General features: G+C 61.3%; 53 protein-coding genes and 1 pseudogene (1 of these 54 cut by a window edge). 38 read left to right on the top strand and 16 right to left on the bottom strand.

Translation table 11 applies throughout. The annotated features are described in order from the left end of the window. From J4D99_RS02920 to J4D99_RS02910, 3 genes are all read left to right on the top strand, one after another. On the top strand, positions 1-382 hold the final stretch of the coding sequence (locus J4D99_RS02920) for an aldehyde dehydrogenase family protein (protein WP_208130211.1). Its footprint begins 1148 nt before the window's first position; only the last 382 of its 1530 coding nucleotides appear in the window; its start codon lies off the left edge, out of view; the stop codon is at positions 380-382. 164 nt (positions 383-546) lie between these two features. Next, entirely contained in the window at positions 547-936 is a 390-nt protein-coding gene (locus J4D99_RS02915; RefSeq protein ID WP_208130210.1) for a DUF779 domain-containing protein, read from the top strand. A gap of 128 nt (positions 937-1064) precedes the next feature. Continuing rightward, positions 1065-2609, top strand: coding sequence for a M20/M25/M40 family metallo-hydrolase (locus J4D99_RS02910; RefSeq protein WP_208130209.1), 1545 nt, complete (start codon positions 1065-1067; stop codon positions 2607-2609). Positions 2610-2645: 36 nt separating this feature from the next. Here the strand turns inward: J4D99_RS02910 and pbpC are convergent, their stop codons facing one another. Both pbpC and J4D99_RS02900 read right to left on the bottom strand, forming a co-directional pair. After that, a complete protein-coding gene (gene pbpC, locus J4D99_RS02905; protein WP_208130208.1) occupies positions 2646-4961 on the bottom strand; it encodes a penicillin-binding protein 1C in 2316 nt (771 codons plus the stop codon). Further along, positions 4954-5712, bottom strand: coding sequence for a biotin--[acetyl-CoA-carboxylase] ligase (locus tag J4D99_RS02900; RefSeq protein WP_309509593.1), 759 nt, complete (start codon positions 5710-5712; stop codon positions 4954-4956). The genes pbpC and J4D99_RS02900 overlap by 8 nt, the downstream gene beginning before the upstream one ends. 48 nt (positions 5713-5760) lie before the next feature. Between J4D99_RS02900 and rsfS the strand changes: the two genes are divergently transcribed. The 7 genes from rsfS (at position 5761) to J4D99_RS02865 (ending at position 14880) form a co-directional block, all read left to right on the top strand. Then, the gene (rsfS, locus tag J4D99_RS02895) at positions 5761-6153 is read left to right on the top strand and encodes a ribosome silencing factor (RefSeq protein ID WP_208130207.1); all 393 of its coding nucleotides are present in this window, start codon (positions 5761-5763) and stop codon (positions 6151-6153) included. A 97-nt stretch (positions 6154-6250) separates the two neighbouring features. Continuing rightward, positions 6251-8326 (top strand): ATP-dependent zinc metalloprotease FtsH, encoded by a 2076-nt coding sequence (ftsH, locus tag J4D99_RS02890; protein WP_208130206.1) that lies wholly within the window; start codon positions 6251-6253, stop codon positions 8324-8326. An 80-nt stretch (positions 8327-8406) separates the two neighbouring features. Further along, positions 8407-9057, top strand: a complete 651-nt coding sequence (locus J4D99_RS02885) for a LutC/YkgG family protein (protein WP_208130205.1) — start codon at positions 8407-8409, stop codon at positions 9055-9057. After that, the gene (locus J4D99_RS02880) at positions 9047-9838 is read left to right on the top strand and encodes a UDP-2,3-diacylglucosamine diphosphatase (RefSeq protein ID WP_208130204.1); all 792 of its coding nucleotides are present in this window, start codon (positions 9047-9049) and stop codon (positions 9836-9838) included. The genes J4D99_RS02885 and J4D99_RS02880 overlap by 11 nt, the downstream gene beginning before the upstream one ends. After that, positions 9828-10739, top strand: coding sequence for a hypothetical protein (locus J4D99_RS02875; RefSeq protein ID WP_208130203.1), 912 nt, complete (start codon positions 9828-9830; stop codon positions 10737-10739). The genes J4D99_RS02880 and J4D99_RS02875 overlap by 11 nt, the downstream gene beginning before the upstream one ends. Positions 10740-10931: 192 nt before the next feature. Continuing rightward, positions 10932-12095: a zinc-dependent alcohol dehydrogenase gene (locus J4D99_RS02870; protein ID WP_208130202.1), complete on the top strand. Its 1164-nt coding sequence runs from the start codon at positions 10932-10934 to the stop codon at positions 12093-12095. Between the two features lie 139 nt (positions 12096-12234). Further along, positions 12235-14880 (top strand): S8 family serine peptidase, encoded by a 2646-nt coding sequence (locus J4D99_RS02865; RefSeq protein ID WP_208130201.1) that lies wholly within the window; start codon positions 12235-12237, stop codon positions 14878-14880. Positions 14881-14939: 59 nt separating this feature from the next. Here J4D99_RS02865 and J4D99_RS02860 read toward each other — a convergent pair whose 3' ends face one another. Together J4D99_RS02860 and J4D99_RS02855 are read right to left on the bottom strand one after the other, a co-directional pair. Then, on the bottom strand, positions 14940-15770 hold the full coding sequence (locus tag J4D99_RS02860; protein WP_208130200.1) for a M57 family metalloprotease: 831 nt from the start codon (positions 15768-15770) through the stop codon (positions 14940-14942). Positions 15771-16024: 254 nt separating this feature from the next. Further along, entirely contained in the window at positions 16025-16831 is an 807-nt protein-coding gene (locus J4D99_RS02855) for a M57 family metalloprotease (protein ID WP_208130199.1), read from the bottom strand. Between the two features lie 500 nt (positions 16832-17331). Here J4D99_RS02855 and J4D99_RS22140 point away from each other — a divergent pair, with 500 nt between their 5' ends. From J4D99_RS22140 to J4D99_RS02840, 3 genes are all read left to right on the top strand, one after another. Further along, complete coding sequence (locus tag J4D99_RS22140) at positions 17332-17403, top strand: hypothetical protein (RefSeq protein WP_208130531.1); 72 nt, start codon at positions 17332-17334, stop codon at positions 17401-17403. Between the two features lie 275 nt (positions 17404-17678). Continuing rightward, a complete protein-coding gene (locus J4D99_RS02845) occupies positions 17679-19214 on the top strand; it encodes a regulatory iron-sulfur-containing complex subunit RicT (RefSeq protein ID WP_236018511.1) in 1536 nt (511 codons plus the stop codon). A 3-nt stretch (positions 19215-19217) separates the two neighbouring features. After that, positions 19218-19733: a gliding motility lipoprotein GldH gene (locus J4D99_RS02840; RefSeq protein WP_208130197.1), complete on the top strand. Its 516-nt coding sequence runs from the start codon at positions 19218-19220 to the stop codon at positions 19731-19733. Between the two features lie 76 nt (positions 19734-19809). Here the strand turns inward: J4D99_RS02840 and J4D99_RS02835 are convergent, their stop codons facing one another. Continuing rightward, positions 19810-21204: a mercuric reductase gene (locus J4D99_RS02835; RefSeq protein WP_208130196.1), complete on the bottom strand. Its 1395-nt coding sequence runs from the start codon at positions 21202-21204 to the stop codon at positions 19810-19812. Positions 21205-21559: 355 nt separating this feature from the next. Between J4D99_RS02835 and J4D99_RS02830 the strand changes: the two genes are divergently transcribed. Then, positions 21560-22330, top strand: coding sequence for a hypothetical protein (locus tag J4D99_RS02830; protein ID WP_208130195.1), 771 nt, complete (start codon positions 21560-21562; stop codon positions 22328-22330). A 46-nt stretch (positions 22331-22376) separates the two neighbouring features. Continuing rightward, positions 22377-23144 (top strand): hypothetical protein, encoded by a 768-nt coding sequence (locus J4D99_RS02825; protein WP_208130194.1) that lies wholly within the window; start codon positions 22377-22379, stop codon positions 23142-23144. A gap of 153 nt (positions 23145-23297) precedes the next feature. Here the strand turns inward: J4D99_RS02825 and sucD are convergent, their stop codons facing one another. Continuing rightward, entirely contained in the window at positions 23298-24179 is an 882-nt protein-coding gene (sucD, locus tag J4D99_RS02820; RefSeq protein ID WP_208130193.1) for a succinate--CoA ligase subunit alpha, read from the bottom strand. 139 nt (positions 24180-24318) lie between these two features. Here sucD and J4D99_RS02815 point away from each other — a divergent pair. Together J4D99_RS02815 and J4D99_RS02810 are read left to right on the top strand one after the other, a co-directional pair. Further along, a pseudogene (locus J4D99_RS02815) lies at positions 24319-25293 on the top strand (PLP-dependent cysteine synthase family protein); the annotation flags it as partial. A gap of 71 nt (positions 25294-25364) precedes the next feature. After that, on the top strand, positions 25365-25781 hold the full coding sequence (locus J4D99_RS02810; protein ID WP_208130191.1) for a response regulator: 417 nt from the start codon (positions 25365-25367) through the stop codon (positions 25779-25781). Positions 25782-25853: 72 nt separating this feature from the next. Here J4D99_RS02810 and ade read toward each other — a convergent pair whose 3' ends face one another. Next, positions 25854-27515 carry an adenine deaminase gene (gene ade / locus J4D99_RS02805; protein ID WP_208130190.1) on the bottom strand — a complete coding sequence of 554 codons (1662 nt, stop codon included), beginning with the start codon at positions 27513-27515 and terminating at the stop codon, positions 25854-25856. 316 nt (positions 27516-27831) lie between these two features. On the opposite strand from ade, the gene J4D99_RS02800 reads away from it, so the two are divergent. The 3 genes from J4D99_RS02800 to cmk are packed head-to-tail and all read left to right on the top strand — an operon-like array spanning position 27832 to position 29662. Further along, a complete protein-coding gene (locus tag J4D99_RS02800) occupies positions 27832-28452 on the top strand; it encodes a hypothetical protein (RefSeq protein WP_208130189.1) in 621 nt (206 codons plus the stop codon). A 49-nt stretch (positions 28453-28501) separates the two neighbouring features. After that, positions 28502-28909, top strand: coding sequence for a hypothetical protein (locus J4D99_RS02795; RefSeq protein ID WP_208130188.1), 408 nt, complete (start codon positions 28502-28504; stop codon positions 28907-28909). 33 nt (positions 28910-28942) lie between these two features. Further along, positions 28943-29662, top strand: a complete 720-nt coding sequence (gene cmk / locus J4D99_RS02790; protein WP_208130187.1) for a (d)CMP kinase — start codon at positions 28943-28945, stop codon at positions 29660-29662. Between the two features lie 8 nt (positions 29663-29670). Here the strand turns inward: cmk and J4D99_RS02785 are convergent, their stop codons facing one another. Both J4D99_RS02785 and J4D99_RS02780 read right to left on the bottom strand, forming a co-directional pair. Next, positions 29671-30654, bottom strand: coding sequence for a hypothetical protein (locus tag J4D99_RS02785; protein ID WP_208130186.1), 984 nt, complete (start codon positions 30652-30654; stop codon positions 29671-29673). Positions 30655-30666: 12 nt separating this feature from the next. Beyond that, positions 30667-32133, bottom strand: coding sequence for an MBOAT family O-acyltransferase (locus J4D99_RS02780; RefSeq protein ID WP_208130185.1), 1467 nt, complete (start codon positions 32131-32133; stop codon positions 30667-30669). Positions 32134-32322: 189 nt separating this feature from the next. Between J4D99_RS02780 and J4D99_RS02775 the strand changes: the two genes are divergently transcribed. Further along, a complete protein-coding gene (locus J4D99_RS02775; RefSeq protein WP_208130184.1) occupies positions 32323-33210 on the top strand; it encodes a 4-hydroxy-3-methylbut-2-enyl diphosphate reductase in 888 nt (295 codons plus the stop codon). A 36-nt stretch (positions 33211-33246) separates the two neighbouring features. Here J4D99_RS02775 and J4D99_RS02770 read toward each other — a convergent pair whose 3' ends face one another. Then, positions 33247-33780, bottom strand: coding sequence for an O-acetyl-ADP-ribose deacetylase (locus J4D99_RS02770; protein ID WP_208130183.1), 534 nt, complete (start codon positions 33778-33780; stop codon positions 33247-33249). Positions 33781-33942: 162 nt separating this feature from the next. Here J4D99_RS02770 and J4D99_RS02765 point away from each other — a divergent pair, with 162 nt between their 5' ends. The 5 genes from J4D99_RS02765 to J4D99_RS02745 all read left to right on the top strand — a co-directional run bounded on the left by J4D99_RS02765 (position 33943) and on the right by J4D99_RS02745 (position 37854). Further along, the gene (locus J4D99_RS02765; protein WP_208130182.1) at positions 33943-34263 is read left to right on the top strand and encodes a 2TM domain-containing protein; all 321 of its coding nucleotides are present in this window, start codon (positions 33943-33945) and stop codon (positions 34261-34263) included. A 142-nt stretch (positions 34264-34405) separates the two neighbouring features. Further along, positions 34406-34912 (top strand): ATP-dependent zinc protease family protein, encoded by a 507-nt coding sequence (locus J4D99_RS02760; protein ID WP_208130181.1) that lies wholly within the window; start codon positions 34406-34408, stop codon positions 34910-34912. Positions 34913-35039: 127 nt separating this feature from the next. Continuing rightward, entirely contained in the window at positions 35040-35984 is a 945-nt protein-coding gene (rimK, locus tag J4D99_RS02755; RefSeq protein WP_208130180.1) for a 30S ribosomal protein S6--L-glutamate ligase, read from the top strand. A 111-nt stretch (positions 35985-36095) separates the two neighbouring features. Beyond that, positions 36096-37052, top strand: coding sequence for a succinylglutamate desuccinylase/aspartoacylase family protein (locus J4D99_RS02750; RefSeq protein ID WP_208130179.1), 957 nt, complete (start codon positions 36096-36098; stop codon positions 37050-37052). Positions 37053-37161: 109 nt separating this feature from the next. Beyond that, positions 37162-37854 (top strand): OmpH/Skp family outer membrane protein, encoded by a 693-nt coding sequence (locus J4D99_RS02745; protein ID WP_208130178.1) that lies wholly within the window; start codon positions 37162-37164, stop codon positions 37852-37854. Positions 37855-38016: 162 nt separating this feature from the next. Here J4D99_RS02745 and J4D99_RS02740 read toward each other — a convergent pair whose 3' ends face one another. The 3 genes from J4D99_RS02740 to J4D99_RS02730 form a co-directional block, all read right to left on the bottom strand. After that, the gene (locus J4D99_RS02740; RefSeq protein ID WP_208130177.1) at positions 38017-39018 is read right to left on the bottom strand and encodes a zinc-binding dehydrogenase; all 1002 of its coding nucleotides are present in this window, start codon (positions 39016-39018) and stop codon (positions 38017-38019) included. Between the two features lie 92 nt (positions 39019-39110). Then, on the bottom strand, positions 39111-39950 hold the full coding sequence (locus J4D99_RS02735; RefSeq protein WP_208130176.1) for a rhomboid family intramembrane serine protease: 840 nt from the start codon (positions 39948-39950) through the stop codon (positions 39111-39113). A gap of 115 nt (positions 39951-40065) precedes the next feature. Beyond that, positions 40066-40905 (bottom strand): hypothetical protein, encoded by an 840-nt coding sequence (locus J4D99_RS02730; protein ID WP_208130175.1) that lies wholly within the window; start codon positions 40903-40905, stop codon positions 40066-40068. A gap of 125 nt (positions 40906-41030) precedes the next feature. Between J4D99_RS02730 and J4D99_RS02725 the strand changes: the two genes are divergently transcribed. The 6 genes from J4D99_RS02725 to J4D99_RS02700 all read left to right on the top strand — a co-directional run bounded on the left by J4D99_RS02725 (position 41031) and on the right by J4D99_RS02700 (position 46587). Continuing rightward, complete coding sequence (locus tag J4D99_RS02725; RefSeq protein ID WP_208130174.1) at positions 41031-41342, top strand: hypothetical protein; 312 nt, start codon at positions 41031-41033, stop codon at positions 41340-41342. A gap of 123 nt (positions 41343-41465) precedes the next feature. Beyond that, entirely contained in the window at positions 41466-41765 is a 300-nt protein-coding gene (locus J4D99_RS02720) for a hypothetical protein (RefSeq protein ID WP_208130173.1), read from the top strand. Positions 41766-41936: 171 nt separating this feature from the next. Continuing rightward, on the top strand, positions 41937-43691 hold the full coding sequence (locus J4D99_RS02715) for a glycoside hydrolase family 10-like protein (RefSeq protein ID WP_309509592.1): 1755 nt from the start codon (positions 41937-41939) through the stop codon (positions 43689-43691). An 83-nt stretch (positions 43692-43774) separates the two neighbouring features. Next, positions 43775-44914 (top strand): acyltransferase family protein, encoded by a 1140-nt coding sequence (locus tag J4D99_RS02710; protein ID WP_208130172.1) that lies wholly within the window; start codon positions 43775-43777, stop codon positions 44912-44914. A gap of 147 nt (positions 44915-45061) precedes the next feature. Beyond that, positions 45062-45862, top strand: coding sequence for a pyrroline-5-carboxylate reductase (gene proC, locus J4D99_RS02705; RefSeq protein ID WP_208130171.1), 801 nt, complete (start codon positions 45062-45064; stop codon positions 45860-45862). Between the two features lie 80 nt (positions 45863-45942). Continuing rightward, on the top strand, positions 45943-46587 hold the full coding sequence (locus tag J4D99_RS02700; protein WP_208130170.1) for an NAD-dependent epimerase/dehydratase family protein: 645 nt from the start codon (positions 45943-45945) through the stop codon (positions 46585-46587). An 84-nt stretch (positions 46588-46671) separates the two neighbouring features. Here the strand turns inward: J4D99_RS02700 and J4D99_RS02695 are convergent, their stop codons facing one another. After that, the gene (locus J4D99_RS02695) at positions 46672-46968 is read right to left on the bottom strand and encodes a hypothetical protein (protein ID WP_208130169.1); all 297 of its coding nucleotides are present in this window, start codon (positions 46966-46968) and stop codon (positions 46672-46674) included. 97 nt (positions 46969-47065) lie between these two features. Next, complete coding sequence (locus tag J4D99_RS02690; protein WP_208130168.1) at positions 47066-47341, bottom strand: hypothetical protein; 276 nt, start codon at positions 47339-47341, stop codon at positions 47066-47068. A gap of 286 nt (positions 47342-47627) precedes the next feature. On the opposite strand from J4D99_RS02690, the gene J4D99_RS02685 reads away from it, so the two are divergent. Next, a complete protein-coding gene (locus tag J4D99_RS02685) occupies positions 47628-47897 on the top strand; it encodes a hypothetical protein (protein ID WP_208130167.1) in 270 nt (89 codons plus the stop codon). Positions 47898-47962: 65 nt separating this feature from the next. Here J4D99_RS02685 and J4D99_RS02680 read toward each other — a convergent pair whose 3' ends face one another. Then, positions 47963-49372 (bottom strand): FAD/NAD(P)-binding protein, encoded by a 1410-nt coding sequence (locus J4D99_RS02680; protein WP_208130166.1) that lies wholly within the window; start codon positions 49370-49372, stop codon positions 47963-47965. 91 nt (positions 49373-49463) lie between these two features. Between J4D99_RS02680 and tsaB the strand changes: the two genes are divergently transcribed. The 5 genes from tsaB (at position 49464) to J4D99_RS02655 (ending at position 54799) form a co-directional block, all read left to right on the top strand. Then, on the top strand, positions 49464-50162 hold the full coding sequence (tsaB, locus tag J4D99_RS02675) for a tRNA (adenosine(37)-N6)-threonylcarbamoyltransferase complex dimerization subunit type 1 TsaB (RefSeq protein WP_208130165.1): 699 nt from the start codon (positions 49464-49466) through the stop codon (positions 50160-50162). Positions 50163-50173: 11 nt separating this feature from the next. After that, positions 50174-50707 carry a DUF2480 family protein gene (locus tag J4D99_RS02670; RefSeq protein ID WP_208130164.1) on the top strand — a complete coding sequence of 178 codons (534 nt, stop codon included), beginning with the start codon at positions 50174-50176 and terminating at the stop codon, positions 50705-50707. A gap of 41 nt (positions 50708-50748) precedes the next feature. Continuing rightward, on the top strand, positions 50749-52101 hold the full coding sequence (locus J4D99_RS02665; RefSeq protein ID WP_208130163.1) for an APC family permease: 1353 nt from the start codon (positions 50749-50751) through the stop codon (positions 52099-52101). 81 nt (positions 52102-52182) lie between these two features. Next, positions 52183-53439: a hypothetical protein gene (locus J4D99_RS02660; protein WP_208130162.1), complete on the top strand. Its 1257-nt coding sequence runs from the start codon at positions 52183-52185 to the stop codon at positions 53437-53439. Positions 53440-53665: 226 nt separating this feature from the next. Next, positions 53666-54799: a serine hydrolase gene (locus tag J4D99_RS02655; RefSeq protein ID WP_208130161.1), complete on the top strand. Its 1134-nt coding sequence runs from the start codon at positions 53666-53668 to the stop codon at positions 54797-54799. Positions 54800-55675 lie beyond the last annotated feature (876 nt).

Below are 55675 nucleotides of genomic sequence, written 5' to 3'. Positions count from 1 at the left end.
GGAGGGCTACTACATTCAGCCCACCATGTTCCGGGGCCACAACAAGATGCGCATTTTCCAGGAGGAGATTTTCGGGCCGGTGGTGTCCGTCACGACGTTCAAAACGGTAGAAGAAGCCATCGAAATTGCCAACGACACGCTCTACGGCCTCGGCGCCGGCGTGTGGACCCGCGATGCGCACGAACTCTACGAGGTGCCGCGCGCTATTCAGGCTGGCCGCGTGTGGGTCAACTGCTACCACGACTACCCGGCTGGCGCGCCCTTCGGCGGCTACAAAGCTTCGGGCTTTGGGCGCGAAAACCACAAGATGATGCTCGCGCACTACCGCCAGAACAAGAACATGCTCATCAGCTACAGCGTGAAGCCGCTAGGCTTCTTTTAAGCTTCGGCCTGACTAGCTGATGCGATGAAATAAGGACGTCATGCTGCGCAACGCGAAGCATCTCTACCGGGTGTGAACCAATCGCTGGGCGATACGGTAGAGACGCTTCACTTCGTGCAGCATGACGTCCTTGCGTTGATTATCAACTGCTAATTCGTTTTTTAATGCCTACTCCCCGCGTTCTCAGCACCCAAGTCGCTGATGCCACCATCGACCTGCTTCGCGACGAGCATGGCCCACTCATGTTTCACCAGAGCGGCGGCTGCTGCGATGGCTCTTCGCCCATGTGCTTCACCAAGGGCGAGTTTCGGGTGGGGGCTAATGATGTGTGGCTGGGCCAGATTCACAGCTGCGACTTCTTTATGACGGCCAGTCAATTCCAGTACTGGAAACACACGCAGCTCACGGTAGATGTGGTGAAGGGCCGGGGCGCCAGCTTCTCGCTCGAAATTCCGCTGGGCGTGCGGTTTCTTATCCGCTCGCGGCTTTTCACCGAGGCTGAGGAGCAGGATATGGCCCCGGTGCTGGATGGCGAGGAGTATCCTAAAAATTGATGTATCATCATCTGTGAAGCACGAGCTAAAACGCCGCTTCCGCCAGGAGCGGCTTTTTTAACTGACTGGGGCTGCGCTTAAAGCCGAGTGAGTAGGGGCAGTACATGAATTTAGCCCTTACTTGGGGCATGAAGAAACGCTATTTACTAGGGGGGCTGCTGCCGGTGCTGGCCGCCGGGCTGCTCGCGGCCACTTCGCCTGCTACCGTGTTGACTAAAGTGCGCCAGTACCGCCAGCGCCATGAGCACGAACTGCTGGCCGACTATACGCAGCTGCTGGCCATCCCAAATGTGGCGGCCGATACGGCGGGCCAGCGCCGGACGGCCCGCACTATTGCCGACATGATGCGCCACCGGGGCATTGGGCAGGTGCAGCTGCTGCCGGCTGCCACGCCCGGCGTGGCCCCCGCCGTGTATGGCGAAGTGCGCGTGCCGGATGCCACGCGCACGCTCGTCTTTTATGCCCACTACGATGGCCAGCCCGTAAATCCGGCGCAGTGGGCGCCCGGGCTGAGCCCGTTTGTGCCCACCCTGGCGAGTGGCTCGCTGGCTAGCGGCGGCAAGCTGCTGCCCCAGCCTGCGCCGGGCACACCGCTCAACCCCGACTGGCGGATTTATGCGCGGGGCAGCTCTGACGACAAGGCCGGCGTGATGGCCATTATTTCGGGCTACCAGGCGCTGGCCCAAAGCGGCGTGAAGCCTACTGCTAACCTTAAGTTTTTCTTTGAAGGCGAAGAAGAAGCCGGCTCCCCGCATCTGGGCGAGCTGCTAGCCCGGCATCGCGACTTGCTCAAGGCCGACCTCTGGCTTATCTGCGATGGGCCGGTGCACCAGTCGGGGCGCAAGCAGGTGGTATTTGGGGCGCGAGGCGATGTGAATGTGGCGCTCACCGTGTATGGGCCCCGGCGCCCACTGCACAGCGGCCACTACGGCAACTGGGCCCCCAACCCGGCCATGGCGCTAGCCCGCCTGCTCGGCTCGATGAAGGATAGTACCGGCCGCGTCACCGTTGCGGGTTTTTACGACGACGTGGTGCCGCTCACCGCTAGCGAGCAGTCCGCCCTGGCACGCATCCCCAACATTGACGACGACATTCGGCGGGAGCTGGGCTTTGCCCGCGCCGACGGCCAGGGCCAGTCGCTGAGCGAGCTCATTAATCAGCCTTCGCTGAATATCAACGGTATGCGTAGTGCCAACGTAGGCCCGCAGGCGGCCAACGTCATCCCGACTACTGCCGAGGCCGTGCTCGACCTGCGCCTGGTGCTCGGCAACGACTACCAGCGTCAGATTGCCAAAGTAGTGCGCCACATTCAGCGTCAAGGTTTCTTCGTGACCCACGCCGAGCCCACCGATGCCGAGCGGGCGCGCTACCCGCACCTTGTACGGGTGGTGCCCGCCACTGGCTACAACGCCCAGCGCACGCCCATGGACCTGCCACTGGCCCGCCAGGTAGTGCAGGCAGTGCAAACTACGGTGGCGCAACCCGTGGTGCTGCTGCCCACGTCGGGCGGCAGCCTGCCACTGTATGTATTTAAGGAAGTGCTCAATACGCCCACTATCACCGTGCCCGTAGCCAACTACGACAACAACCAGCACGCCGAGAATGAGAATATTCGGCTCGGCAACCTCTGGGATGGCCTCGAAACGATGGCCGCCATCATGACCATGCCCTAGCGCAGACACTGCAAGCGACAGGGGCTGGTGCGGGCACTACAGTTCCCGCACCAGCACACGCACATCTACGGTGCGGCCGTGGTCGTCGGCGCACGATATTTTGACCTCGCCGGGTGGCGGGCGGAAGAAGACCCTAGCGGTAGCCGGCGCGGCTTTATAAAACCGGTCGTTTACGTACCAGTATACTTGGCGCACCTCGCCAGCGGCGGCGCAGCTCAGCAGCAGTTGTTGCTTTTCGCTGGCAGTGAGCACGTACTCGGCGTGGGCAGCGGGCGAGGTAATGGCGAGCAGCGGCGCGGCGTCGGCGCCGGTTGCGTCGCCGCTATGCACGAGGCGGCAGGAAGGGTTGTGGGGCGGCTGGCGGCGCGTGGGCAGCCCCTGGCTTTCGCGGAAAGCCAGCACTTCGGGCCGCAGGTTAGGAAAGAGTTCGCGCCGGTAGCCGCTGGCGGGCACGCAGGCCCGGCAGTAGCTGGCCTGGCCATCGGCCGAAACCAGCACCTCGCGCATGTGCTGGCAGCGCTGGCTGCCCGACGCGCCTGGCAGGTAATAATCGATAAGCTGATTAGGGCAATTCTCGTCCGGCACGAGCCCGGTTTCGGTGCAGACAAGTCGAAAATCGAGGCTAGCTGGTGGCGCGAACCATTCAGCTTTGCCATTATAAGCCAGTGAGTTAAATAAATCGAACAACAGCGGCGAGGCCACGTCGGCGCCGGTGAGCGCCGGGCTGCCCTGGCCGTTGAAATTGCCCACCCATACCCCGATGGTGTACTGGCGGTTGTAGCCAATGCTCCAGGCATCGCGGCGGCCATAGCTGGTGCCGGTTTTCCAGGCTATGCGCGGCAGGTGGCGGCTAGCGGCGGCATCTACGGGCAGGTCGGGCCGCGTGCGCTGCGCCAGGATATCGGTGATAAGGTAGGCGGCCGCCGGAGAAAGCAGCGGCTTTTTGACGGGTGCGCCCGGTGGGGAGGTCAGGGCTAGCGGCGCGTAATGCCCCTCATTAGCCAGGGCACTGTACAAGCCCGTCAGTTCTTCGAGGCTAGCCCCGCAGCCACCCAGTATGGTGCTCAGGCCCAGCCGGGACGCATCGTGCGCCACCTGCTGAAAGCCCGCCTGCCGCAGGGTTCCCGTGAACTTATCAATGCCGACTTCCGATAAAACCTGCACGGCCGGAATGTTGAGCGAATAGGTGAGCGCGCGTTCCATGGTCACCTCGCCCTGGCAGTGCTTATCAAAGTTTTCGGGCCGAAAGCCCTGGAAGTTGGTGGGCACGTCGGGCAGTACCATCTTGGGCGTCACCAGGCCGCGGTCGAGGGCTAGCCCATACAGCAGCGGCTTGAGCGTAGAGCCCGGCGAGCGCACGGCGCGCACGCCATCTACCTGTCCCTGCGCGCTAGGGTCTTGAAAATCAATGGAGCCCACGTAGGCCTCCACGGTGTGGGTCTGGTTGTTCACAACCAGCACGGCAGCCTGCGAAATGCCTTGCGTAGCGAGTCTGCGCACGTAGTTGCGGGCCAGGTCTTCGGCCTTGGCTTGGGCGGCCGGGCGCAACGTGCTATGAATGAGTGCAACGCCGGGCCTAGCCAGCACTAGCCGCCGCGCCAGGTGCGGCGCCAGGGTAGGGGCGGGGTGCCGCCTGGCATCGAGCGGCTCAAGCAGCGCATCTGCGATATCCTGAGCCGGGAAGAGCTTTTGGTGCTGGAAGTAGGCTAGCCAGCGGTTGCGCTCCTGCAAAATCTGCGCATTATTTTTCCCCAAAACCAGCCCGCCCGGCCGGTTTGGGATGATGGCCAGGGTCACGGTTTGGGCCAGCGACAGGTAATCGGGCGGCTGCTGGAAATACAGCAGCGCTGCCGATTTCACGCCCTCAATATTAGAGCCATAGGGCACTAGGTTGAGGTAGAGCTGCAAAATCTCGGCCTTGCTCAAATGCGCCTCCAGCTGCATGGCGCGCAGCATTTCGCGCAGCTTGTTGCCCAGCGTGCGCTCCTTAGGCTCGAGCAGCCGGGCCACCTGCATGGTGATGGTACTGGCCCCGGTAGTGCGGCCCTGGCCCAGCAGGTTGCGCCCCGCTGCCTGCACTATTGCTAGGGGGTTCACCCCAAAGTGGTAGCGAAAGTACCGGTCCTCCTTCTCAATAATGGCGGTTTGGAGCGCGGGGGTAATCTCGGCCAGCTCGGTTTTCATCCGCCACTTCTGGGTGGGGTTGAGGTAGGCGTGCAGCACGGTGCCATCCTGGGCCAGCACCAGGGGCGAGTACTGCGGCGCGGGCGGCAGCGGCCAAATGCGGTCGGCCAGCAGGGCTAGCCCGATGAGTAGCCCCAGCCCCAGCAGGCTCCGCGCTACCTTAGACATGCTTAACCTCTTGCAAGCCAAAGTGCTGTACCTCGTCGCCGATGCGCAGGGCTAGCCGCCCATCGGGCTCCACGCCCACTATCTGGCCGCGCACGCGGCGGCCGGCCACCTCGTAGTCGTGCCACTCCTGGTAACGGTAGAGGGCCGCCAGGTAGCTTTGGCGCAGCTCGCGTAGGCGGCCGGCGCGCAGCTGCAGGTAGCGCTTTTCCAGGCATTCGAGCAGGCGGGCGGCCAGCTCCTCGCGCTGGAAGTAGCGGCCGGTAAGCGCCCCCAGCGATGTAGCCGTGGGCAGAGTAAAGTGCCGCTGGTTTACATTAAGTCCAATTCCGACGATGCTGGACTGAATTTTTGCCCCACTTAGGCTGTTCTCAATAAGAATTCCCCCCAGTTTCTGCGTGCCGAAATACAAGTCGTTGGGCCACTTCAGGCGCAGCATCGGCGAGGCCCCTAGCAGCAGCTCGGCCCAGTCGTAGATGCCGAGCGCTACGGCCTGGCTCAGCAAAAACTGCTGGCTGGCCTCCAAAAAAGTGGGCAGCCAGATGATGGATAGCGTCAGGTTTTCGCCCGGCGCGGCCAGCCACTGGTTGCCACGCTGGCCGCGGCCAGCAAATTGGTCGTCCGTTATGACGGTACAGCCCTCGCTGGCCCGGTTTTCGCGCAACAGTTGCTGCGCTTCCGAGTTAGTAGAAGCACAGGCGGGCAGCCAAATGAGCTGCTGGCCGGTAAATAAGGTAGTTGGGCTGATGACCACGGAGGTTAGCAGTCGTATATTAGCTAGTAAACAACGTAAACTTACTCTATGAAGAGCACCTTGGTTCGACAGGATTCGGACACATTGGCAGACGTAGCCGTGCGCGGCCTGCAAGACCGCAAAGGACAGGACATTGTGGTGATGAACCTGAAGGAATTGAAAAACGCAGTGGCCGACTACTTCATTATCTGCTCGGCCTCGTCCGATACCCAGCTCGATGCCTTAGCTCGTTCGGTTGAAGAAGAAGTAGAAAAAGTGACCGGCCAGGCGCCTTGGCAGAGCGAAGGCCGCACCAATCGCGAGTGGGTATTGTTGGATTACGTGGATGTGGTAGTGCACGTTTTCCTGCGCGACCGCCGGCAGTTTTACGCGCTGGAGGAATTGTGGGGCGACGCCGAGATTACTCATATTGAAGACACCGCCGACGTGGCCCGCCACTAAAGTATTTGGCCGGCGCCTGCGTCTTCCACAGGGCACCGCCAACAACACCCTAGCGGCGCGGTTGCGTAAGAGTCAATTACAATTAAGTTAAATTTTTATGTCTGATACGACGCCCACCAAACGCCGCAAGCCGACGCTGCCCAACCCTACGCCCCGGCCGGGTGTGCAGCTGTGGGTGATGGCGGGGTTGCTGGTGCTATTCTTGGGGATGCTCTGGTTTAATAGCCAGACATCTACTATTAAAATCAATCAGCAGCGGTTTGAGCAAATGCTCGCCGCTGGCGATGTCCACGATGTGGCGCTGGTAAACAGCACCCGCACCGTGGAAGTAGGCCTGACCCAGGCCGCCTTGCAAAAGCCCGAGTATGCCAAGGAGCTGGCGGCCCGCCGCGGCCCCTTTGCTGACCGCGGCGCGCAGTATTCCTTCCCGATTTTCGACGCTAAGTACTTTCAGGAGCAGCTCGATAAGCTGCAGACCGACAAGCCCCGCGAGCAGCGCTTGCAGCTAGAGCCGGTAGACCGAGTGAGTATTGGCGAAATCATCAGCAGCTACGGGCTTATTATTCTGAGCATCATCCTGTTTGTGTTCCTCATGCGCCGCATGAGCAGCGCGGGCGGCCCCGGTGGCCAGATTTTCAACATTGGCAAGAGCCGCGCTGCCCTTTTCGAAGGTGGTGATAAAGTGAAAGTTACGTTTAAGGACGTGGCTGGCCTAGAAGAAGCCAAGGAAGAAGTGCAGGAGATTGTCGAGTTCCTGAAGAACCCGAGCAAGTTCACTATTCTGGGTGGTAAAATCCCGAAAGGCGCGCTGCTGGTAGGCCCTCCTGGCACCGGCAAAACTCTGCTAGCCAAGGCGGTAGCTGGTGAGGCCGATGTGCCATTCTTCTCGCTCTCGGGCTCCGACTTCGTGGAGATGTTTGTAGGTGTGGGAGCAGCCCGTGTGCGCGACCTCTTCAAGCAAGCCAAGGCCAAAGCGCCCTGCATCATCTTTATCGACGAGATTGACGCCGTGGGCCGCTCGCGCAGCAAGGGCTCGATGCCCGGCGGCAACGACGAGCGCGAAAACACCCTGAACTCGCTGCTGGTAGAGATGGACGGCTTCGGCACCGACTCTGGCGTTATCATTTTGGCCGCTACCAACCGGCCCGATACGCTGGACTCGGCCCTGCTGCGCCCCGGCCGCTTCGACCGTCAGATTAGCATCGACAAGCCCGACATCAACGGTCGCACGCAGATTTTCAACGTGCACCTCAAGCCGCTCACGCTAGGCCCCGATGTGGACGCCAAGAAGCTGTCGGCCCAAACGCCGGGCTTTGCCGGTGCCGAAATTGCGAACGTCTGCAACGAGGCCGCGCTTATCGCAGCCCGTCGTGATAAGAAGTTCATTACCAACCAGGACTTCACCGACGCTATCGACCGCGTAATTGGTGGCCTGGAGAAAAAGAACAAGATTATCAGCCCCCAGGAAAAGCGCATTGTGGCCTACCACGAGGCGGGCCACGCTATTGCTGGCTGGTTCCTGGAGCACGCCGACCCGCTGGTGAAGGTGAGCATTGTGCCCCGCGGCGTGGCCGCGCTAGGCTATGCGCAGTACCTGCCCCGCGAGCAGTTCCTCTACAACGTGGAGCAGATGACCGACGAAATGTGCATGACCCTGGGCGGCCGTGCTGCCGAAGAAATTGTGTTTGGTAAAATCTCGACCGGCGCCCTCAGCGACCTCGAGCGCATTACCAAAACGGCCCAATCGATGGTGGCCATCTACGGCATGAATGCGAAGCTGGGCAACGTGTCATACTACGACTCGAAGGGCCAGAATGAGTATGGCTTCTCGAAGCCTTACTCAGAAGCCACGGCGCAGCTCATGGACGAAGAAATTCGCCACATCATCGACCAGGCTTATATCCGTACTAAAGAGCTGTTGACGGAGCGCCGCCACGAGCTGGAAGTGGTAGCCAAAGAGCTGCTGGAGAAGGAAGTACTGCTGCAAGACGACTTGGAGCGCCTCGTAGGCAAGCGCCCCTTCGCCGAGCAAACTACCTACCAGGCGCACATGGCCGGCACCGACCGCTCCGAAACCCTTAGCGACCTGAAGCAGGAGCACCCCGGCCTGCCGCTGGGCCAGGATACTCCCGAGCCGCACCTGCCCGGCCTCAACGAGCCGGAGGCAGTATAATAAAGTGCCAGCTCGCCGAGCCGACACCTTGAAAGGCCAGCCGCGAGGCTGGCCTTTTTTATGTCCGCTACCTTTGTCATATGCTTTCTCCCCGCGAACAACTGCTTGGCCGCATCCGCACGGCGCTGGCGGCTGGGCCGGCGCCCGCCCCACCCGTGCCCGACTGGGTGGCTCCGGTGCACCCACCGCTGCCCGCTGCCGACCTGGCCGTAACGTTTGCCGAAAACTTTCAACGCATCGGAGGCGAGTTATTTTACTGCGAAACCCTGTCCCAGCTAGGGGATAAGCTGCGCACCTGGCTAGCCGAGCGCCTGCCGGCAGGGCAGCAGTTTTACGTGTGGGAGCCGGCCATGCAGGCCCAACTTGCGGCGGCCCAAGTACCCTTTCAGGACACCGAGACTGATTTTCGGGCCCTAGCGGCCGTGGGCCTCACAAGCTGTGAGGCACTGGTGGCGCGCACGGGCAGCATCGTGGTGGCGCCTGCTACGGCCAGCGGGCGGCGGCTCAGCATTTACCCCGACCAGCACCTCGTGCTGGCCCGGCCTAGCCAGGTGGTAGCCGAAATTGACGATGCGCTACGTCAGGTGAAGGCGCGTTATAGCGACCGGTTGCCGTCCATGCTTTCGCTCACTACCGGCCCGAGCCGCACGGCCGACATTGAAAAAACCCTCGTGCTGGGTGCCCACGGGCCGCGCCGTCTCAGCGTATTTCTGCTGGAAGATGACGCCTAAAATCCTGACCGAGCTGCCGCCGCTAGCCTTGACGCCGGGCCAACGCGTCTACTTCGCCTCCGATTTTCACCTCGGCGCACCTGATGCCACAACCTCGCGCGAGCGCGAGCGCCGCATTGTGCGCTGGCTCGACATGGCGGCCCGGGATGCGGCGGCTATCTACCTGCTGGGCGACATATTCGATTTCTGGTTTGAGTATAAGCATGCTATTCCGCGAGGGTTCAGCCGCTTGCAGGGCAAGCTGGCCGAGCTCACCGATGCGGGCCTGCCCATTACGCTCTTCACCGGCAACCACGACATGTGGATGTTTGGCTATTTCACCCAGGAAATGGGCATTCCCATCCTGCGCGAGCAGGTGAGCCAGCGCATGGGCGACAAGCTGTTTCACATCGGCCACGGCGATGGGCTAGGGCCCGGCGACTTTGCTTACAAGCGCCTGATGAAGCCGGTGTTTGGCTCGCGTTTCACGCAGTGGCTCTTTGCCCGGCTGCATCCCAACTTGGGCATCGGCATTGCCAACCGCTGGAGTCGCCACTCGCGCCTGCAAAACGGCGCCGCCGATGCTACGTACTTCGGTGAAGACGAATGGCTGCTCGTGTACTGCCGCGAGCTGGAAAAGCGCCAGCACCACGATTATTACGTATTTGGCCACCGCCACCTGCCGCTCGATGTAGCCGTAGCACCCGGCAGCCGGTACATCAACCTGGGTGAATGGGTCAATTATTGCTCCTACGGCGTGTATGATGGCAACGAGTTGGTTTTACGCGAGTTTGAGGGCTAGCTGGGGGCTGGCGGCCTTGCTGCCGGTGGTGGCCCTGGCGCAAACTGTGCCCAGCGCTGCCTCCGTGGCACCGGCGGCCGGTGTGGCCCCTGTAGAGGCTACGTCGGCCAATAAGGCCACCGCTAGCCCCAATGTGGCAGTACCCACGCCTAATAGCTGGACGCTCCTCAAAACCCTGACGCTGCTTACCACCGGCGCGGCCTCCCTCGACCGGCGCGGCACGCTGTACCTCGCCGACCAGGACAACAACCTGCGCCAGCTCACCCGCGACGGCCAGCCCCTTAATACCTACTCGCCCACCCAGCCCGGCCACGTGGCGGTAGTAGAGGCCTGGAACCAGAACAGCCTGCTCGTTTTTTACGACGACCGTCAGCAGGTGCTGCTCCTCGACCGCTTTCTAGCGCCGCTGAGCGAAATAAGGCTGGCCGATTATATCGATGGCACCGTGCGCACGGCCACACTAGCCCCCGACGGCCTGCTGTGGCTGCTTGATGAGAGCGCCCTAACCCTGCGCGAGTTTGACCCCCAGGCCCTGCGCGTGGTGCAGAGTACGCCGCTCGACCTCATCATTGGCCGTAGCCGGCCCGACTTCCGCTTTCTGCGCCAATACCAGAATAATGTGTACTTGGTAGACCACACCAGCGGCATTTTTGTATTTGACAACCTGGGCAACTATCGCAAAAAATTACCTTTTACTGGGCTCGATTTTATCACCTTTCACGGCGATGAGCTGGCTTATCTCAGCGGAGGGCAGCTGCACTTCTTCCACCTCTATAATTTTACGGAGCGCTCGCAGCCGCTGCCCGCTGGCCTCGATGCAACTACCGTGCGCCAGGTGTTGCTCGGCGACCAACTAGCTTATTTCGTCACCACGAAAGGAATTAGTATTTACCAATTGTAGCGTGGGGGTTTAAGCTTTGAGAATGAATGAGATGCCAGACCACAGCGGCGCAGGTTATCAGCCCCGGGCCGCCGGCTAACGACGCGAGTGTAACCTAGTTGCAGGGCCAGGGAAAAGATGAGCTTGAACGTAACCGCGTGCCCTAGCGGCCGTTAGGATGGGCAAGTTCTCCCACTTCTTTCTCCCTTTTCCATGAAAGCATTAGTGTTTCACGGCCCGCGCAATGTGAGCGTCGATACCGTTGACGACCCCACGCTGAAAGACTCGCGCGACGCCATTATCCGCGTCACGAGCACGGCCATTTGCGGCTCTGACCTGCACATCTACAATGGCTCGCTGCCGACTACGCCCATGGTGCTCGGCCACGAGTTTATGGGCATTGTGGAGGAAGTGGGCAAGGGCGTGGGCAACCTCAAGCGCGGCGACCGCGTGGTGGTGCCTTTCCCGATAGCCTGCGGCCACTGCTTTTTTTGCAACCACGCGCTGCCCGGCCACTGCGAAAACTCCAACCCCGAGCACTACGGCCCCGAGGGCGGCCTGCTAACCCAGAAAGGCGGGGCGCTTTTCGGCTATACCGACCTCTACGGCGGCTACGATGGCGGGCAGGCCGAGTACGTGCGCGTGCCCTACGCCGATTTCGGTCCGCGCAAAGTACCTGATTTTCTGACCGATGAACAGGTATTGTTCCTGACTGATATTTTCCCCACCGGCTACTCGGGCATTGACTGGGCCGAGGTGAAAGGTGGCGAGTTTGTGGCCATTTTCGGTTCCGGTCCGGTCGGTATTATGGCTGCCAAAAGTGCCTGGCTGCGCGGCGCGGCTAGGGTTGTGATTGTTGATACCCAGCAGTATCGCCTCGATAAAGCCAAGGAAACGACGCGTTGCGAGACCATCCTGTGGGAAAGCCACGACCAGGTGGTGCAGCAAATCCGGGACATGAGCCAGGGTCGCGGCGCCGATGTGTGCGTCGACTGCGTAGGCTTCGAGCCCGACCGCGACCTCATTGACCGCGCCAAGGCCGTTATCAACCTCGAAAAAGGCTCGCCCAAGATTATTGAAGCCTGCATGAGTGCCGTGCGCCGCGGTGGCGTGGTGTCGGTGCTAGGGGTGTACGCCACCACCAACGACAACTTCCCGGTAGGGCAGTTTTTCGATAAGGGTATTAAGCTAGTGGGTGGCCAGGCGCCCGCCCACAAGCATATCGACAAGCTATTGCAGCACATTATAAAAGGCGAAGTGGTGCTGGATGATATCATTTCTCACCGCCTGCCGTTGAGCCAGGCCGCCCACGGCTACGATATTTTCCGCCACAAAAAAGACAACTGCGTGAAAGTGGTGCTCAAGCCCGGCGAATAGCCTTGGCTTGCTAGCATCCGGCTTGGCCCGGCCGCCCGCCCCGAACAGGGGAGAGGCGGCCGGGCTTTTTTCGGGCCTTGCGTACCTTGTTAGCCTGAATGCTTGAGTAGTTAAGATTCCTTTATTTGTGCGTGCGTTGATGCGGAAAAATTATCCTGATTTGCTGACTACTAAGACGCTAGGCCTGCTGGCTGGCCTGGGGTTGCTAGCCCTTCCGCTGCAAGCGCAGGTGGCAGCCAGCAGCAAGCTGGCGCCCGGCGTGGCCCAGGCTGCCCGCCGCCCCACCGCTAGCCAAACCGTGCGCGTGCGGGTGCGCGACGCGGTGGCCTTTCGCCAGTGGGCTAGCCAGGCGCTACCCACTCTGAAAATAGGAGCTGCCCCCATTGCCAATAACGTATTGACCGTCAGCCAAGCCACGGCAGCACAACTAGTAGCCCTAACTGCCTCGCCGCTGGTTGAGTTTGTGGATGTTTCTAGCCGCCCTGCCCACGACGAGCGCCTGCTCAACAGTGCTGACCTCACGGTAAATAGTATCCGGGCCGTGCAGCGCCGCTATTCCACGCTCACCGGGCAGGGGCTGGTGGTGAGCATCAAGGAAAACCCAATTGACCCCACTGACCTCGACTTTCGGGGGCGGCTGCTGAATACGCCGGCCAGCACGGTTATCGAGTCGGCCCACGCCAGCATCATGGCCACGCTCATTGCGGGCGGCGGCAACTCGGGGCCCGCCGGCGAGGGTGCTGCCCGGCAGGCCGGCATTGCGTCTTCCTCCTATGCCAACCTGCTGCCTGATGCTAATGCCGACCTCATCCGGCTAGGGGTGAGTGTGCAAAACCATTCGTATGGTACGGGTGTCGAAAATTATTATGGCCTCGAAGCTTTGGGCTACGACCAGCAAACGCGGCAGCTGCCCACGCTGCTCCACGTGTTTTCGAGCGGCAACTCGGGCAATCTCACTAGCCCCGATGGCTCTTACAAGGGCCTGACTAATGTGGCTAACCTCACCGGCCAGTTCAAGATGTCGAAAAACTCGGTGGCCGTGGGCGCTACCGATGCGCTAGGGCAAGTGGCGCCGCTGAGCTCGCGCGGGCCGGCCTACGATGGCCGTGTGAAGCCCGAGCTGGTGGCCTACGGCGACGCTGGCTCGTCCGATGCTTCGGCACTGGGCTCGGGCGCGGCGCTGCTGGTGCAGCAGGCCTACCGCGACCAAACGGGCGTGCTGCCGCCCGCCGCGCTGGTGAAGGCGGCGCTCATCAACAGCGCCCGCGATGTGGGGCGGCCCGAAGTCGATTTTGTGGCTGGCTTTGGCCAGCTCGATGCCTTGGGCGCCGTGCGCACGGTGCTCGAAAAGCGCTACCAGGCCGGCTCGGTGGCGCAAGGCCAAGAGCAGCTGTTTCCGCTGATGGTGCCAGCCGGTACGCAGCAGCTGAAAATCACTCTCACCTGGACCGACCCCGAAGCTGCCGCCAACGCCCCGCTAGCCCTCGTCAACGACCTTGACCTCGACGTACTCGGGCCTGGTGGGGCTGGCCGCTGGTTGCCTTGGGTACTCAGTGCCTACCCAAGCCTGGATTCGCTGGCCCTGCCCGCTCGCCGCCGGGCCGACCACCTCAATAATGTGGAGCAGGTGACTATCAGTCTGCCTGCAGCGGGCACCTATCAGCTGCGGGTGCGTGGCTACGCGGTGCCCAGCGGCCCGCAGGCGTTTAGCCTGGCTTATGAGGTGGTAGCGCCCGGCTTTGAGTGGCTGGTGCCGAGTGCCATCCGCAACGTGCGGCCTGCCCAAACCACGCTACTTCGCTGGAACTACGCCGGCCCAGCCACGGCGGCCCGGCTCGAATACCGCCCGGTAGGCCGCGCGGCCTGGCGCCCCGTTGCCCCCACTATTGACCCCACGCAGCGAACGTATGCGTGGGCTGCGCCCGATACGACTACGCTAGCCCAGGTGCGGTGCGTCATTGGCAGTCAGAGCTATGTGTCGGATACGTTTGCGCTGGCCCGGCCGCTGCCGGTGCACGTCGGCTACGTATGCGCCGACGAAATCCTGCTTTCCTGGCCGGCCACGCCGGGTGCCACCCACTACCAGGTGTACCGGCTCGGGCCCACGGCGCCCGAGCCCTTCAAGCTGGTGGCCGATACGCTGCTGCAGCTCACGCCGGCCCAGAATGCCGGCCCCTACTTTGCCGTAGCCCCCGTGCTGGGTGGCAAGCTGGCCGAGCGCGGCGCTACTATCAATCTGGCCGAAGCGGGCGTACGCTGCTACATCCGGTCTTTTTTGCCCCGCTTTCCCATTGCCGACACCGCGCAGCTGGTGCTGTCGCTGGGTACGCTCTACCATTTGCAGGCCGTGCAGCTGCAACGGCTGGGGCCCGGCGGCTTCCAAACTATTCAGGCACTCAACCCCGTAACCCGGCCCACTACCCTGTTCACCGACGCCACAGCCACCGTGGGGCTTAACCGCTACCGCCTGCTCGGGCAGGATGCGGCCGGCCGCAGCTTCAGCAGCGATACAGTAGATATCCAGCTTGTGCACCGGGGCGAGCTGCTGGTATTCCCGATACCCGTGGTAATCGGACAAGATTTGCAAGTGGCGGGTGAGCCGAATACTCCGCTGCAACTAGACCTCTATGACGCGCTAGGTCGGCACGTGCGTACGGATTTGGACTATGGTGCCCTCAATCTATTCAGCACCGCTGGTCTGCTGCCGGGTGTGTACCTGCTGCGCGCTACCCCCACCAGTGGGGGTGGCCCCGCCCGCACCCGCCGCGTGGTACTAGTGCAGTAGTATACAGCAAAAAGCCCCTGAACTGCCTGGCAGTTCAGGGGCTTTTTACAACCTGTGCCTTAGTTATTGTAATATAGGTACTTGAGGGCAGTGATATCGTTGGTATTGAACGGCCGGTCTACACCCGATGCGACGCAAGCCAGCATCCAGGAGTTGGGGTCGGGATTTGGGTTCGTGCCAGTAATAAAGATGGCACCCACTGTGCTAGCCCCTTCGTTGGTGGCTGTGCCGCCACAGCTAAAAGAGCGGTCCATGTAGTCGGTGTGGCGGAAGCCAATACAGTGGCCTACCTCGTGCGCGAAGATGGTGGCAATGTAAGTGGTTGGATTAGCCGTGCCAATCTGGCGTGAGTTCACTAATACCTGATTGTAGGGGTTGCCAGTACTAGTGGGGAAACCGCTCGAGGCCAGGTATTGTGCGTTCTTGGGAGCCTGGGTAAACGTAATATCACCCCCTGCACCTGTCGCCAAGCTGAAGGTGATATTTAAATTCTGCGCATTATAACGGCTTATCATCTCATTTACCGCCGTTACGTAAGCCGAGGGCAATGTGGTAGATACCGACACGGTAATGTTGCGGCGTGCAGTAGTAGGACCAGCAGCATGTGTTACGATATTGGTGGTGCGGTACTGCTCGTCGGTGCCCACGCGCAGCATTTTGTAGTTGGTTTTGCTTGCCAGCAGTTCTGGCGTGAGGAGGATGTCGCCCTCTACCAGGTAACCACCATCCACGGCCTGCATATCGCTAGTGCCGAAACCTAAGGCTTTTACCTGCGCAATTACCTCTGGAGTTATAGTAGCAGGTTGAGCTGTATCCTGCGCTTTTTGGCAGCCAGTCAGCGAGAGGGCAACGCCGGCACCAATTGCCAGCAAGGCGGAAAATTTTAACATTGATTTGGTTTGGAAAAGGGTGAAGAAATGGGGTATTCAATAAGCCAAATGTGGCCGGAATTTATTAGCGCACCAAGACTGATATCTTAAATGACAAAATTTTATACGTCACAAATAATCCTTGGTAATTAGCTAGTTAGCGCCTGTTCAATAAGCGTAGCAGCTAAAAATGGCTTGTCAGAAGGTTTACACCATCAAAAAGCCCCCAGCCTGCTTAATAGGCCGGGGGCTTTTTGCGCTTGGCAAGCAATTATTTAATACAAATAGTTCAGCGCTGTCAGGTCATTCGTGTTGAAAGGCCGGTTGACGCCGTTGCCCACGCAGGCCAGCATCCACGAGTTAGGGTCGGGAGCCGAGGGCGTGCCCGGAATAAGAATAGCCCCCACCGTGCTAGCCCCTTCGTTTGAGGCACTGCCGCCGCAGCTATAGGCGCGGTTCATATAGTCGGTGTGGCGGAAGCCGATGCAGTGGCCCATCTCGTGCGCCATAATGGTGGCGATGTAGTTGATATTCGAGCTGTTAATCACGTTGGGCACTAGCGTGAAGCCGGGTGCGGGGTTGCCACCGGTCGGGAAGCCGCCCGACTGGCCCAGCACGCCCGTGCCAAGGTTAGAAGAGTACTTCACGGGCAGGTCGGCCGTGCCCGAGGTGATGCGGGTGAAGTGCAGCTGCAGGTTGGCGGCGTTGTAGCGGCGAATGGCCTCGTCGATAGCCGACACGTAGGTCGAGTTGAACTGGCTCGAAATGCTCACGGTGAGTGTGCGGGGCAGGCCGGTAACCAAGTTGGTGGTGCGGTATTGCTCATCGGCACCCACGCGCAGCATCTTGTAGTCGGGGGCGCTAGCCAGAATTGCGGGTGTAAGCAGCATGTCGCCCTCCACCACGTAGCCGCCATCTACGGCGCGCAAGTCGCTGGTACCGAAGCCCAGCGCCTTCACCTGCGATAGAACTTCCTGTGAAATGGGCGCCGGCTGAGTAGCCGTGTCTTGTGCCTTCTGGCAGCCAGCCAGCGAGAGAGAAGCGATGGCTCCCAGAGCCAATAGAGAAGAGAATTTGAACATTGGTTTGGTTTGGAAAAGGAGAAAAAAGAGATGAAAAATTTGTGAACCAAATGTGAAGAGAAAAATTTGACTAACAACTGGTAGTTGTATAAATACCTAAATGTTATACGTTTGTGTAACCATGTTGCTATGGTATTTTTATTCGATTTAATAGTGAAAAACACATGGTACAAGCTAGCTGTATGCAGTGGCTAGGTTATGAAATAATAGCACTTAAAGACCAGTTCTGCTTCAACGCTGGCTGTGCTTTATTAGGCGTGTATTCTTATCTGCGCCACTTTTCCTGAAACAAACTCATTGAATTACACTCAAATAAATTATTGGTTGTGGATATAGTAATTAAGGCAGTACTATTTGCCCGTTGCTGGCTGCCCGTGGGGGCTAATGCGCAGCAGCCGGCCACATCGTTACCTACCACCGTGAGTACGCTAGCCGGCACAGCGGGCCACAAAGGCAGCGCCGACGGAACGGGGAAATGCTAAGTTTTACTTCCCCATAGTATAGTAGTGGATGCCAGTGGCACAGCCTACGTAGCCGATAGCGGCAGCCGTACCATCCGGGTTATCCGCTAACCGGAGCAGGGCTGAGCGGATTGCGTTGAGTAGGTCACCTTTTTCTGCCAAACTTTTCGGCTTGTGCAATTGGTTATCTTTGCTAGATTCCCACTTTCGTGCGGCCCCTGTGTGCGGCCGCCTCATCTATAGACTTCAGCCTCATGGCTTGTACTACTTGTTCATCTGGCGGTGGCTGCTCGACTTCGAAAGTCGGCGGCTGCGGCTCTAAGGGTGGCTGCTCATCGGGCGGCTGTACCCGACTTAATGTATTTGACTGGCTCGCCGACGTCGATATGCCGTCCGATTTTCGGGGCTTCGACTGCGTCGAGATTCGCTTTAAAGGCGGCCGAAAGGAGTTTTTCCGCAACGATAAAAACCTGCCCCTGGTAACCGGCGACGCCGTAGTGGTAGAGGCGGCCGGCTCGGGTTGGCACCTGGGCCACGTAAGCCTGAAGGGCGAGCTGGTGCGCCTGCAAATGCGCAAAAAGAAGGTGCCTACCGACTCGCGCGACATTCGCCCCATCTTGCGCGTGGCCACGCCCGACGATGAGGAGCGCTGGCAAGCCGTGCGCGACCTCGAAAACGGCACCATGTTCCGGGCTAGGGCCGTGGTAGACGAGTTGCGTCTCAAAATGAAGCTCTCCGACGTTGAGTATCAGGCCGACCGCACGCGGGCGCTCTTTTATTACTCGGCCGAAGACCGGGTCGATTTTCGGGAGCTGATTCGGCGGCTGGCCGACGAGTTTCGGGTGCGCGTCGAGATGCGCCAAATCTCGTTGCGCCAGGAGGCTGGCCGCATCGGCGGTATCGGGGTGTGCGGCCGCGAGCTGTGCTGCTCTACCTGGCTCACCGACTTTAAGGCCGTGAGCACTACCGCCGCCCGCTACCAGAACCTGAGCCTTAACCCGCAGAAGCTAGCCGGCCAGTGCGGCCGCCTCAAGTGCTGCCTCAACTACGAGCTCGACGCCTACCTCGACGCGTTGAAAGATATTCCGCAGGTGCAGCGCCCGCTGCAAGTGGCCACGGGCGAGGCCTTTTTGCAGAAAACCGACATTTTCCGCAAGCGCATGTGGTTTGCCTTTCGGGGAGATAACAACTGGCTGATGCTCAGCGCCGAGCGCGTGCGCGAAGTGCTGGAAATGAACAAGCGCGGCGAAAAGCCCGACACCCTGCTAGCCCCCCGCCAGGAAGAGGAAGTGGCCCCAGCCGTTTCGACCCTGATGGAAGGCGACCTCGACCGCCTCGACGACCAGATAAAAGCTGGCAGCAAGCGCGGCAAGCGCAAGCGCAAGGAGCGTGACCGCCCCGAGCGCCCGGCCGCCACCAGCCCCGAAGCTACCGCTAGCCCCGCTGCTGCCACCGAAGCCAAAGAAGCGCGCGAGCCGCGTGAAGGCCGGGAGCCGCGTCGCCGCGAGCGCCACGAAGGGGGCCGCCCTGCGCGCGCCGAAAGTACCCCGCGCCCGCCCCGCGCCGAAAACCAGCCGCCCGCTCCCCGAGCCGACGCAGCTGCTAGCCCCGCTGGTGCCGCCCCCGAGAGCCCGGCCGAGCAGCGGGGTCGGCGGGGTGCCGCCGCCCGGCCCCTCAACCGCCGTGGCGGCCGTGGCCACCGCGAGGGAGGTGAGGGCAACGCCCCACGCCCCGACCAGGAGGCCCGGCCGCGCCGCAACGACCCCACCGCGGGCGCACAAACCCCGCGCCCGCCCCGCGAAGGCGGCGACCAGTCGCGCCCCGAGGGTAGCCAGGGCCGTAGCCGTGGCCGCCGTGGGGGTAGTGGCCGCCGTGAAGGTGGTGGCAGCCCCGCCGCTTCTACTCCCCCTAGCGCCTCGTAATCTATGCGTTGTCTCTTGTCTTTTGCCCGGCGGGCGGCGCTGGCCCTGCTGCCCTTGGCCGGCGCCGCTACCCTCAGCGCTTGCGACCCCAACCGCGTGTATGAGGAAAATGTGGACCTGAAATCGCCCTCCGGCGATGCCTACGTGTGGGACGTGCAGCAGCGCCCCTCGTTCACGTTTGCCATTGCCGATACCACGGCCCGCTACAACGTTTATTTCAACGTGCGCAATGCCTCGGGCTATGGGTTTTATAACCTGTACCTGAAGCACACGCTCACGGGGCCCGATGGCCGCTCGGCCGGGCCCGCCTTGCTGCACCAACTGGTGCTGATGAACGCCAAAACCGGCGAGCCGCTAGGGGCTGGCGCGGGCGACATTTTCGACCACCAGTTTCTGGCGTTGCCGCGCCAGCATTTTGCTAAAGCAGGCACTTATAAGCTGACCCTGGAGCAGTACATGCGCCAAAACCAGCTGCCCGGCATTATGGCTGTGGGCGTGCGCGTGGAAAAGCTTAAGTAATGGTTAACGGCTTAATGGTTAATACTGTTCAATAGTATAGAGAAATATTAACCATTGACCATTAAGCCGTTAACCATTATTTCAGTTTTTTCCATACCACATTCAGGCCCTCGGCCCAGATGGGGTGGGCGATAACCATATTCTGGAGCTGCTGGTAGCGCAGGCGACCGGTCATGGCTACTTGCAGGATGGTCATGATGTCGCCGGCCTCGGGGCCCACGATGGCAGCCCCCAGAATGCGGTCGTCGGGGCCGACGAGCACCTTCCAGAAGCCAGTCGTGGCGCCCGTTTGCTGGGCGCGGCTGATGCTGCGCACCGGTATTTTCGACACGCGGTAGTCGAGCTGCTGCTCCTTAGCTTGGCTTTCGCTGAGGCCGATGCGGCCGAGCTGCGGGTCGGTGAAGACGCAGTAGGGCAGGGGGCGCTGCTTGGCCGAGCGGCGGCCGCGGTGCAGCAGGTTGTCGCGAATGACCCGAAAATCGTCGTAGCTGATGTGCGTAAACTGGGGCCCGCCGTGCACGTCGCCCAGCGCGTAGATGTGCCGCACGTTGGTTTGCAACTTGCTGTTTACCTGAATGTAGCCTTTTCCGTCCGTCTTTACGCCACCGGTGGCTTCCAGGTTTAGCGCATCAGAGTTGGGGCGCCGGCCGGTGGCTACCAGCAGGTGGCTGCCGTGCAGGCGGCGCTCACCCTGCGGCGTATCGAGCGTGAGGGTAAGCTCGCCGGCCGCATTGCGCGATACACGCCGTGTCTGGGCATTGAATACCAGCTCGATGCCATCGTCGAGGAGCGCTTGTTGCAGGCATTCGCACACGTCATCGTCTTCATGCTCCAGCAAGTGCAGGCCGGTTTCGATGATGCTGACGCGGCTGCCGAAGCGCCGAAACATCTGCCCAAACTCCAGCCCGATGTAGCCACCCCCCAGGATGAGCAGGTGCTCGGGCACTTCCTGAATATCGAGCAGGCTCGTGGTGGTGAGGTAGCCCGCCTCGGCCAGGCCCGGTATAGCGGGCACGGCCGGCCGGGTGCCGGTATTGAGGAAAATCTGTTTGGCCCGGATGTCGATGGCCTCGTTTTGGGTTTGCTGCACCCGCATGGTGTGCGCGCCCGTGAAGGCCGCGTGGCCGTGCAGTACCGTTACGCCGGGGTGCTGGCGCACCAGCGCTTCGTGCAGGTTGTGGCGCGAGTCGGCCAGCAGCGCATCTTTGCGGGCAATGACGGCCGGCATATCCACCGTGGCCTCGCCGCTCAGCCGGATGCCCAACTCTCCGGCGGTGCGCACTTGATGCAGGCGCTCGGCCGACGCTAGAATAGTCTTGGTGGGCACGCAGCCGTAGTTGACGCACGAGCCGCCCAGGTGGGCTTCTTCGACCAGAATGACAGTACGGCCGGCTTCGGCGAGGGCCGAGGCAAGCGGGTTGCCGGCTTGGCCGGAGCCGATGATGAGGGCATCGCAGGAATAATCGGGCATAAGCAGGGGCTAGGGCCACCTGCAACGGTGGCGGGATTGCATACGCAAAAAGCTAGCGGGCGAAGAGCCGCGGCCGTAAGCAAGAACACGTACGATGAAGCGCGCGGGCTGCTGCGATGTGCGGGCGCCAAAGGGCATAACAACTTCTTTGCGGGCTGCCGGCAGAGGTGGAAGCAGGATTTCTAAAGTCCCGCACCAACTGGTCAAAAAATAGCCTGACTAGGTTAAAAAAGCACTAGTTGCTTGTGTAGGTCGGGCGTCTGAGTGTCTGAAATAGGAAGCTATTGGCTTGCTTGTACTGAGGTAATTGCCGTTGTTTGGGCTGCTCAGGTTTCACGCTGTTTATGCCCCACTCATGGTAAAAATTAGACAAGCTATTGCGCCAGCTGTGGGCAGCCTGCTGCTAGGCGGCTGCGCCGTGTACGTGCCTACGGTGCCCAGCACGCCGCTACTTACGCAAAAGCAGGTGGCGATAACTGGCGGCCTGCGCGGCGTCAATTCGCTGGAGCTGGATGCAGCCTGGGCCCCCACCAGCCACCTGCTGCTGACTGCCGAATCGGCCTTGCAGGGCAGCACCACCGAAACCACGACCAGCAACGTGACGACCACCTACCATGACGCGCACCGGCAGCTTGGCCTGGGGGTAGGCTATTACCGGGCTCCTTCCGTGCGCTCGGCCTGGTATTGGGCGGCCGTGGGCGGACTAGGCTTTGCCAGTGTGCAGCTGCACAGCCTGGATATTGGCGTGCTCTATATTTTGCCGGTGCCCATTATTTCCGGGCTATACGAGGCGCGCTACCTGCGCTACTACGGGCAACTCTACGCGGCGCGGCCTTTGGGTGGTGTGGTCACGGCCGGGGCTTCGGTACGCGGCACCCTAGTCGACTACCAGCAACTTGCCTATGAAGGCCAGCCTTTTACACCCACTAACCGAGTTTTTATCGAGCCCACGCTTTTTGTGCGAGTGGGGCACGGCGTAGTGCAGGGCCAGGGCACGCTAGGCCTGTCGCTGCCCACCGCCGGCAACCCGAGTCAGCCCTACAACTCCCAGACGGCACCAGTGTCGACGCTCGTCGGCGTGGGCGTGGTCTTTCGGCCCGATTTGCTGGGCCGCGGCGGCAAGTAGGAAGAGGTAGTCAGTAGCTCATCAACTTTTTGCTAGCGTGAGTCTTATGCGAAATGCTGTAAAAATTGCCGCTGGAGCTTGCCTGCTGGCAGCTACTGGCTGCACCGTGTATGCGCCCATGCAGCCGGTGATGCCGCTGGTGCGGCAGCGGGGCCAGGTGGAGGTGGGAGCTAGCGCTCAGCTTACGGGCCGTGTTGAGGCCACGGCCGCCTATTCGCCCGTGCAGCGGGTTGTGGTAGCCGGGGGCCTCACCGCTGCGCCCAGGCTCAGCGACCAGCATTTTCTCGTGACGCGGCAGTATGAGGTGGGTGCGGGCCTTTACCAACCACTGGGCCGGCGCTGGTTGCTGAGCGGCTTGGGTGGTGGCGGGCAGGCGTATTGCCACCGGGGCTATGTTGACCTGGGAATTTTTGGTTCTGGGGTTTACAGCGAATACGAAGCGCGCTACAGCAAGTATTTTGGGCAGCTAGGCGTTGCGCACATTCAGCAAAAGGATACCTACAGCCTGAATTACCGATTTACTCAAGTCAACTTTGACTACTTGACTGATGCGGAGTATGGGCCACTGCCCTTGAGCGCTATGACGCGCCACGAGCTAGCGCTTTCGGTGCGCTCGGATATAGGCAAAAGCCGGCGCTGGCAGTTGGTGACCACGCTTGGCCTGTCGGTGGCGAGTACTTCCAGGCAGGACGACAATCAGTCGCCTTATAATGAATCTGCCCGCCATTATCACGCCAACCGCAATTTGCTGCCGGCTTTTTTAATGAGCTTCGGCGTAGTGTATCAGCCTAAACAGTCGGCTGCGCTTTACTAAAGCTTCTGTATAAGTAAAAGCACGTAGGAGCGAAGGCTAGCCCTACTCCAGCTTAGTTGGAGGCGTCGCCCAAAAGGCAATATGATATAATAACAAAGCCTCTGCCTGGATGGGCAGAGGCTTTGTTAGGCTTGCAAAAGCCGCTGACTAGCTTTACTTGCCGCCCAGCACTTTGAGCATGGTATCGCCAATCTCAGCGGGCGAATCCACCACGTGGATGCCGCACTCGCGCATGATGGCCATTTTGGCGGCCGCCGTGTCGTCGGCCCCGCCTACGATGGCACCGGCGTGGCCCATGCGGCGGCCGGGAGGCGCCGTTTGGCCGGCGATGAAGCCTACGACGGGCTTCTTGTTGCCGGTTTCCTTAATCCAGCGGGCGGCTTCGGCTTCCATGCCACCGCCGATTTCGCCTATCATCACGATGCCTTCGGTTTCGGGGTCGTTCATGAGCAGCTCTACCGCCTGCTTGGTGGTAGTGCCAATGATGGGGTCGCCGCCGATGCCGATGGCCGTGGTCTGGCCCAGGCCAGCCTTGGTAAGCTGGTCAACAGCCTCATAAGTCAGCGTGCCCGACTTCGACACGATGCCGATTTTGCCTTTCGAGAAGATGAAGCCGGGCATGATGCCCACTTTGCACTCGCCGGCCGTGATAACGCCGGGGCAGTTGGGACCTACCATCGTAATGCCGGGGCGGTCCTTGAGGTAGTGCTTCACGGCAATCATGTCCTTGGTCGGAATGCCCTCCGTGATGGTCACGATTACCTTAATGCCAGCCTGGGCAGCTTCCAGAATCGCATCGGCGGCGAAAGCCGGGGGTACGAAAATGATGCTGGTATCGGCCTGGGTAGCGGCCACGGCATCGGCTACGGTATTGAATACCGGGCGGCCGAGGTGCTCGGTGCCGCCCTTGCCGGGCGTCACGCCACCCACTACCTGGGTGCCGTAATCCATCATTTGCTGCGCGTGGAACGAGCCTTCGGAGCCGGTGAAGCCCTGCACGATGACCTTGGAATCTTTATTGACGAGAACGCTCATGGGCGGCTAACTTGTTGAGGAGAGTTAAGTGGGGCAAAAGTAGGGCCGGGGCGGGCAATGCGCACACGCCCGGCCTCCGCCCGGCCGCCGGCTTACCTTTGTGGCCCCACTGGCTATTCATTGTTCCCCACCTGGCAGTATGTATTTCAATCATATTATCGACACGCTCGGCAACACGCCGCTCGTGAAGCTCAACAAAGTTACCGACGGCATCAAAGGAACTATACTGGCTAAGGTAGAGTATTTTAACCCCGGCAACTCGGTGAAGGACCGCATGGCGCTGCGCATGATTGAGGACGCCGAAAAGGCCGGCCTGCTCAAGCCGGGTGGCACTATCATCGAGGGCACCAGCGGCAACACCGGCATGGGGCTAGCCCTGGCCGCCATTGCCAAAGGCTACAAAACGGTGTTTGTGATGAGCGACAAGCAGAGCAAAGAGAAGCAGGACATTCTGCGCGCCGTGGGTGCCGAGGTGGTGGTGTGCCCCGTCGACGTGGCCCCCGACGACCCGCGCAGCTACTACTCGGTAGCCCGCCGCCTCAATCAGGAAACGCCCAACTCGTTCTACCCCAACCAGTACGATAACCTCTCCAATACCGCCGCGCACTACGAAGCCACCGGCCCCGAAATCTGGCAGGGCACCGATGGGCAGATAACGCACCTGGCGGCCGGCGTGGGCACGGGCGGCACCATCTGCGGCAGCAGCAAATACCTGAAAGAGCAGAACAGCAAGATTTTTACCTTGGGCATCGACACCTACGGCTCGGTGTTTAAGAAATATAAGGAAACCGGCATTTTCGACCCCAACGAAATATATCCCTATAAAACAGAGGGTATCGGCGAGGACATCCTGCCAAAAAATGTAGATTTTAGCGTCATCGACCAGTTTATCAAAGTGACTGACAAAGACGCCGCCCTCATGACGCGCCGGCTCGCCAAGGAAGAAGGCTTGTTTGTGGGCTGGAGCTGTGGCTCGGCCGTATTCGGCGCCCTCGAGTACGCTCGCGAGCACCTTGCCGAAAGTGATACGATGGTCATTATCCTGCCTGACCACGGCACGCGCTACCTGGGCAAGATTTACAACGACGACTGGATGCGGGCCCAGGGCTGGCTGTAGCCGGCTAGCCCGGCTTGCTAAAGCGAAGGGCCACAAGTATCTTCGTTACCTCAAATTACGATGATTATATGATGGATACGCTCAACCATATTGTGCTGATTGAGGATAATGAGACGACAAGTTTTTTAAACAACCGCCTACTAAGCCGTTTAGGCGTGGCCCGGCAGGTGAGCTCCTTTTCGAAGGCCGAGGAAGCGCTCGACTTTCTCTGGGGCCGCGAGCAGGCTAGCCCGGCTGAGGATGTACCCGATTTGGTGTTTGTCGACCTCAAGATGCCCGGTATGAGCGGCTTCGATTTTCTGGAGCGCTATAGCCAGTTGCCTGCTGCCATCCAGGAGCGCACCGTAGTGGCCGTGCTCACTACTTCCATGCACGGCGCCGACACGGCCCGCGTGGCGCAGTATCCTAACGTCGAATACCTCACCAAGCCGCTCACGGAGGAAAAAATGCAACGCCTGCTCGCTAAGCGCTTTGCCGCAGCCTAAGCCTAGCCGCTACTAAAAAGCGACGGGGCCAGCACCAATTTTGGTGCTGGCCCCGTCGCTTTTTAGTAGCAGCTAGCCCTGCACAAATTCAAATTTCTCGCCATCGAACAGCCCTTTGTCACTGAGTTTGAGGCTGGGAATAACCAGCAGGGCCATGAACGACAGCGTCATAAACGGCGCTTGCAGGCCCGAGCCAAGCTGCGTCTTGGCAAAGGCATCGAGCGCCGAGTAGGCCGCTGCCACCTCTGGGCCGGGGCGGTCCGACATGAGGCCAGCCACGGGCAGCGGCAGCAGGTGCTCTTCGCCGGGGGCGCCCACAGCGGCTAGCCCCCCCCGGGCCTGCACTACCAGGTTGATGGCACGGGCCAGGCTGTCGTCGTCGCAGCCCACGGCCGTGATGTTGTGCGAATCATGGCCCACGCTGCTGGCCAGGGCGCCTTGCTTCAGCCCAAAGCCCTTGATGAAGGCTACTGCCGGCGGCGCGCCGGGCGTGTAGCGGTTGAGCACCACCAGCTTGAGCACGTCCTGGCTAGGGTCGGGCTGGCGCCGGCTGCCAGCCACGGGCACTAGCAGGTCGCGGCGTGCTGTAATAAGCTGGCCGTCGAAACACTCCATAACGGGCGTCAGCGCCTCGGTCCCGGTGCCCGTGGCCGGGGCGGCCAGCGCTGCTGCGGCTACGGGCTGGGCATGAAAATTATTGGCTAGGGCCACCGGGGCGGGCGGCAGCAGGCACCGGCCATTTTCGGCTACTAGCTCGCCGTTGAGGTACGTTTTTAAAACCTGGAAATCAGTTAGGTTATCGACCAGAATAAAGTCGGCGGGGTCACCGGTACGCAATTGGCCCACCGGCAGGCTGTAGTGTGCCACGGGGTTGAGGCAGGCTACCTGCAACACATCAAACACGCTGTAGCCCAGCGCCACGGCGCGCTGCACCAGCTGGTTGATGTGGCCGAGCAGCAGCGTATCGGGGTGCTTGTCGTCGGAGCAGAACATGAGCTGCTCGTAGTGCTGGGGCAGTAGCTCGATGAGCGCATCGAAATTGCGCGCCGCCGAGCCCTCCCGAATGAGCACCTTCATGCCCGCCGCCAGCTTGTCGGCGGCTTCGGCGGCCGTAAAGCACTCGTGGTCGGTGGCGATGCCGGCGCTGGCGTAGCGCTCGGCATCAGCGCCCTGCAAGCCGGGCGCGTGGCCATCTACCGGGCGGCCGTAGCGGTGGGCCAGCTCTATTTTTTCGAGCACGCCAGGGTCACGGTTGAGCACGCCGGGCCAGTTCATCATCTCGGCCAGGTAGCCGATGGCCGGATTCTGAAACAGCTGCTCGATATCGGCCGCCGTGATTTCGGCCCCAGCCGTCTCAAACGGCGTAGCGGGCACGCAGCTAGGGGCCCCAAAGCAAAATTTGAACGGCCCCTGGGCGGCATTGTCGAGCATGTACTGCACCCCGCTCACCCCTAGCACATTGCCAATTTCGTGGGGGTCGCTCACGGTGGCTACGGTGCCGTGGGCGAGGGCTAGCCGGGCAAATTCGCTGGGCACCAGCAGCGAGCTTTCGACGTGCACGTGGGCATCCACAAAGCCCGGCAGGGCGTAGGGCCAAGCTGGGTCGGGGCCACTGGCGCCAGCCACCGGCTCGATGGCCGCCACGCGGCCGTCGGCCACGCGCAGCACCACCGGGCACACCGTGCGGGCCGGAATATCCACCAGATTAACAGAGAGCACGAATTCAGCCGCCATGTCGTTTTGCAAAAAATGAAACCCACCAGCGAGCTGGCTAGTTGGGACAATGTAAAGTAAATTTGAAAAAAAACGTGCCGTGAAGCTATCGACAAATGCCCGTTTGCTGGCCCGGCCGGCGCTTCTGCTAGCCCTGGCAGGCCTGTTGGCGGCCAGCGGCTGTGCCACACACGGCTCGCTGTCGCAAAAAACCAAGTGGTACCGCCACCATAGCGGCGGCAAGTCAGTGCCCTGCCCCTGTGGACATTGAGTTTGGGATAGAGGCCGATTTATAGGTATGTTAGCGGTTGCTTTTTCTTCTGCAACTCGCTCTCCTATGTTAAAACACTACTCTCTGGGTGTCCTATTACTGGCTGCCGGCCCCGCCGTGGCCCAAACGCCGGCCCCTGTGCCCGCCGCCCCGGCGGTGCACCTGCCGCCCACCAGCTTCAAGGGCGGCGCCTACCAGCTCAAGGCGCATCCTGACTGGAAGCGTGCCAAACTGCTCTACGACGACCAAACCCTGAGCGTGAGCGACGCCGACCACAAGCCGCAGTACGCCCTGGTGTATCCGGCCGATAGCGTGCGGGCCTTTGCCATTGGGCGCGACACGTTTTCGGTGGTGCACGATGTCGATATGCCGCGCTCGGTGCAGCGCCGGCGCAATTTATTTGTGCGCAATCTGTATCGTCGGGGCGGGTTTCAGGTAGCTGAATACGTGTCGGTGATGCCCTCGCCCCAGCCGCCGATGGTTTACACTTTGCTGGCGCAGGACGGGCAAGTGCGAGCCGTGCTGCCGCCCAACAATGTGCAGTTTCGGCTAGCCCTGGCCAAAGCACTGCTCGACTACACGGCCCTGTCGCAGCAGCTGGAGCTTGACCCCAAGATTATTCCGGAGCAACTGCCGGAGCTGCTGGCTGCCTACGGCCGTTGGAAGGCAACAAGCGGCTCTAAATAGGCCGCGTGCGAGCCGGGGCCGGCCCGCACGCGGCCCGTACCTTCGCCCCATGTCCGAAAATGCCCCTGAAGTAAGCGCCCTGCAAGCTGCCGCCGAGCAGGTGCGCCAGCAGCTAGGCCTGCCTGTCTACAACGAAGCCGCCGTGCTGGAGCTCGACCATTTTATTGAAGTCCAGCGCGCCGAGCTGGTGCCCGGCTCGCCCGACCGTGAGGGGGTGGTGACGGCGCTAGGGTGCTTTTTGGGGCAGTGCCTAGTGAATACCTACCGCGCCGAGTGGGCCGCAGGCCCCGACGGCAGCACGGGCGTGGGCCTGGCCAATAAACTTTTTTTTAACCCTTTTTATCTGGTAAATGAGCAGCTAAATACCGGGGAGGCAGCGTCGGTAGCGGCTTTTTTTCGGTCGGTGCCGCAGCGGCTGGTGAGGGCCAGCGGGGCGCGAAAGCGTTGGATTTCGTAATCTTGCGGGGCCAATGGCCGTTTTCGCGCGTTTATGAAAAACCTCGTCATCGCCATTGATGGCTATTCCTCGTGCGGTAAAAGCACTACTGCTAAGGCAGTTGCCGCCGCACTGCACTACGCCTACCTCGACACCGGGGCCATGTACCGGGGCGTTACGCTGTTTTTACTCGAAAACAGCATCGCCTTCGACGACATGGCGCGGGTGGAGCACGCCCTGCGCGACGATATCCACATCAGCTTCAAGCGCAACCGCCGCACCGGGCGCAACGAGCTGTGCCTGAACGACAGCATTCGGGAGGATGACATTCGCCAGATGCGTATCTCCAATTCGGTGAGCGAGGTGTCGGTGATACCCCAGGTGCGCCACGCCATGGTGGCCCAGCAGCAGCGCATGGGCCGCAAGCGCGGTGTGGTGATGGACGGCCGCGACATCGGCACCACGGTTTTCCCCGATGCCGAGGTCAAGATTTTTATGACCGCCGAGGTCGAAATCAGGGCCCGCCGCCGCCAGGAAGAGCTAGCGGCTAAAGGCGAACATGTGGAGCTGGCCGCTATTATCGAAAACCTGCGCAAGCGCGACCATATCGACTCGACCCGCGCCGAAAGCCCGTTGCGCCGCGCCGCCGATGCCGTGCTGCTCGATACCACGCACATCACCATTACCGAGCAGGTTGATTTTGTGCTCGACAAGGTATCGTCGGCACTGTTTGCGGCCTATGCCCACAAACTGAGCGGGCAGCTGGGCGAGTAAGCTGCCCGCTAGGGGGCTAGCCGGGCAATATCGGCGGCCAGGCGCTGGCTGAACTGCTCGGCCGCACCGCGCGTGATGTGGTTGCCATCGTTGGTAGGGTAGGCCTGGTCGATATAGTTCAGGTAGGGTATTTTTTCTTGGGTAGCTAAAGCCGTCAGGCGCTTATCAAAGTCGGGTTGATAGTGCTGCTCCAGCGCGGCCATTTCCGGGCCGGTGGGCACACGCACCAGCACCACGCGCCCGTGCTTTTGAAGGAAGGTAATGGTTTGTTGCAGGCTGACTTCGCGGGCTACGGCTAAGGTATTGGTGGCTGCCAGGGCGCGGTAGGTGACCAGCTTTTCGGCCATGCGGCGGTGCAGCAGCGCGGGGTTGGTGCTGGGGGGCGGCAGAGCTATTTCGAGCCAGCCATCGGGGTGCAGGCGCTCGATAACGTGGGCACTGTCAGTGTCTAAGAGCAGCTGATAGAAAGGCTTGTGCAGGTAGTGGGCTAGGTAGTCAAGGTTAGGGCTCTGGCTCACGCTGGCTAGCTGGCTAACCATCGATTTCTCTTCGGGAAATACGATTCGGCCATCTAACTTATTTAATACCCGCGATTTGTAATCTTGCAAAGACTTGTCGCGTTGCACGTTTTTCGGTAGCGACAGCGACCATGGGTCGACGGCCAGCACAAACAGGCCGTGCTGGGTGCCGGGCGCCAACTTGCGCTCGATGCTGCTGAGGTAGCCTGGCCCGTAGGGCGACTCTGCCAGCGTGAAGGCGTAGTTGAGCCACGGCCCCTGATAGCGGCTGCCCAGCTGCGCCGCCAGCACGCCAGGCTTGATGGCCTGCGCCGCCCGCGAGGTGCCCAACACCAGCGAGCTAGCCGGTGGTGCGGCAAAGCGTGCGTAAAACGCATCGACATAGCCGGCCCGCAGACCGGCGGCGAGCCCCAGCCCGGCCACTAGGCCCACCACCCCTAGCAACCCGGCTAGGCGAAGCACAAGTTTTAGCATGGCAGGAGCAGATTAAAATTGGAAATAAATAAACTGACTGCTGCCAAACACCCCGAAGTATAATATAGCGAGCAGCAGCCCCGCATAGCCGGCCCAGCGGCCCGCTACCGGCCAGCCGGCTAGCCACCGGGCTACCGAACCACGCTCGGCTCGGTAATCACTAAGGGCTAGCAGCGCCACAGCGATAGCTGCTACCAGCAGTTCGGCCCCAAAGTGCCGGCCTAGCCCGGCCAGGGCCGCCGTCAGCTGCGCTGTGGGTAGGCGGCCCCAACCTTGGAAAAGGTGGCCGGCCACGTAAAGCGCGTCGGGCAGGCTGTTGGCGCGAAAGAAAATCCAGGCGTAGGCTACCAGGGCCAGCGTAGTGCCGGTACTCAGCAGGCGTTGGAGGCCGGGCCGGGCGGGCAGCCTCAGGCGCTGTGCCAGCGCAGCCCGGCTGGGGGCCGTCAGGCTTTCGGCTATGAGGTAAGTGCCATGTAGTGCGCCCCAGAGTATAAACGTCCAGCTAGCCCCGTGCCACAGCCCGCTCAGTAAAAAAACGATAAATACATTGAGCTGCGTGCGCACCTTGCCGGCGCGGCTGCCCCCTAGCGGAATGTAGACGTAGTCGCGAAACCAGCTAGAGAGCGACATGTGCCAGCGCCGCCAGAAATCGCCAACCGAAGTGGCCAGGTAGGGCTGCCGAAAATTGAGCACCAAGTTGTAGCCCAGCACCCGCGCCGCGCCGCGCGCCAGGTCGGTATAACCCGAAAAATCGGCGTAAATCTGACCCGTAAAAGCGGCCACGGCTACCAGCAGCGCCGGCCCTTCAAAGCCCTGCGGATGGTCGAAAGCGGGGTTCGCGAGCAGCGCGAGACGGTCGGCAATAACCACTTTCTTAAACATACCCCAGGCCATGAGGCGCAGCCCGCTGGCCACCCGGCCGTAGTCGAAGCCATGCGGCTGCTGCAGCTGCGGCAGCATCTGGCCGCCCCGTTCGATGGGCCCCGCCACGAGCTGCGGCCAGAAGGCTACGAACAGCGCAAACCGCCCCAGGTGTTGCTCGGCGGCGAGCTTACCCTGGTACACATCCACAATGTAGGCCACCGACTGAAACGTGTAGAACGACACGCCCACCGGCAGGGCCAGCGCCAGCGTGGGCGCCGCAAAAGGCACGTGCAGTGCGGCAGCCAGCTCCACGGCTGTGTGAGTAAAAAAATTAAAGTATTTGAAAATGAATAGTGTACCTAGGTTGCTGGCCAGGCTGAGGTAGAGCCAGGGGCGGCGCTGGGCGGGGCTAGCCAGCCGGCTCATGCGCACCCCGCTAAAGTAGTCGAGTAGGGTAGTAGCTGCCAGCAGCAGGCCATAGGCCGGCTTCCAGCTCAGGTAGAAGTAGTAGCTCGACACCAGCAGCAGCGGTGCCCGCCAGCGACCCGGCAGGGCAAAGTAAAGCCCGATGACGACCGGGAAGAAAACGAGAAAATGAAGTGAGTTGAATAGCATCGGCCGGGGGTAGAGCCGTAAAGTTCGGCCGAAAGACCGTAGTGGCCCGGCAGGGGCTAGCCAAGCGAGCGACCGAAGGTAGACGGAGCCGCTCACCGACATTTTTTCCGGCCTGTCCGTAACCACTAGCCGGCTTCGTACCTTTGTGGCCGCGAACCCAAGGGCTTATCGGGGGGTTTGATAGCTACTATGCAGGTAACCATCGATAAAAACTCGGGGTATTGTTTTGGGGTTGAGTTTGCCATTCAAATGGCGGAAGACGAGCTGAGCCACAGCGAAAACCACACGCTGTACTGCCTCGGCGACATCGTGCACAACCGCATGGAGGTGGAGCGCCTGCACCAGCAGGGCCTGCGCGTAATAGACCGCGAGCAGCTCGGCACCCTGCACGACTGCAAGGTGCTCATCCGGGCCCACGGCGAGCCACCCGAAACCTATCAGCTAGCCCTCCAAAACAACCTGGAGCTCATTGATGCCAGCTGCCCGGTGGTGCTCAAGCTGCAAAATCGGGTGAAGCATGCCTTCGACGCCACCACCCGCGAAAATGGTCAGATTGTAATTTACGGCCAGCCGGGCCACGCCGAGGTTATCGGCCTCACGGGCCAGACGCGCAACCAGGCGCTCATTGTGATGACCGAGGCCGACCTCGACCAGATTGACTTCACGCGGCCCGTTACGCTCTTCAGCCAGACTACCAAGAGCACGGCCGGCTTCTACAAGATGAAGGCCCTGATAGAAGCCCGCATTGCCGCCGCGGGCGGCGAGCTCGAAAGCTTTGATGCCAACGACAGCATTTGCCGGCAGGTGAGCAACCGCGAGCCCCAGCTAACCCGCTTTGCCCAGGAGCACGACGTTATTCTATTTGTGAGCGGCCGCAAAAGCTCCAATGGCAAGGCGCTGTTCTCAGTAGTTAATGCCGTGAATATGCGGAGCTACTTCATTGAGAACGAGAGCGAAATACAGGATGAGTGGTTTGCGGGCGCGAGTTCGGTGGGCATCTGCGGGGCCACCAGCACGCCGCTGTGGCTCATGCGCCAAGTGCAGGAGCGCGTGGAGGGGCTGGAAGTAGCCGCGTAGAGCCCGCGTGCCGCAGGCCAGTACTCCTGGGCAGGGCTAGCCAGCTAGCGCCTGCTCGTAGAGGCGGTTATTCTCCTCATCGAAAACGACGAAAACTACCTCCTGCGGCCATTCGTGGGTGGCTAGCCACTGCCGCACCTCGCGCACGGCAATGGCGGCCGCGTCGGCCTTCGGGTAGCCGTAGACGCCGGTGCTGATGCTGGAAAAAGCCACCGACTCAAGCCGGCGCTCAAGGGCCAGGGCCAGGCTATTGCGGTAGCAGGCGGCCAGCAGCTCGGGTTCGCCTTTGCTGCCGCCATTCCAGACCGGGCCCACGGTGTGAATGACGTATTGGGCCGGCAGCCGCCCGCCGGTGGTGATAACGGCCTCCCCGGTTTTGCAGCCGCCCTGCCGGGCCCTGATTTGGCGGCACTCGTCTAAAATGGCAGGCCCGCCCGCGCGGTGAATGGCCCCATCGACGCCCCCGCCGCCGAGCAAAGACGAGTTGGCAGCATTGACGATGGCTGTGGCGGCGAGCTTGGTAATGTCGCCCTGCACAACGCGCAGGCGGCTGGAAGTGGAGTCGGACATAAAAACAACGCAGCTGACTGGTACGTGATACGCAACACTCGGGAGCTTGTTTTTACCGCTTGAGGCGCCAATACTACCGCTTGAGCAAGCGTGAATTGCGAAGGGCTAGGTCAAAAATATACATTTGGCCATCACTTCCACTCACCGCTAGCCCCACACGCCATGCAGCCTATCCGCCCCGCTTCCGCCCCCGCCGACACCCTCCGCGACCAACGCCTGTGGCAGGTAGCCAAGGCCCGCACCAAGTTTCAGAGCCACCTAGTTACCTACCTGCTCGTCAATGCCGGGCTGTGGCTGCTATGGGCCTTCACCACCCAGCCCTTCGAAGGGCACCACCACGACTACCTGCCCTGGCCTATCTGGTCGACCGTGTTTTGGGGCGTGGGTGTGGTGGCGCAGGGGCTAGCCGCCTACGGCAACCTCAACCGGGGCGAGCGCACCCAGCGCGAATTTGAGCGCCTGCTGGCCCAGGAGAGAAATTAGTAAGCGGTTGTCTTGGCAAGCGCAACGAAATGGAGCGCGGCACTCCTTCCTTTGTCGTTAGGCTAGCACCCTAGCCAAAAGAAAGAGTGCCGCGCTCCATTTCGTTGCGCTTGCCAGAACAAAAGGTTTTGTTTTTGACCGCATGAAAAAGCGCCCCGACAAACGCCTGCTCGGCCGCCGCGAGCGTATCGACCTGCCTGCCCTGGGCCTGCCAGGGGTGGTGGCCAAGGTCGATACTGGGGCTTATACCAGTGCCATCCATTGCGCCGACCTGCACCTGGCGCCCGACCCTGCTACCGGCCAGCCCGTGCTGCACGTGCGCCTGCTCGACCCCGAGCACCCCGCCACCGACGGCCAGCCGCTAGCCTTCCGCGAGTTTGCGCAGCGCAACATCCGCTCTTCCAACGGCGAGGTGCAGGCGCGCTACGTCATTCGCACGGTGGTGCGGCTCTATGGCGAAGACTTTGAAACCGAGTTTTCCTTGGCCGACCGCTCCGACCTCCGGCACCCGGTGCTGCTGGGGCGCGCGCTGCTGCGCCAGGGCCGCTTTGTGGTCGATGTGGCCCGGCGCGACGTCGCGTATCAGGCTGAGCGCCGGGCTGCTGAGCGAATCCTGAAGGCTAGCGGTTCGCCCGATGGGCCGGTTTAGACGTAGTTTGGTAGTAAAGTTCAGGAAAAAAACATCCGTTGCGGCGGGCCAAGACTAGCCCAGTAGCGCCTATCTTAATGTTACTACTCCCGCTATTCTGCCCTAGGCTCCGCCTATTCCACTCGTTATGAAACTGGCAATTCTTTCGCGCGAGCCGCAGTCGTACTCCACCAAGCGGCTGGTGGCGGCGGCTACCGCGCGCGGCCACGAAGCCCAGGTGCTCGACCACCTGCGCTGCAACCTGGTGCTCGAAAAGGGCCAGCCCAGCATTCTATACCAAGGCCAGCCGCTAGCCCGCCCCGACGCCATTATTCCGCGCATTGGGGCGTCGGTCACGTTTTATGGCACGGCCGTGGTGCGGCAGTTTGAGATGATGAAGGTGCGCACCGCCGTTGATAGCCAGGCCATTGTGCGCTCGCGCGACAAGCTGCGCTCGATGCAAATCTTGAGCCGCGCCGGCGTGGGGATGCCCAAAACAGCCTTCACCAATGATACCGACGAGCTGCCCGCCCTCATCGAGCACGTGGGGGGCGCTCCGGTCATTATCAAGCTCCTGGAGGGCACGCAGGGGCTAGGGGTGGTGCTGGCCGAAAGCGCCAAGGCTGCCCAGTCGGTGATTGAGGCGTTTCACAACCTCAAGGCCCGCATTTTGGTGCAGGAGTTTATTGCCGAGGCCAAGGGCGCCGACGTGCGCGCCTTCGTGGTTGATGGCGAGGTGATAGGGGCTATGCGCCGCCAGGGCAAGGAAGGCGAGTTTCGCTCCAACCTGCACCGCGGCGGCACCGGTACGCTCGTCAAGCTGAGCCGTGCCGAAAAAGCCGCCGCCCTGCTCGCTACCAAGGCCCTGGGGCTAGGGGTGGCCGGCGTGGATATGCTGCAAAGCAAGCGCGGCCCGCTGGTGCTCGAAGTCAACTCGTCGCCCGGCCTCGAAGGCATCGAGAAGGCAACCGGCCTCGATATTGCCGGCCGCATCATCGACTACACCGAGGCGCTCACGCTGCGCAAGCGCGGCGGCAAAACCAAGCCCAAGCGCAAGAAGGCGGCTCCCGATTCGGCCGCCGATGTTGCCTAAAGCCCGACAATAACCGGCACTAACGCACTTGGCCGGATTCTTGAACATCGACGGGCTTTCTGGTATCTACTGACGGGCTAGCCCGGCTTCCGGCCGGGCTAGCCTCTGGCAATGGCAACTGACAACTATTTGGCCTTGAATGGCCTGCGTATTCGGCCCGGCGAGCGCGTGCTCACGCGGCTGGTTATTTCGCGCCTGCCTTCGGGCACGGTTATCGACGTGCCGGTGCACGTTATCCGGGCGCAGCAACCTGGCCCGGTATTGCTGCTGATGGCTGGTATGCACGGCGACGAGGTAAACGGCATCGAAACCATTCGGCGGCTTATCCGGCGCGATTTATTACAGCCCACGCGCGGCACTGTCATTGCCATTCCCATTCTCAATATCTACGGCTTTCTCAATTTCAGCCGCGAGGTGCCCGATGGCAAGGATGTGAACCGCTCATTTCCGGGACACCCACGCGGCTCGCTGGCCAGCCGGGTAGCCCACCGCTTCATGCGCGAAATCATGCCCCTGGTGGACTATGGCATTGATTTTCATACCGGCGGCAAGGCCCGCGCCAACCACCCGCAGCTGCGCTGCGTGCTGGGCGAGGAGGTAGGTATTGATGCCTTGGCGGCAGCCTTCGCGGCGCCTTTTACGCTGCACGCACGGTTGCGCACGGGCTCGCTGCGCGCCACAGCCCACGCGCTGGGCAAGCCCATTATCGTGTACGAAACCGGCGAAAGCCTGCGCTTCGACGAGGGCGGCATTGAGGAAGCCATTGCGGGCACACTGCGGGTGTTGCACCACCTGGGCATGGGTCCTGAAGGGCCGCTGCCGGCCCGGCCCAATATTGTGTGCCACCGCCACCGCTGGATGCGGGCGCGCTACGCCGGCCTGTTTCGGGCGCACGTGGCGCTCGGCGATTTTGTGGAAGAAGGCCAGATATACGGCTCCATCGCCGACCCCTACGGCGAACAGTCGGTGCGCCTCGAAGCCACGGCCAGCGGCTACGTCATTGGCCTCAACTACATGCCGGTGGTAAACCAGGGCGACGCCCTGCTGCACCTAGCTATGCCGGCTTAAAGCAGTGAGTAGGCAAGTGAATAGCTACTAATGAGCAGGGAGCAGCTAAGGAAAATTGTTCCTCGCTCCCTATTAACTGTTCACGGTTCTTGCTTCTACCTTTGCTACCATGAAGAATCCTGCCCAACTAGCTTTTAATGCCGTGCTGCTGATTGCAGTGGCCGTGCTCTACTTTCTGCATTTCAACCAGCGCCCGGCCGCCGCGCCGGCTGTGGCCCCGGTAGCCGCTACCGAAGAGGCCGCCCCCGCCGCTGCCGATACTACCGCTAGCCCCGCTGCCGAGGCCGCCCCGGCCGAAGAGGCTCCCGCAGTAGCCGCCGCGCCCGCCGGCCCGGCACCGGCCGCCGGCGCCATTGTGTACGTCGAGTCGTCGAAGCTGCTCGATGGCTACCAGGGCATGAAAGACGCCCGCCGCTCGTTCGAAGTGAAGGCTAAGGGCTGGGAGCGCCAAAACCAAGCCCTGGTAACCAGCTTTCGCACGGCGGTAGAGCAGTATCAGAAAACCGCCGCTGGCCTCACCCCCGAGCAGCGCGCCGCCGCCGAGCAGCAGCTGCAGCAAAAGCAGCAGCAAGGCGCCGCCGAGCAGCAGAAGATTCAGCAGCAGGCCCAGGAGGCCGAAGCCAAGCTCACCCAAACCGTGCTGGGCAGCGTGAATAAAAAAGTAGAAGCCTATGGCAAAGCACACGGCTACAAGATGATACTCATCGCGGCGCCCAGCGGCACCATCGCCTATGGTGAAAAAGGCCTCGACGTGACGGCGCCCGTGCTAGCCTACCTCAATAGCGAGTACCGGAAGAAGTAGCCACGGGCGGCAAGCCCGTTGGGCCACGGTCGCTAAAACGGCTGTCATGCTGAGCCCCGCAAAGCATCTTATCACGCTAGAACAAGTCGTTCGAACCTGATAAGATGCTTCGCGGGGCTCAGCATGACAGCCGTTTTTTACATTAACGCAAAAAGAATAGGGCTAGCAAGTAAGCACCACCTTGCCGAGCTGCTGGCCGGCTTCGAGGTAGCGCAGGGCGGCCTCGCCATCGGCTAGGGGGAATGTTTTGTCTACTATCGGCACCAGCTGGTGCTCATTCACAAAAGCCAACATAGCATCAAAATCGCGCTCCGAGCCCATGCTGGAGCCCAGGATGCTAAGCTGCTTCCAAAATACCTTGGCCGGCGCCAGCTGCGGAATAGTGCCCAGCGTGGCCCCGTAGAATACGATGCGGCCACCCGGCGCGGCCATATCGAGCAGGGCGCCAAAAGCGTCGCCGCCTGCGCTGTCGATAATCACGTCGAAGCCGCCCGAGTTTTGCGTAAGGGTGCGGCTCCAGCTAGCTTGCTTATAGTTGACGCCGCCCCGCAGGCCTAGCGGCAGAGCCAGAGCCCGGCCCAGCTTGTCATCGTCGCCCGAGGTGACCCATACTTCAGCCCCGGCCGCGGCGCAAAGCTGCGCAGCCACTTGGGCCACGCCTCCGCCCACACCGGTTACGAGCACGCGCTCGCCGGGCTGCACCTGCGCCCGCACAAAGGCCGCACGGTAGGCCGTGAGGCCCGCCAGGGGCAGTGCGGCCGCTTGCTCCCAGCTTAGGTGTGCGGGGCGCGGGCGCACGTAGCGGGCCGCCACGGTGGTGTATTCGGCAAATGTGCCGGGGTCGGGCATGCCCAGCACCCGAAAGCTGCGGCCTTGTGTGCGCTCCTTGTCGCCCCACTCTACGCCGGGATAAATAATGACCGGCGCGCCCACGGCCCAGCCTTCAACACCCGTCCCCAGGGCTGCAATCTCGCCCGCGCCATCGGCCCCGAGCGTGCAGGGCAGCTTGATGCCGGCATACTGGCCCTTCTGAATCCAGACATCGCGGTGGTTGAGGGCCGCCGCGCGCAGCTTTATCAATACTTCCTCGCCGCCAGGCTGGGGCGTGGGAATGTCGCGAGCCACGGCGGGCTGCTGAATAGCGTCTTGCTGAAGAGCGAGCATAAAGTCAGGATGCAGTGGGCAATGAACGAAGACTCAGCCTGGGCGGGCAGGTTGACTCTAAACGGAAAAAACGCAAAAGTGACAATCCGGCGCTAGCTCCGTTGCATGGATAATTGAATGGGCACCGCCACCAGCAGCCCCATCAGCAACCCGCCCAGGTGGGCAATGTTATCGATATTGCCGGTGAGCCCCGAAACTAGATTGCTGAGCACCAGGTATAAAACCAGGCCCAGCATACCGCGCCGGTCCCATTTGTCGAGCACTATCTTTTTGCTGAGCAGCAACATTAATAGTAGGCCATACAGCCCGAAAATAGCTCCGCTAGCCCCCGTCGAGTTGATGCCGCCGCTATGGTACCACAGCGTGGCCGCCGAGGCGGCCACCCCGCTGGCCAGGTAGGCCGCCAGCAGGCGCGCGCCGCCGGTGCGGGCTTCGAGCAGCACACCCAGCAGCCAGAGGCTGGCCATGTTGAGGAGCAGATGCGCCACGCCACCGTGCACAAACAGGCTCGTGACCAGCCGCCAGGGCTGGCCCGGCCACGTGAGGCCCGTTACGTTGGAGCCCCAGCGGGCCAACTCGTGGCCGGTGGGCGCCGTGGCCGACACACCGCTCCAGGTCATGGCCAGCCACACCAGCAGGTTGAGGTCGATGAGCACGGGCACGGCCCAGCACTGCCGCGTGGGCCAAAACAGGCCGCGCAGCACCGGCAGCAGCACTTGGGCCCAGGTTTCGTCGGGTTCGGCGGGGGCCTCGGGCGTGGGCGGTGGGGCTAGCGGTGCCTCGGGCACCAGGCCACGGCGCTGCAGCTCGGCCACAGCGGCGGCCCCCACGGCGGGCGGGTAGCGGCTGGCGTGGCGGGCCAGGTAAAGCAGCTCGGCATCGGGGCGCTGGGCAAAGTGCGCGGCGGCCGCCTCGGGGGTGGAAACATCCATGGTGCTTGCTTAACCACCGGGCGGGGCGCTAGGGTTTCGTGCGGCCGGGTAGGGTAGCGCAGGCCGTTCGGCCTGCGAATAGGAAGCGGTGCCACCAGCCGACCGAAAATCCGCGCTACAGTTTTATCTCCAGCACAGTGGCCTTGTAGGGCTTGCCCGTCACGGGCGACACCTTGCGCAGGCCGGCGAGCCAGTCTTGCACGTCGGCTTCGCGGGAAACCATTTCCTTATCGGTTAAGAATTTGTGGCCATCCAGCAGGCCGGGAAAATTGGCCAGAATGTGCTGCTGGCTGCTGGCAGTGCTAGCCATACGCTCAAGCTGGTCCTTCATGTTGGGCCCGAATTTATAGCTGTACACTACGGCCTTGTTCCAGTCGCGCCAGGTTTGGCGCACTACCAAGGTTTGCTCGTCAAACATAGGCCCCGCCTGCCCGGCGTGAGCCTGAGAGGTCAGAAATTCGGTTTGGGTTTCGGCGTTCCAGAAGCGGCGGCACAGCCCCCGAAACTGGCGTAGTTCCTGCGCTTTCTGCTTTTCGGCTTCAGGAACGCGTGCTACTTGCTCTTGCACAATCTTGTCCACGTCGAATGCCGGAATAGGCCGCGCTGCCACGCTTTCGAGCTTCAGCGAGTCGGGCGAGAGGTGGCCCGGCTGACTGGCGGCCAGGGGTTGTGCGGCCGGCCGGCTTGCCCAGAACATGGCCCCGCCGGCTCCCACAAAGCCCAGCAGCGCCGCCGCGATGAGCAGCGGCCGCCGGCTAGGGCCCGGCTCAGCCTCGTCGGTATAGTCAAGCACGGCCTCGGGCTCGCTGGAGGGCGGGGTGGGGCCTAGCCCGCGGCGGCGCAGCTCTTGCCGGGCCGCCGCCACAAGGTCGGCGTGGTAGTAGCCGGGGTTATCGACAAAAAACTGGAGCTCAGCGTCGGTTTTAGCGCGCAGCACATCGGTAGCAGTAGCCATAGCTAGGGGCAGAAGAGCAGCTGGTTGGGCTTGAAGACGGTAAGATGGGAATAAATCTTCAGATACCCAAGATTAACCACCCGCGCCGGGCTGCGTACACAAGGCATACCCTTTTCCACGCACGCATGTCTACCACCCGCCCCGAAAAAGACCAGGCTACCCAGCCCGTCCAGTCGGACGATTACCAGCCGCTGGGCCGCCAGGAAGCCCCCACCAACCCCGATGCCCTCTACGGCGGCAATGCCGACGACAACTCGGGCAGCGGCGGCAACGCCCGCCCCAGCGCCACTGCTCAGGATAAGAAAGCCGCTGCGCTCGAAACCGACGCCGACGGCAATGCCCAAACCGACGAAGAAAACGATGGCGGTATCAGCGGCCCCGGCGTAAGCAGCGGCACGGGCGTGAGTGGCGGCAGCATCGGCCAGGTAAATTTATAATAGTTAATTAGTTAATGATTAACGGGCAAGGTCTGTTTGGGTGCGTTTAGAACGTGTGCCAGGGCAGACAAAAACCGCCATTCATTAACCACTGACCATTAGTCAATTAATCAGTAAATAAACATGGTAACTCCCAACCCCGCCCCCGATTCCGGCCGCCCGTCGGAGATTGAAGAAGGCAAGACCCCTAGCACGGCTGGCCCCCTCACCAACCCCGATGCCGACCCGGACCCCAATGCCAGCGGCAACCCCGAAACCGTGACCCAGCAAGACCTGGCCAGCAGCGATGGCGCCGGCATCAGGGGCGACTACGGCGACGCCGAGCAAACCAACGGCCTCGAAGGCGGCGAGCAGTCGGCCACCGACGCTGGCCCCGACCGCGCTGACAGCAACCCCACCAACGCTCCGCAAGAGCGCGTATAAATAAGCTCACTGCCCCGAATTTAAGCCCGTTTTGCGCTGCAAAACGGGCTTTTTGCCTGCTGGCCTCGTGCCAAGCGCGCCGGGCGCCCGTACTTTGTATCTGTGTTGAGTCTTTGGTTTTCCTGCCCCCGCCGCGTTTTTTGCTATCTCCTTTGCCTGCTGCCGCTTGCCGTGCGTGCGCAGGTACCACCCACCCTCGGGGCCATTGCCGGTGAGGAGGACCTGCGGCCCGCGCCGCCCAAGCGCGAGCTGCGCGGCTTCTGGGTGGCCACGGTGGCCAATATCGACTGGCCCAGCCAGCGCGGCGCGGCCCCCGAGCATTACCGCCGCGACTACCGCCGCCTGCTCGATGCGGGCCAGCGCGCCGGCCTCAATGCCGTGTTTGTGCAAATCAGGCCCGCCTCCGATGCGTTCTATAAGTCTGATTTAGAGCCGTGGAGCAAGTACCTAACCGGCCGCCAGGGCAAGCCACCCGGCGAGGGCGACGACCCGCTGCCCTTCCTCATCGCCGAGGCGCACCGCCACAATATGGAGTTTCATGCCTGGTTCAATCCCTACCGGGCCACCATGGACACCGTGACGCGGTCGCTAGCCCCGCTGCACCCCTACAAGCGCCACCCCGACTGGTTTATCAAGTATGCGGGCCAGTACCTCTATAACCCCGGCCTGCCCGATGTGCGCAACCACATCAAGCGCGTGATAATGGACGTGGTGCGGCGCTATGATATTGATGGCGTGCATTTTGACGACTACTTCTACCCGTACCCCGAGCCGGGCCAGGTGTTTCATGATGAACAGGCCTTTCAAAGCCAGAATCCTGACAACCTGGGGCTAGCCGACTGGCGCCGCCAAAATGTAAACACGCTTATCCACGACCTGCACGACAGCATTCGTACGGCCAAGCGCTGGGTGAAATTTGGCATCTCGCCCTTCGGCGTGTGGATGAATAAGAGCGCCGACCCGCTAGGGTCTGACACCCGCGCCGGCCAGCCCAGCTACTCCAACCTCTACGCCGACTCACGCCTGTGGCTCAAGGAAGGCTGGGTCGATTACATCCTGCCGCAGCTCTACTGGAGCACCAAGTTTCGGCTCGTGCCCTACGCCACGCTGTTGGAGTGGTGGACGCGCAACCACTTCAACCGCCACCTCTACATCGGGCACGGCACCTACCGCATGCTCGAAAGCACCCGCTCGGACACTGCCTGGCGCAACCCACGCGAGCTGCCCCGCCAGGTGCGCCTCAACCGCGATTACCCCGCCGACGTGCAGGGAAGCGTGTTTTTCTCGGCTAAGTCGGTAGCCAACAATCCTCTGCACACTACCGATTCGCTGCGCGAGGATGCCTACCGCGCCCCGGCCCTGGTGCCCGTGATGCCCTGGCTCGACAGCCTTGCCCCGCGCCCGGTGCGCGAAATGGTGCTCCGGCGCAAGGGCAGTACGGCTACCCTTACCTGGCAGCCCGACCCCACGCCGGCTGCTGATGGTGACTTGGCCGCCTATTACGTGCTCTACCGCTTCGAGCGCGGCCAGGTGATGGGCCCCAACGACCCACGCCGCATCCTCACCGTGCAGCGGCCTACGCTGCTGGCCCAGCCCGGCACCTTTGCCGATACCACAGCCCTGCCGGGCGTAGCCTACGCCTACTACCTCACCGCCGTCGACCGTTTGCACAACGAGAGCGTACCGGTGCGCATCTTCTCCGAAGGCAAGTTTGAGGTAGAAGTGCTGGCCGCTGCGCCGCCCGCCAATGCGCCGGCTCCGGCGGTAGCCGCCCGCCCGGCGCCCCGGCCGCAGCCGCCAGTGGCCACCGCGCCGCGGTCCGAGCCCCGCCCGGCCCCTAGCGTAAGCGAAGCGCCTGCAAAAGTGAAAGTCAAGGAAAAGCCCCGACGGCGCGGCTTCTTCGCGCGGCTCTTTGGGCTGAAGTAGGTGAGCTTGCCTCCTAAAGGTGCCCGGTTGTTTTTTCGGAAGCAGCCGGGCACCTTTGCGTTTACACCCTTCTATTTCTCGCAATGCGCCCCGCCGCTTCTACTGCTCCCACCCGCCTGGTTTCGCTCGATGTTTTTCGGGGGCTCACCGTCATGCTGATGACGATAGTGAACAACCCCGGCGACTGGGGCCACATCTACCCGCCCCTCGAGCACGCCGAATGGAACGGCTGCACGCCCACCGACCTGGTGTTTCCGTTTTTCCTGTTCATAGTAGGGGTGAGCCTAGCCTACGCCCTGGCCGGCGCCAAGCGCGACCACGCCCCGCTAGGGCCGGTACTGGGCCGGGTGGCGCGGCGGGCGGCCATTTTATTTGGGCTAGGGGTGCTTACCTCCCTCTACCCGCACTTCGATTTTAGTACAGTGCGCATTATGGGGGTACTGCAACGCATTGCCCTGGTGTACTTTGGGTGCAGCCTTATTTATCTGATAAGCGGGTGGCGCACGCAGGTTGTCCTTTTGGTAGTCTTCTTGATTAGCTACGCTGCGCTTATGCAGCTCGTGCCCGTGCCCGGCTTCGGCCCGGCCAACCTAGAACCCACTACCAACCTCGGCGCCTGGCTCGACCGCACCGTGCTCACCGAGCCTCACCTCTGGAAAACGTCCCGTACCTGGGACCCCGAAGGCCTACTCGGCACGTTGCCCGCCCTGGGCACCGGCCTGCTAGGCCTGCTGGCCGGCCAATGGCTGCGCTGGCCGGGCCCGTCGCGCCTGAGCAAGCCAGTAGGGCTAGCGTTGGCCGGTGGCCTAGCCGTAGTGCTTGGCTTGGTCTGGAACAACTGGTTTCCTATCAACAAAGCGCTCTGGACGAGCTCCTACGTGCTCTTCGTGGGCGGGCTTGCGCTGGAGCTGCTAGCCCTGCTTTATTGGCTCTGCGATGTGCGCGGCTACCGGCGCGGGCTAGGGCCGGTACTGGCCTTCGGAGTTAATGCTATTGCTGTGTTTTTTGGCTCGGCTATCCTGTCGCGCACATTGGGGCTGCTGCGGCTCACCGGCCCCGATGGTAAGCCGGCGGGGGGGCAGCAATGGCTCTACGAGTGGGGCATCAAACCATTTTTTAGCGACCCGCGCAATGCGTCGCTGGCCGGGGCGGTAGTATGTTTGCTCATCTGGCTGGTCGTGCTTAGCTGGCTGCGCCGTCGCAATTGGGTTTGGAAAGTGTGAAATTACTAATTGGCAACAAAGTTGCATTTTGTTCAAAGAGAGTTTTGCATCTAAGTTGCATAGTGTGTAAGCTGTTGTTTTCTAATAAGCTTGAGTTGAAAGGCGCTCGCGGCTAAGCATGGCGGCAAGATGCGCAGGCTACTTCTTATGAAAATTCTTATCATTGGCGGCGGCAATATGGGCCTGACGTATGCCCGCAGTTTTATGCGCGCCCACGTCACCTCGCGCCTCGACTTGCGCCTGCTAGCCCGCTCGGCCGAGCGCGTGCCGACACTGGCTGCGCACGAAATCGGTACCGTATGGGCTCGCCCCGAAGACTGCGTGCCGGGCGCCGACATTATCATTCTGGCCGTGAAGCCGCAGGACTCGTCTGCGCTTTTTGAGCGCCTGCGGGGGCTAGTGCAGCCGCAGCAGGTCATACTTAGCATTATGGCGGGCGTGCGCATTGCCACGCTGCGCGAAGCGCTGGGCACACCCAAAATCATTCGGGCCATGCCCAACCTGCCGGCCCAGATTGGCATGGGTATGACGGCCTTCACGAGCACCGATGAGGTGACCCGCGCCGAGCTGGTGCAGGTGCAAAACCTGCTCTCGACCACCGGCAAAACGGTGTATGTGGAGCAGGAAAGCGCCATCGACGCCAGCACGGCCATCTCGGGCAGCGGCCCAGCCTACGTGTATTATTGCATGGAGGCCCTAATGGCGGCGGCCGCCCAAATGGGCTTTGCGCCCGCCGAGGCCGAGCTACTGGTGAGCCAGACCTTCCGGGGCGCTGTGGAGCTGTATAGTCAGGCCGGCCTTAGCTGCCAGGACTGGATAGCCCGCGTGGCCTCGAAGGGTGGCACCACCGAGGCTGCCATGCAGGCATTTGGCGGCGGGGCTGTGCGTGAGGGCCTTATGGCCGGTGCCGAAGCTGCTAGGGCCCGCGCCGAAGAGTTAGGCAAATAAGCGAAGCTGAACACCCGCCCAATGCTTGCGTAAGCAGAAGCCAAGGCCGGCAGCCGCTCGCCAGCTCGTAGCCCTCACCTATGAAAAAAACCGCTTTACTCGCTGGTGCTACCGGGCTCGTTGGTAGCGCATTATTACCCCTGTTATTAGCCTCCGACCGCTACGCTAAAGTGATAGTAGTGGGTCGCCACCCCGTAGCAATGGAGCACCCCAAGCTAGTGCAGGTAGTGACGGAGCTCGACCAGCTGGAGCACGAGCGCCTGCGGCTTATTGCCGATGATGTATACTGCTGCCTCGGTACCACTATCCGCCAGGCCGGCTCGCAAGAAGCCTTCTATAAAGTTGATTTTCTGTACGTAGTGCGGCTGGCGGCCCTTACTGCGGCCAATTTTGCAGCACAGTTTCTAGTGGTGTCGGCGCTAGGGGCCGATGTCAACTCGCGTTTCTACTACAGCCGCGTGAAAGGCGAGATGGAGGACGCCGTGCGCCAAACGCCTTTCCGGGCTATTCATATTTTCCGACCCTCGCTGCTGCTCGGTGAGCGTGCCAAGCCCCGGCTGGGCGAGCGCCTTGGGGCGATGGTACTAGCCCTGGCACGCCCGCTGCTGCGCGGCGGCTGGCGCAAGTACCGGCCCGTAACGGCTGCTACAGTGGCCCAGGCCATGCTGCGCGCCGCCGACGACGATGGCGGTGGGATACGCGTCCATAGCTCCGAAATATTATAAGACACGCCGCTACTAACAGCCTACGAAAAAGCCCCGGCAGCCGCTAGGTGCCGGGGCTTTCAAGTTAAACTAAGTTAGTAGCTGCTACCAGCGACGGCCGTAGCCGTAGCCACGGCCCCAACCCCGGCCGTAGTACGGGCGCGGAGCATAGTATACGGGGCGGGGCGCATAGTAAATTGGCCGGGGCGCGTAGTACACGGGCGGTGCCGGGGCGTAGTAGACGGGGGGCGGGGGGGCCACTACCACCGGCGCTACGGGCGGATAATAGCCGCGGCCGTAATAGGGCCGGCCCACCTGAGCGCTGATGACAACCTGGGCCGAAGCCGTGCCCGCGCCAAGCAGCGCTAGTACTAAGGCGAAAAACAAAGGACGAAGATGCATGGCTAACGTGGTGCCAGAGCACCGGGAAAAGGTTAGGAATTAAAAACGGAAAAAGCCAGGTTAAGTATACGAGCGGGCTAACAGAACGGGCTGCCTGCTAGCGGCCCCGGCGGCCATAGCCCCCACCGTAGCCGCCGTGGCCACCACCGCCGTGCCAGCCGCGGTCGCCGTGCCAACCCCCGCCGTAGCCATAGGGCCGAACTGGCGCCACAATAACCGGTCGCGGGGCATAGTAGCGTGGGCCATAGTAGCCACCGCCGTAAGGATAGGGCGAGCCGTAGTTGACGCCAGCATACACGCCGGGGGCACAGCTGCTCAGGCCCAAGCCCAGGCCCATAATCAAAAGCAAAGACAAAAACAGGTTGCGACGCATGATAAGTCGGGGCCGAAGCTCCCGCGTTAGGTTGTAAACAACAACTGATGATTAGATAACAATCGGGCCGGGTGGTTTAATTTCCTAAGCGAAGACTAGCCGCAAACCACAGGCAGTGCCGGACATTGGGTATGATACCAAAACCTTGCCAAAAAATAGCCCGGTTCGGTGTTGTTAAAATGGTTATTTACATGTTGATTATGAGGTGATTAAAAGTTGATTAAAAGGAATCTATGTACCGGTGGTGCTGTTAGGATAGCAGACAATTATAAGCTTCATCTCACTCATGAAAAACCCTGCTGATTACCTGGCCGAACGAGTATTTGAGGCCCGCCGCCCGCGCCGTGAATTGCAACCCGTAGTAGCCTACGCTGATGCCGTGCAAGCAATTGAGCAAGCTCTGGCCGATGCCGAAAAATATAAGTACCTGCTGATGCGCGCCCTGCGCCGGCACCACGACGAGCAGGCTGCTACGCTGCCACTGGAGGCCGCACCCAGCCCAGCCGAAACGCGGGTGCTGCCGCTTTATCCCGAGGGTTTGCCGCTAGCTGCTTAAGCTACCCGTCTGGTATTGATTGCTTGCGAAAGCGCCCCGCTGGTACCCACCAGTGGGGCGCTTTTTTATTGCTGGGCGGCGCGGTAGCGCTGGGCCAGCGTCGCGGCTAGGGCCGCGGCTTGTTGGCGTAGCTCGGGCACCGCCGTTGACTCGAAATAGGCGGGCCGCCGGCTGGCCCCTAGCGTAAATAAGCCACCCGCGCTGGGCTGCCCGGCGGGGCCTAGCAAGGCGCCATCGGCATCGGTGCTGATGCCTAAGCGCAGCGCATCGGGCACCAGGCAGCCGTCGGCCCGCAGCTGCTGCACCAAGGGCGTAGCCAGGCGGCTATAATCAAGCAGCGGCCCTGCGCAACAAATGACGTGCGGTACGGCTAGCCACTGCCAGGGCCTGCCAGCCTGCGCTATACCCACGCGCAGCAGGTGCTCGGCAGGCACTATCTCCAGCGCGCGGCCCGGCACCGTGTGCAGCTGCGCGCTGGCGGTTAGCTCAGTAAGCAGGGCTCGGTGGCTGGGAGCCATGCGGTGGCGGGCCTGGGCCCAGCGCCCGGCCAGGTGCCGCAAAAACCGCGCTTGCTCGGCCACTGGCCAGCCCGCCCAGATGCGGCCCAGGTCGGGCCGCAGCGTGTCTATAACGGCCCGCCAGTCTATGCCTTGCGCAGCCGCTAGGGCCAGGTGGTGGCGCAAGTGGCGCAGGGTTCCGGCCACGGTGGTTTCGGCGGCCATCTCCGAATAAAAATTGGGGTAAGCAGGGGCACCTGCTGGGCCGTGCACCGCGGGCCAGCTGCCCCGTCGGGCCACTACCTGCACCGGGCCGAGGTGGCCCTGGGCACGCAGGGCCAGCAGCATATCTACCGCCGTGAGGCCTGCCCCGATGAGCAGCACCGGCTCGTGGGCCCCAATGCTAGCTAGCGTGCCGGGTACCCACGGGTCGGCGTGGTAGCCGGGGTGGTGCAGGTAGCGGTGGTCGGGCCCGGTGGGCGGGGGCGGCGGAAAATTACCTAGCGCCAGCACCGTGGCGTGGCTGGCCAGGGTGCGCCCATCGGCTAGCTGCACGGCCCGGCGGCCATCGGGTAGGAGCGGGGCTGCCAGTGCCTCGCTAGGGTAGTGGCTGATGCGCACGCCGTTGGCCGCCGGGTGGGCCAGGGCAGTAGCCAGCTCTTCGGCCAGGTAGCGGCCGTAGGTGGCGCGGGGCGCAAACTCGGGCAGGCCCTGCACGGCCTCAGGCTGTCGGGCTAGCCAGTGCGCGAAGTGGTCGGGCGCATCGGCCCACACGCTCAGGCTGCGCGGGCGCACGTTGAGCAGCAGCTCGGGCCGCTGCGCCGAATAGGCCAAGCCGGGGCCCGGGGTAGCGCGCGGCTCTACCAGGGCCACCTCCATGGGCAGCGGGCCAGGCTGCCGCGCCAGGTGCAGCGCCAGTGCCGTGCCCGCAAAGCCACCGCCGATAATCGTAACCTGATAAGGAGCAGCCGGGGGCATAGCAGGTGGGTTAGCACAAGTCAAACGGACAAACGCGTCGCAAGTTGGTTTGTAATTACCTACTCCTTGGCCGGAACTTGCCGGCTGTATTATGTCCATGCTCCTGCTTTCGCTCGAAACCTCGTCGCCCATCTGCGCCGTAGCCCTGCACCATCTCACCGATGGCCGCCTGCTCGGCCAGTCCGAGTTGCGCCTTGAAAAGTCGCACTCTACTCACCTCACCGTGCTCATCGAGCAGCTCGTGGCCAATGCTGGCTTCGCGCTCGCCGACCTCGGGGCCGTGGCCGTGAGCGATGGCCCTGGCTCTTATACTGGCCTGCGCATCGGGGCTGCCGCGGCCAAGGGCCTGTGCTTTGCCCTCGATATTCCCCTGGTGGCCGTGGGCACACTGCCCGCACTGGCGCACCAGGTGGCCGCCCGCACGCCGCGTGCCGCTACTTATTTGTACGCCCCCATGCTCGATGCCCGGCGCCAGGAAGTATACACCGCACTTTACCGCGCCGATGGCACCGAGGTGCTAGCCCCCACCAACCTCATCCTCGACGCCGATGCGCTGGCCGAACATTTGGCCCAGTCACCACTGTTATGCTTTGGCTCGGGCGCCGTCAAGTTTCAAGCCTTGGTCGGCGACCAGGCCAATGCGCTTTTCCTGGCCGGCGTGCAGCCCTCAGCCATCGCCACCGGCGAGCTGGGCCTAGCGGCATATCACCGCCAGGATTTTCGCGATGTGGCTTATTATGAGCCATTTTACTTAAAAGAGGTATATACTACCACGCCGAAAGGCCACTAGATACAGCAGCTATGGAACCGCTTTTCGTGAACCGGGTGGCCGCCAGCGGCCTCGTGACGCTCAACCTGGAAGACTATATTCACCCCGGCCCGCGGGTGGTGTATGATATCAAGGACAACCTCTTCCACGGCCTCATGCTGCGCGAAAAGGACTTCCGTGAGTTTGTAAAAACCCACGACTGGACGCAGTACGACGGCCAGAACGTAGCCATTATTTGTTCGGCCGATGCCATTGTGCCTACCTGGGCCTATATGCTGCTGGCCAGCAAGCTGCAAGGCCATGCGCACCATTACGTATTCGGCGATTTGGAAGCGCTGGAGCAGTCGCTGTTTGAGGAAGCCATCGCTAGCCTCAACCCGGCCGATTACCAAGACGCTAAGCTGGTTATCAAAGGCTGCGGCGAGAAGCCAGTGCCCACGTTTGCCTATGTGGCCATTATGCAGCGGCTGCTACCGGTGGCGGCGAGCATTATGTATGGCGAGCCGTGCAGCACCGTGCCGCTCTACAAAAAGCCCAAGGCCGCGGCGGCTGTAGCGGAAGGGTAGCGCCGGGCGGGCGCATCTTTGCGGCTGCTAGCCCTCTTTCAATGCCCGACGCTTCGAGTACCTACAAAATAAATTTTCGCACCGGCACCGCCATCGTCATCGCCAGTATGGTGGGCACCGGCGTTTTTACCAGCCTGGGTTTTCAGGTGATGGGTATCCAGAGCGGCTTTGCGCTCCTCATGCTGTGGGCGGTGGGCGGCCTCATTGCCCTGTGCGGCGCCGTGAGCTACGGCGAGCTGGCCGCCGCCATGCCGCGCTCGGGGGGCGAATACCATTACCTGAGTCAGATTTATCATCCGGCGCTGGGCTTTTTGTCGGGCTGGGTGTCGGCTACGGTGGGCTTTGCGGCGCCCACGGCCCTAGCCGCGCTGGCGCTGGCCCGCTACGCCCAAAATGTTTGGCCGGCGCTGGCCGCGCCCTTGGCCGTGGGCACTACGTATACGTGGGGCACGGTGCTGGCCGTGGCGGTAGTGCTGGTGCTAGCCCTGGTGCATGGCCGTAGCACTCGGGCTGGCAGCCGCCTGCAAGTGGTGGTTACGGCATTTAAGGTATTGGTACTAACGTCGTTTATAGGGGCAGGCTTGGTGCTGGGCAAGGCGCAGCCGCTAGCCTTTGTGCCCGATGCGGCGGGCTGGCGCGCCCTGTTCAGCCCCACGTTTGCGGTGTCGCTGGTTTACGTCAGCTATGCTTACTCGGGCTGGAATGCGGCCGTGTACCTCACCGGCGAAATTGAGCAGCCGCAGCGTAACCTCTCGCGCATTTTGCTCACGGGCACCGCCGTTGTGCTGCTGCTTTATGTGGGGCTGAACTATGTGTTTTTGCGCGCCACGCCCCTAGCCGTGCTCAAAGGCCAGCTCGAAGTAGGCTACCTCGCGGCCAGCTGGCTGTTTGGCCCGGTGCTGGGCCGGCTGATGGGGGGTGTTATCGCGGCGCTGCTGGTGTCTACCATCAGCGCCATGATTTTTGCCGGCCCCCGCATTGTCCAGACGATGGGCGAAGACTTGCCGGCGCTAGGCTGGCTGGCTGGCCGCAGCCGGGCGGGTATTCCGGTGCGCGCTATGCTGCTGCAAGTAGCTATCACGCTGGTGTTTATCCTGAAACCTGATTTTCAAGCTGTGTTAGTCTACGCCGGCTTTGTGCTGAATCTGTTCACGTTTCTGACCGTGCTAGGGGTGTTTGTGCTGCGCTGGCGCCAGCCCACATTGCCGCGTCCCTACCGTGCCTGGGGCTACCCGGTCACGCCGTTGCTGTTCCTCGCGCTCAGCGCCTGGACGCTCGTATTTATCATTAAAGACAAGCCTACGGAGTCGCTCTATGGCTTCTATACCGTAGCTAGCGGCTTACTAATTTATTTTGCGGCCCAAAAGCTGCGGCTGAAAGCCCAGCCTCAGTAGTCGCTCCCGCACTCCGTTCATTCCTATTCTTTTGCTGCTACCATGCTTGCCCACTCACGCAGCAAGCAGTCTTTTAAAGTAATGCGCCTTTTCCTGCTGCCGCTACTGCCGGCCTTTGCCCTGCTTACTGCTTGCTCTAGCTCTGATACCGAGCACCAAGCTACCGTTAAAACCGAAACCATGGCCGACACGGCCAATAAGGTAGCCGGTGTGCAGCCTGTTCCTCCCGCCGCCGTAGCCAAGCGTCCTGCCGCGGCCCAGCGCCCAGCCACCGCTTCCCTCGCTCCCGATACCGCCAATGTGCAGAACGTGGCGGCCTACCTGGCCGGCCTGCCACCCCAGGCCGGCACCCCACTCGCCGAGGTGGCTAGCCAGCTCGCCTGGCAGGCATTTGCCAAAGACCAGGATAAAAGCTGGGTCAAGTACCGCACCACTCACACCGACCGTATGAATAAGTGGGCCGCCACAGAGCTCGACTCGGTGCGCCAAGCCACAACTACACTGTTTTATCCATTCAGCGGCCCCGATTTTTTGAATGCGTTCACGCTGTTTCCCACGGCCAGCACCTACGTCATGGTAGGGCTAGAGCCCGTAGGTAGCGTGCCTAGCCTCGCTAATCTGGAAAATCCGGCCATCCTGCCCGCCGTTAAGAAGTCGCTTTGGTCGGTGCTGAATTTCAGTTTTTTCCGCACCAACGACATGGCCATTGACCTCAAGTCGGTGAACCTTGACGGGGCCGTGCCGCTCATTATGCTTTTTGCCGCGCGTACCGGCAACCATGTGCAAGCCATTCGCCCCGTGCAGCTTGATGCTCAAGGACAGCTCCATGAGGTGGCCGACACCACCCGCGCCCCCGGCTCTAAAGCCATTCAGGGTGCCGAGCTAAAGCTACAAGCTGCCGATGGCACCGAGAAGACGGTTTATTACTTCTCGGCTGACCTTAGCGACTGGAAGCTCGGCACCAAAGACGCGCCGCTGAAATATGTACGCGGCCTCGGCCCGCTTACTACTTACGTAAAGTCGGCCACTTACCTCATGCACAAGTCGTATTTTTCTAAAATCCGCAACCTCGTGCTGGAGCGCAGTAATTACCTCTTGCAAGACGATAGTGGCATTGCCATGAAGTATTTCCCAAAGAATGCCTGGCAGTTTACTTACTACGGTACTTATCGGCGCCCTATCAACCTCTTTGCCAAGCAATACCAGCCCGAGCTAACTGCCGCTTACCACGATAGCCTACACCGCGCTCAGCCATTGCCCTTCGGCACCGGCTACAACTGGCGCCAAACCGATAGCAATCTGCTACTTGCCAAGCGCCGCGTGCTTCTCACAAAGTAAAACGAAGTAGGGTAGGGCTAGCACCAGTCCGCTTAGCAGGAAGGCCGTGATAATTAGTGTCACGGCCTTCCTTATTATATACTGTATCAAAATACCTGCTGCTATGAAGTATATCCTGTTTCTGTTAGCGCTCCTGTTGAGTTGGTCTGCCCAGGCGCAAACCAGCTTGCCCTCTGATTCTCATTTTCTTGATAGTCTGCTTCACACTAGCCCCGCGTTGGCCCGTGTGCTCAGTCACCCTGCCACCTACCAGCTTCAGCTCATCTATACCCAGATAGACCGCGACGCCCAAAACGCCCCGCATTTTACCCAGCACACCTACCACCTCAATCCGCGCCAATACTTTAACCCCGCCAGCCTCGTCAAACTACCCGTAGCTCTGCTAGCCCTCGAAAAGCTTCATACCCTGCCTGCTCCTATCAATAGGAGTACTATCATGTCCACCGGCGCCGCCTGGCGCTGTCAAACGCCCGTACCATTTGCTGCCCCCGCCGATTCCGACCGCCAGACCACCGTCGGCAACTATATCAAGCGGATGCTTCTCGTCAGTGACAACCTCGCCTACAACCGGCTCTACGAGTTCCTTGGCCAAAAAACAATCAACGACCGCCTCCGGCAGCTAGGCTACCCTGGCAGCCGCATTGTGCGCCGCTTCGCCCCCTGCGATACCACCGCCAACCGCTACACCAATCCCATCGCCTTTCACACCCCGGCCGGTGATACCCTATATAAGCAGCCCGCCCAAACCAATCCCCGCACGCCCGCACCGCCGCTAGGTCCCGTTTTTGCCGGTCGCGCCTACCAGGTTGGTACCCGCGTCATCCACCGCCCTTATGATTTCACCACTGCCAACAACCTCCCGTTGGCTGATATAACAACCCTACTCCAAACCGCTCTCTTTCCCGACGCTCTCCCCGCTACCCAGCGCCCCCACCTCACACCCGCCGACCATGCCTTCCTTCGCCAGTACCTCCACCTCACGCCCCACGCTGCCCACTTCACTCCCTACGCTACCCCCAAGTACTTCGATGCCTACAAAAAGTACCTCTACTACGGTCGCCGGTCCGAGGCTCAGCCCCAAGCCGGCTTGCGTATCTTCAACATCGTGGGCATGTCGCACGGCTACCTGGCCGATGTCGCCTACTTCGCCGACTCCCTCCACCAGTCCGAATTCCTGCTCAGCGCCGTCCTCTATGTCAATCAGGATGATATTATAAACGACGCCAACTACGAATACGATACCATTGGCGAGCCCTTTCTAGCCCAGCTAGGCCAGCTTTTCTACCAATACGAGTCACGCCGCTCCCGCCGCTATCGTCCCAACCTGTCTCTATTCTTCGAAAAAGACCCGCAGCCCTGAATTTTTTTCGCCAACTCCCGGTTCGCTAACCGCCTGACTGCTACCCCAGCCGGCTATTTCCTGCTACCCGCCCAAACTCGACTGGTACGGAAAAGGTCTGGTGCCCGTTGCCCACCCCCGGTTTTCGAGGTACTTTTGCACTCCCAAATCAAACGGACGAGGGCAGCACAATGGGGCAACCGAAAAAATAAATCGCTACCTAGCTTGCAGATTTCAAAAATTATCAGCGTACCTTTGCACCCCGTTCCAGAAACGGTTCATCGGAAGCGTCGATAGAGAGGTTGAAAAATTAAAAAAAAATTTCGCCTCAGATTTGGAAAATAAAAAAATAAAGCTACCTTTGCACTCCCAAACAGAATAAGCGCTTGAAACATCGCTTAATAGTTCTGTAAATGACAGGTAGTTAGCCTAAATAGTCAGCTTAATCGAGGTTGTCTAGATTTGCAAAAACAAGGCAAGAAAGTTTAAAAATCTCTCTTCTAAGTTTTGAAAATCAAAAAAACTTCTTACCTTTGCAGTACGCTTTAATCGAAAGCTGCTGCGGCAAATCACAGACAAAAATTGTAAAAAAGTTTTTGACTCTGAATCTTGCAAAATAAAAACTTTGTCGTACTTTTGCACTCCCGATTAGAACGGGGCCTGTAAACAACGAGAAATAGGGTTGGATACAATCCACTATGTTGCTTCAATTGGAAGCAACAAACGTTCTTTGAATGACTGGAAAAGACAAATGGTAAGTATACTTACGCAAGTAAGTAGAAACGTAACATTAAAATTGAACTCGTTAATACGAGTCGGATTAGCACTCGACATCAGCCTTACTTGGGTAAGGTGCAGGAATATTTTACAATGGAGAGTTTGATCCTGGCTCAGGAT

The sequence above is a fragment of the Hymenobacter sp. BT559 genome (assembly GCF_017571525.1).
GTDB classification, from domain to species: Bacteria; Bacteroidota; Bacteroidia; order Cytophagales; family Hymenobacteraceae; genus Hymenobacter; species Hymenobacter ginsengisoli.
This window is presented reverse-complemented; position numbering and strand designations above follow the sequence as displayed.

Excerpts from the sequence above, each read along its gene's own strand:
- J4D99_RS02835 (WP_208130196.1), bottom strand. The coding sequence starts at position 21,204 with ATGCCCGATTATTCCTGCGATGCCCTCATCATCGGCTCCGGCCAAGCC.
- J4D99_RS02765 (WP_208130182.1), top strand. The coding sequence starts at position 33,943 with ATGCAGCCTATCCGCCCCGCTTCCGCCCCCGCCGACACCCTCCGCGAC.
- J4D99_RS02735 (WP_208130176.1), bottom strand. The coding sequence starts at position 39,950 with ATGGATGTTTCCACCCCCGAGGCGGCCGCCGCGCACTTTGCCCAGCGC.
- cmk (WP_208130187.1), top strand. The coding sequence starts at position 28,943 with ATGAAAAACCTCGTCATCGCCATTGATGGCTATTCCTCGTGCGGTAAA.
- J4D99_RS02725 (WP_208130174.1), top strand. The coding sequence starts at position 41,031 with ATGTCTACCACCCGCCCCGAAAAAGACCAGGCTACCCAGCCCGTCCAG.
- J4D99_RS02810 (WP_208130191.1), top strand. The coding sequence starts at position 25,365 with ATGATGGATACGCTCAACCATATTGTGCTGATTGAGGATAATGAGACG.
- J4D99_RS02685 (WP_208130167.1), top strand. The coding sequence starts at position 47,628 with ATGAAAAACCCTGCTGATTACCTGGCCGAACGAGTATTTGAGGCCCGC.
- J4D99_RS02690 (WP_208130168.1), bottom strand. The coding sequence starts at position 47,341 with ATGCGTCGCAACCTGTTTTTGTCTTTGCTTTTGATTATGGGCCTGGGC.
- J4D99_RS02845 (WP_236018511.1), top strand. The coding sequence starts at position 17,679 with ATGCCGTCCGATTTTCGGGGCTTCGACTGCGTCGAGATTCGCTTTAAA.
- J4D99_RS02710 (WP_208130172.1), top strand. The coding sequence starts at position 43,775 with ATGCGCCCCGCCGCTTCTACTGCTCCCACCCGCCTGGTTTCGCTCGAT.
- J4D99_RS02670 (WP_208130164.1), top strand. The coding sequence starts at position 50,174 with ATGGAACCGCTTTTCGTGAACCGGGTGGCCGCCAGCGGCCTCGTGACG.
- J4D99_RS02855 (WP_208130199.1), bottom strand. The coding sequence starts at position 16,831 with ATGTTCAAATTCTCTTCTCTATTGGCTCTGGGAGCCATCGCTTCTCTC.
- J4D99_RS02700 (WP_208130170.1), top strand. The coding sequence starts at position 45,943 with ATGAAAAAAACCGCTTTACTCGCTGGTGCTACCGGGCTCGTTGGTAGC.
- rsfS (WP_208130207.1), top strand. The coding sequence starts at position 5,761 with ATGAAGAGCACCTTGGTTCGACAGGATTCGGACACATTGGCAGACGTA.
- J4D99_RS02865 (WP_208130201.1), top strand. The coding sequence starts at position 12,235 with ATGCGGAAAAATTATCCTGATTTGCTGACTACTAAGACGCTAGGCCTG.
- J4D99_RS02720 (WP_208130173.1), top strand. The coding sequence starts at position 41,466 with ATGGTAACTCCCAACCCCGCCCCCGATTCCGGCCGCCCGTCGGAGATT.
- J4D99_RS02665 (WP_208130163.1), top strand. The coding sequence starts at position 50,749 with ATGCCCGACGCTTCGAGTACCTACAAAATAAATTTTCGCACCGGCACC.
- proC (WP_208130171.1), top strand. The coding sequence starts at position 45,062 with ATGAAAATTCTTATCATTGGCGGCGGCAATATGGGCCTGACGTATGCC.
- sucD (WP_208130193.1), bottom strand. The coding sequence starts at position 24,179 with ATGAGCGTTCTCGTCAATAAAGATTCCAAGGTCATCGTGCAGGGCTTC.
- J4D99_RS02840 (WP_208130197.1), top strand. The coding sequence starts at position 19,218 with ATGCGTTGTCTCTTGTCTTTTGCCCGGCGGGCGGCGCTGGCCCTGCTG.
- J4D99_RS02795 (WP_208130188.1), top strand. The coding sequence starts at position 28,502 with ATGTCCGAAAATGCCCCTGAAGTAAGCGCCCTGCAAGCTGCCGCCGAG.
- J4D99_RS02780 (WP_208130185.1), bottom strand. The coding sequence starts at position 32,133 with ATGCTATTCAACTCACTTCATTTTCTCGTTTTCTTCCCGGTCGTCATC.
- ftsH (WP_208130206.1), top strand. The coding sequence starts at position 6,251 with ATGTCTGATACGACGCCCACCAAACGCCGCAAGCCGACGCTGCCCAAC.
- J4D99_RS02860 (WP_208130200.1), bottom strand. The coding sequence starts at position 15,770 with ATGTTAAAATTTTCCGCCTTGCTGGCAATTGGTGCCGGCGTTGCCCTC.
- J4D99_RS02745 (WP_208130178.1), top strand. The coding sequence starts at position 37,162 with ATGAAGAATCCTGCCCAACTAGCTTTTAATGCCGTGCTGCTGATTGCA.
- rimK (WP_208130180.1), top strand. The coding sequence starts at position 35,040 with ATGAAACTGGCAATTCTTTCGCGCGAGCCGCAGTCGTACTCCACCAAG.
- J4D99_RS02680 (WP_208130166.1), bottom strand. The coding sequence starts at position 49,372 with ATGCCCCCGGCTGCTCCTTATCAGGTTACGATTATCGGCGGTGGCTTT.
- J4D99_RS02880 (WP_208130204.1), top strand. The coding sequence starts at position 9,047 with ATGACGCCTAAAATCCTGACCGAGCTGCCGCCGCTAGCCTTGACGCCG.
- ade (WP_208130190.1), bottom strand. The coding sequence starts at position 27,515 with ATGGCGGCTGAATTCGTGCTCTCTGTTAATCTGGTGGATATTCCGGCC.
- J4D99_RS02825 (WP_208130194.1), top strand. The coding sequence starts at position 22,377 with ATGCGAAATGCTGTAAAAATTGCCGCTGGAGCTTGCCTGCTGGCAGCT.
- pbpC (WP_208130208.1), bottom strand. The coding sequence starts at position 4,961 with ATGTCTAAGGTAGCGCGGAGCCTGCTGGGGCTGGGGCTACTCATCGGG.
- J4D99_RS02730 (WP_208130175.1), bottom strand. The coding sequence starts at position 40,905 with ATGGCTACTGCTACCGATGTGCTGCGCGCTAAAACCGACGCTGAGCTC.
- J4D99_RS02830 (WP_208130195.1), top strand. The coding sequence starts at position 21,560 with ATGGTAAAAATTAGACAAGCTATTGCGCCAGCTGTGGGCAGCCTGCTG.
- J4D99_RS02870 (WP_208130202.1), top strand. The coding sequence starts at position 10,932 with ATGAAAGCATTAGTGTTTCACGGCCCGCGCAATGTGAGCGTCGATACC.
- J4D99_RS02770 (WP_208130183.1), bottom strand. The coding sequence starts at position 33,780 with ATGTCCGACTCCACTTCCAGCCGCCTGCGCGTTGTGCAGGGCGACATT.
- J4D99_RS02785 (WP_208130186.1), bottom strand. The coding sequence starts at position 30,654 with ATGCTAAAACTTGTGCTTCGCCTAGCCGGGTTGCTAGGGGTGGTGGGC.
- J4D99_RS02750 (WP_208130179.1), top strand. The coding sequence starts at position 36,096 with ATGGCAACTGACAACTATTTGGCCTTGAATGGCCTGCGTATTCGGCCC.
- J4D99_RS02660 (WP_208130162.1), top strand. The coding sequence starts at position 52,183 with ATGCGCCTTTTCCTGCTGCCGCTACTGCCGGCCTTTGCCCTGCTTACT.
- J4D99_RS02760 (WP_208130181.1), top strand. The coding sequence starts at position 34,406 with ATGAAAAAGCGCCCCGACAAACGCCTGCTCGGCCGCCGCGAGCGTATC.
- J4D99_RS02800 (WP_208130189.1), top strand. The coding sequence starts at position 27,832 with ATGTTAAAACACTACTCTCTGGGTGTCCTATTACTGGCTGCCGGCCCC.
- J4D99_RS02885 (WP_208130205.1), top strand. The coding sequence starts at position 8,407 with ATGCTTTCTCCCCGCGAACAACTGCTTGGCCGCATCCGCACGGCGCTG.
- tsaB (WP_208130165.1), top strand. The coding sequence starts at position 49,464 with ATGTCCATGCTCCTGCTTTCGCTCGAAACCTCGTCGCCCATCTGCGCC.
- J4D99_RS02740 (WP_208130177.1), bottom strand. The coding sequence starts at position 39,018 with ATGCTCGCTCTTCAGCAAGACGCTATTCAGCAGCCCGCCGTGGCTCGC.
- J4D99_RS02775 (WP_208130184.1), top strand. The coding sequence starts at position 32,323 with ATGCAGGTAACCATCGATAAAAACTCGGGGTATTGTTTTGGGGTTGAG.
- J4D99_RS02915 (WP_208130210.1), top strand. The coding sequence starts at position 547 with ATGCCTACTCCCCGCGTTCTCAGCACCCAAGTCGCTGATGCCACCATC.
- J4D99_RS02910 (WP_208130209.1), top strand. The coding sequence starts at position 1,065 with ATGAAGAAACGCTATTTACTAGGGGGGCTGCTGCCGGTGCTGGCCGCC.
- J4D99_RS02695 (WP_208130169.1), bottom strand. The coding sequence starts at position 46,968 with ATGCATCTTCGTCCTTTGTTTTTCGCCTTAGTACTAGCGCTGCTTGGC.